Source organism: Caulobacter sp. GW821-FHT05F04 (assembly GCF_059419665.1).
In genome coordinates this window covers 220,630-274,699 of the sequence record NZ_JBWKSF010000009.1, presented here as the reverse complement: position 1 = coordinate 274,699, position 54,070 = coordinate 220,630, and the positions used below count along the sequence as shown (strand labels likewise).

The window sequence follows — 54,070 nt, the reverse complement described above, 5'->3', positions numbered from 1 at the left end:
GCCCAAAGCAGGGTCTGCGGGCCAGCTTCGAGCGCGACCAGCAGTCCTGGCAGGGGCGCGACCATTGGGCCGATCACCGGCACGAACTGGCCGATCCCGGCGATCAGGCCCAGCGCGGCGGCGGAGGGAACGCCCACAACCGCCAGGCCTATCCCGGTAGTGACGCCGACCAGGGCCATTGAGCACAGTTGCCCCACGAGCCATTGCCGCAAGGCGCGGTGGATCTGGTCCAGCACTTGTCGCGCCCGCTCCCGGCGCGGACGCGGGAAGAGCATCAGCACGCCGCCGACATAGGAGCCAGGGTGGTAGGCTAGGTAGAGGCCCGCGAAGAGCACGATGATCGTCCCGGCGAGGCCTCCGGCCGTGTCGGCGGCGAGCTTGGGGCCCAGGCTCACCAGCCACTCGAACCCGCGCCATTGTTCCAGCTCGGCCAGGGCCGCGCCCCCGAACGGCGTCGAGGACAGCCGCGCCTGCAACTCGCTCCAGGCGCGCGGCAGGACGTCGTTCAGGGCGATGAACTGGGCCTCGGCCTGGCGGCCGAAGGTCCAGACCGCGGCGGCGACGCAAGCGACGACCACCACGACGGCGAGGGTCAGGGCCATAGGTCGGCGCAGCCGGAAACCCCGGTGCAGCGGTTCGGCGATCGCATGCAGCAGCACGGCGACCAGCACCGCGCCGAAGGCCATAAGGATCACGTCGGCCAGGCGGATCGCTAGCAGGGCCAAGCCGACGATGATCGCGACCAGAATCACGTTGTGCCGGATCGGGTCGCCCGGCGGCGGTGGTGAGCTTGTCGATTCCATGCGAGCAGCTAACCTCGGTCGATCATCGCCAACCTTGATACCGGTCAAGCCCGCTCGCCCGGCTTGAGCGAGGTCAAAGTGCTTCCGCGGCCTTTCGCTAGCGTGCCCCGACGTGCGTTCCGGCGCGGCGGGATTACGTACGGCCAAAGGAACCCTGTCATGCGCTTCCGGGACATCCTCCTGCAGATCGACAGCTACCCGGCCGCCACCCCCGATGAGTCCATCGAGGCGGCGATCGGTTTCGCCAAGGTCCTGGATGCAGAGCTCGCGGTTCTAGCCGTTCAGGTCGACATACCCCTGTCCAGGAACGTCGTCTCCGAAGCCTTGATCAAGCTGGCCGGGCTCGAGCAGGAGTGGGAGGACGCAAGCTTGGCCAGCTGTCGCCAGGCCGTTCGACGTTTCGAGAGCGCTGCAAAGGCCGCCGGCGTTTTCGCCGGCGCGGAGATTCATCGGATCAATCTCCTCAAGGTCGATGACAGCCTGGCCCTGCGCGTCCGCGCCCGCGACCTGTGCCTGGCGGCGATGGCCGAGCGCTTCGACGAGCAGATCGAATGGGTAAAGCGGATCATCTTCGCGTCGGGCCGCCCCGTGGTCGTCATGGGTGGGCGACCGCTGCTGGCCGAGGGGCGGATCGGCGATGTCGCGGTGGCCTGGGATGGCGGCCGGCACGCAGCCCGGGCCCTGGGCGACGCGCTGCCGATCCTTGAGCGGGCCCGGGCGGTGCGGATCGTCACCTTCGTCAACGAGAAAGAGGCGGCCCGGCCGGGGCTCGCCGCCGAGGCGGTCCGGCATCTCGCGGCGCACGGCGTCAAGGCGGCCAAGGACGAGATCGACGCCTCGGGCGTGGGGATCGGCCAGGCGATCGACGCCTATCTGGCCCAGAGGCCTGCCGACATGCTGGTCATGGGCGCTTCGGGACGCGCGCCCGTCCTTGAGTTCGTGATGGGCGGGGCTACCGAGCACGTGCTCCGCAATGTGCCCACCGCCTTGTTTCTATCGCACTGAACGGCCGCGCCCTGGGGCGCCGCGGAGGCGTCGCGATGTCGAGGCTCTTCGTCGCCGCCTCGCCGATAGGGGGCCAGGATTTGCGCGGATCAAGGCCGAGGCCATTCTCCTTCGGAAGGTGGCGCGAGGCGCGAAGGCACGGTGATCTCGATCGAATTCATGTTCGGCGAGATTAAAAATTATCGCGCGAACGGCCGCGTTGGGCGGCGACCTTGTAAGTGAATGGATGCGCTCAGCGAATGCCAAAGCGGCTCACCCGGCGTCAATGAAGCCCGTTTAAAATGTGGGGAAAATGTGGGGCGGACGCCAGCGCTTCGGACGATATGTTTGTCAAAACAAAGGCTTATGTGGGTCCTTGGTGGAGCCGAGGGGAATCGAACCCCTGACCTCCTCATTGCGAACGAGGCGCTCTACCATCTGAGCTACGGCCCCAAGGAGCGGCGGAGATACGGCTCCAGAGCGCGGACGTCAAGCGGGGTTCTCACCACGCCTTGCCAGCAACCTCCAGGCGCGGCAAGAAGCTGTGGCGTCCAGACGGAAATCCCATGGCCCCGATCATCAATCTCGTCTTCTTCATCCTCAACGCCCTGCTCGACCTGCTGTGGTGGGCGATCGTCATCTCGGCGATCCTGAGCTGGCTGTTCGCTTTCGACGTGATCAATCGGCGTAATCAGTTCGTCTACAATATCGCGACCTTCCTGGACCGCGTCACGGACCCGATACTGGCGCCTTTCCGCCGGATCATCCCCGCGATCGGCGGCGTCGACATCAGCCCGATCATCGTTCTCTTGCTGCTGCGGGGCATCCAGATCTTCATCATGCCAGCCCTGCAGGGCATGCTGCTGAACATCCTTGGCTAAGGAGGTCCTGGCCGTCCGGCTGACCCCTCGCGGCGGCCGCGACGCCGTCGACGGCTGGTCGCTGGACGGCGACGGACGGCCCTTTCTGAAGGTGCGCGTCTCCAGTCCGCCCGTCGACGGCGCGGCGAATTCCGCCCTTCTGGCCTTCCTGGCCAAGACCCTGAAGGTGCCTCGCTCGGCCATCCGCCTGGCCGCCGGCGACACCGCGCGGATCAAGCGGCTGGAGATCGAGGGCGTCACCGCCCAGGACCTGGAGCGTGCGTTCGGGCCACGCCCCTAGCCAAGCTTGCTCAGGAGAAACTTACCTTCACCGTACGCGAAACAGCGATTTTGGCGCACGATCTAACCTTGACCATACCCTGAGCCAAGCCATTGACGCGGCGCGATTTTTTTATTTCCCTTTAGCCCTTCGCGCCTAGTCTTGGTGGTGAAGGGGATCGGGGGATCCCTCGGGGGCGCCAGGCGGCCATGTCGAAGACGGAAGTACGGGGGGATGTGGCTCGCGCGGCCGTTTCGCGGCGTGCGAATACCTATCTGCGCCTGGGCGCCGCCCTGGTCATCGCCGTTATACTCCAGGTCTATGTGCATTCGGTCTGGGGCTGGCCGTGGGCGCTGGCTTACACGCTCTGCCACCTGTTCGAGCTTTGGGCGCGGCGTCCGCTGGAGATCAACCCGAGCGCGCCCGTGGCGACCTGGCGGCGCCTGACGGCGTTCGTCGCGCCGGCCATCACCTCGACCGCGTTCGGCGCCCTGTCGATCATGCTGTTCTCGTCGCACATCCGCTTCGCTCCCACCCTGGGCGGCATGTTGCTGGCCGGAGCGCTGCTGAACGTCGTGGTGGTCAATGCCGGCGACCGCTCGGCCACCCTGATGGCGGCCTGGCCGCACGCCCTCTACCTGCTGATCGTTCCGTTCGTGGCCAAGGCGGCCAATCCGGGCGCCAATCTCGCCGACGTCCTGTGGTTCGGGGCGCTCCTGATGATCGTCTCGGTCACCGTGGCCAGCCGCACCCTGGGCGCCGCCCTGAAGGCCGAGGCCGACGCCAAGGCCGTGGCCGAGCGCCGCCGCCACGAGGCCGAGGAGGCCGTGGCCGCCAAGTCCGCCTTCGTGGCCATGATCAGCCACGAGTTGCGCACCCCGATCAGCGCCATCCTGGCCGGAGCCGCGCGCCTGCACAGCGAGGTTCACGAGACCAGTTCCAAGATCCACGCCCAACTCATAGCCGACGCGGGCGGACTGATGCGGACCCTGCTGAACGATCTGCTGGACTTCTCGCGTCTCGAAGCCGGTCGCATGTCGGTGGAAAGCAGCGCCTTCAACCTGCGCCAAGCCCTGTCCGACACCCTGCGCCTGTGGCGGCCGGAGGCGGCGCGCAAGGGGTTGCGCCTGCGGGTGGCCGGCGCGGCCAGCCTGCCGCGCTGGGTCGCCGGCGACGCCATGCGGCTAAAGCAGGTGCTGAACAACCTGCTCAGCAACGCCATCAAGTTCACCGAACGCGGCGACGTCACGGTCGTACTCGACGCCCGCCCGGCCGGCGAACGGATCCTGCTTTCGATCACGGTCGATGACACTGGTCCCGGGATCGCCGAAGCCGCCCTGCCGCGCCTGTTCACACCTTTCGACCAGCTGAACACGGCCGTGGTCCGCCAGCACGGCGGCTCGGGCCTGGGCCTGGCGATCAGCCGCGAGCTGGCTCGCCTGATGGGCGGCGACCTGAGCGTCGGCACGGCGCCCAGCGCGGGCGCGCGCTTCACCCTGACCGCAATGCTGGAACCCGCCGAAGCGCCGCGCGCCGAGGAGGAAGCCCGTTCGATCAACGGCCTGCGGGTGCTGGTCGTCGACGACCACGTGATCAACCGCCGAGCCATAGAGCTCGTCCTGGAGCCATTCGGCGTCGACGCCACCTTGGCCGAATCCGGGGAGCAGGCTCTGGATCTGCTGAGCTCGGAGGCCTTCGACGCGGTGCTGATGGACCTCTACATGCCCGGCATGGACGGCCGCGAGGCCACCCGGATCCTGCGGGCCGGCGACGGTCCCAACCGCGGCGTCCCGGTCATCGCCGTCACCGCCTCGGCTACGGCCAAGGACTGGGAAGCCTGCGCCGCGGCCGGCATGAACGCCCACGTCGCCAAACCGATCGACCCGGTCGAGCTGTTCGGCGCCCTGGCTCAGGTCTTGGCGGGCGCCGCCGCGCCGTCCGAAGACGCCGAGGTCGAGGCCAGCAGAGCCTGAAGCCGGGCGGTCAGCGCCGCCTCGTCCTTGAAGTCGCACTCCCAGACCACCTCGGCCCGCCAGCCGGCGGCTTCCAGCGCCTGGATCGAGCGTTCGTCGCGGGCGACATTGCGGGCCACCTTGGCCAGCCAGTAGTCGCGATTGGCCTTTGGGACCCGTGAGCCCCGCGCGCAGTCGTGTCCGTGCCAGAAGCAGCCGTGGACGAAGATCGCCAGCTTGCGCCCCGGCATGACCAGATCCGGATTCCCCGGCAGGTCCTTGCGATGCAGGCGGTAGCGGACGCCGAGACCCGTCAGGATGCGGCGCAACGCCTTTTCCGGCGTGGTGTCCTTGCTCTTCACCCGCGCCATGACGGCCGAGCGCTTGGCCTTGTCGTAGACGTCGGTCAAGGCGTCGGCTCGCCTGGCTCAGAGCCCCTCGAACAGCGCCGTGGACAGGTAGCGTTCGGCGAAGCTGGGGATGATCGCCACGATCACCTTGCCAGCGTATTCGTCGCGCAAGGCCAGGTCGAAGGCGGCCGTCAGGGCCGCGCCCGAACTGATGCCGACCGGCAGGCCCTCGGTGTTCGCCGCGCGGCGAGCCATGGCGAAGGCGTCGTCGTTGCTGACCTGGACGATCTCGTCGATCACGCCGCGATCCAGCACGCCTGGCACGAAGCCGGCGCCGATGCCCTGGATCTTGTGCGGGCCGGGCGCGCCGCCCGACAGCACGGCCGAGGCTTCCGGTTCGACCGCCACCATCTTCAGGCCGGGTTTGCGCGCCTTCAGCACCTGGCCGACGCCGGTGATCGTGCCGCCGGTGCCGACACCCGAAACCACCGCGTCCACGGCGCCCTTGGTGTCGTTCCAGATTTCCTCGGCGGTCGAGACGCGGTGGACCAGCGGGTTGGCGCCGTTCTCGAACTGCTGGGGCATGACCGCGCCAGGCGTGGCCTCGATCAGCTCCTGGGCGCGGGCGACGGCGCCGCGCATACCCTTCTCGGCCGGGGTCAGTTCCAGCTTGGCGCCCAGCAGCAGCAGCATCTTGCGACGCTCGATCGACATGCTCTCGGGCATGACCAGGATCAGCTTATAGCCCTTGGCGGCGGCCACGAAGGCCAGGGCGATGCCCGTATTGCCTGAGGTCGGCTCGATGATGGTCGCGCCCGGCTTCAGAAGACCCTGGGCCTCCAGGGCCTCGATCATCGCGGCGCCGATGCGGTCCTTGACCGAGGCGATCGGGTTGAAGAACTCCAGCTTGGCCAGGACCTCGCCCTTGGGCTTCAGCTCGGCCGACAGCCGCGGCAGACGGACCAGCGGCGTGTCGCCGATGGTGTCGATGATCGAGTCGTAGACCTTGCCGCGACCAGCGCGCTTGAAACGCGCGGCGTCATAGAGGGAGGAAGCGTCGTCCATCTGAGAACCCAGAGCCTTAGGTTGCGGGAAGCGGGCCGCACCGTAGACCCCGAGGCGGGGGCTGTCAGCGGGTCATTCGGCGGCGAGGCTTGCAGTTTTACTATCGAGCAGGGGCTCCAACAGGGTTTCCGCCAGCCAGCGGACCACCGGAACCGCGACGCCGTCGCCAATCACCTGCAAACCGGCCGTCTGCGAACGCGGCAGGGCGTAACTGTCCGGCAGGCCCATCAGGCGCGCGCCCTCGCGGGGGGTGACCAGCCGCGAGCGGACTTCGCCGTTCTCGATGACCAGCAGGGTCTGGCGCGAGGAACCGCCGCGCGGGGTGCGCAGGCAGCCCGCCAGACCGTCGAACCGCACCTCGGCCCGCTGCTGGCCGCCGCGCATCCGGCGGAACACCGCCCCGACCGAGCGGCCGCCGGCCTCGCGGCGAGTCTCGACCGCCTGGCGGTGGCTGTCGGCCATCAGGGCCAGCAGGGCCTCGGTGCGCTCCGGCGGGTTCCAGGTCACGGCGCCGTCGGGCTCGAGCACCACGGCCAGGTCGGTGTTGCGGGCCGGCGGCGAGGGGACGCCCCACCAGATCCAGCGCGCTTGCAGGTCCTCGGGCAGTCGCGCCGCCGCTGCGCGCACCGCACGGCTGTGGAAGGCGCTGGAACCCTCCAGGCCGCCGGTCGGCAGGCGGGTGGCGACCACGAAGACGCGGGGCCGCGACTGCGGAACAAAGGCGCCCGCGTCGATCTCCAGCGCCCCGAAGCGATAGCCCTCCTCGGACAACACGCCGCACAGGGCGGTGAAGTCGTCGCCGTGATGCGAGGTCAGCAGGCCCACCACGTTCTCGATGACGATCACCGGCGGGGCGCGCCCCTGCGCCGACAAGCCCTTCATCAGGGTCCAGAAGCCGAAGAAGGCCGAAGACTTGCCGCCCGCCAGGCCCGCCCGCGCGCCGGCCAGGCTGAAGTCCTGGCAGGGGCTGGAGGCCCAGGCCAGATCCGCCGTTGGCAGGGCGGCCGCGCTCAAGGCGAAGACATCGCCCTCATGGAAGTGGCCCTCGGCGTCCGGGAAGTTGGCCCGGTAGGCCGCCGCCTTCACCGCGTCGAAGTCATTGGCGAAGGCGCATGCCCAGTCTTCGCCCAGGCCGAGGCGCGCCATGCCGCCGCCGGCGAAGAATTCAAGGAAGGAGGGACGAGCGTTCCGATTCATCGAAGCGGAGTCTAGCCTCACCAGGCCTTGCCGGGATAGCCAGAGACATGCGCACCGCCGTCCTGATCGCCGCCGCCCTCGTCCTCGCCGCCTGCGACGCGCCGCTGGGCTCGAACGAGAACGCTCCGCCGCCGGCCGACGCGCCGGTGACCGTAGGCCCGGACTATAGCGGCGACTTCGACGCGGTCGGGACCGAGCCGTTCTGGACCCTGAAGATCCGCGCCGCCAGCATGGCCCTGGCCCGTCCGGACCACGCGGAGGTCACCACCGCCAATCCCGGCGTGCGGGCCGATGGCGACCAGGGCGTCTGGGACGGCACGGTCGGCGAGCAGCGTCTCGTGCTGCGCCTGACGCCAGGCGACTGCTCGGACGGCATGTCCGACCGCCGCTACGGCTATTCGGCCGAGGTCTGGATCGACGGCGAAACCCTGCGGGGCTGCGCCGCCAAGACCCAGGACCTGGCGGCCCAGCCCCGGCCTTAGTTTGACGCGCGACGGGCGCCGAAACCGGCGGCCACTTTCGGCTGTCGCGCTTCAGTCTCCCTTGGGCCCCAGATAGCCCGGCCCGTAGACCGCCGCGCGGAAGTCGCGGTGAAGGCTGGCGTCGAATGGGAAGGTCTGGACGAAGAACACGGCCGTCAGCCTGTTGGCCGGATCGACCCAGAACAGCGTCGTCTCACGGCCATCCCAGAAGAATTCGCCGACCGCGCCGCGGTTTTCCTCAGGAGTCTTCGGCTGGCTCTTGCGCACCGCGAAGTCGAGGCCGAAGCCGACCGAGCCCTTGCTGGGCAGCCACCACGTCTCGGTGACGCGGGCGTCCAGATGATCGGTCCCCATCAGGCGCACGGTCGAGGGCTTGAGGATCCGCACCCCGTCCAGCGTCCCGCCGCCCAGCAGCATGCGCGAGAAGCGGGCATAGTCGTCGATCGGGGCTACCAGGCCCGCACCGCCCATGGTCAGGCGACGGTCTGGATCGAAGTTCAGCTTGCGGGTCTCCGCGTCGTCCTGGCGGGCCAGCTTGCCGTCCGCGCCCTTGTTGTAGGTGGCGGCCAGGCGCGCGAAGGCGGCTTCGGGCTGGGTCCAGCCGGTATCCTTCATGCCCAGCGGGTCGAGGATGTGGGCCTTGGCGTAGGCCTCGTAGGGTTGGCCGGTCAACACCTCGACCAGGCGGGCCTGGACGTCGACGGCGGCGCTGTAGCTCCACTGCTCGCCGGGCTGGTAGAGCAGCGGGACCGTGGCCAGGCGCCGGCTGAACTCGGCGAGATCGTTCTTCAGGTTCAGCGGATCGACCGTCTGGAAGACCTTGTCGGCCGGCAGGCCGCGCCCGCCGTACGAGAAGCCGGCCGTATGGCGCATCACGTCGCGGATCAGGATCGGGCGGTTGGCCGGGACGATGTTCCCCTGGGCGTCCATCACCTTCATGTCGGCGAATTCGGGCAGGTAGCGCGACAGCGGGTCGTCGAGACCGAACTTGCCCTGCTCCCACAGCTGCATCAGCGCCACGCCGGTCACCGGCTTGGTCATCGAGAAGATCTGCACCAGCGTATCGCGGCGCATCGGCTTGCCGGCCTCGCGGTCGGCCATGCCGGCGGTCCCGAAATAGCGCTCCTGGCCGTCCTGCCAGACCAGAGCCGATACTCCGACGGCGCGTCCGCTGTCGACCATGGCCTTCAGGGCCGCGTCGATCCAGGTCTTGTCGATCTTGACCGGCGCGGCGGCTTCAACGGCGGGAACCGCTCGCGCCAGGGCGGGCGCGGCCGGAAGGGCCAGCAGCGTCGCCGCGACGGCGGCGAGGATGATCTTCTTGGACAACGTGGCCTCCCCGAACGCTTCTTATGACAACGTTGGCCATAAGGAGATTGGACTGTCGCTGAGGTCGGGGCGCTTTTCCAGCGTGTCGTGGTCGTAGATCTGACCGGAGATCAGGTCAGGTCCCGCTCCTGGGTGGCGACCAGCTTCAGATAGGCGCCGTAAGGCGACTTGGCCAAGTCGTGCGCCAGCGCCATCAGTTGCTCCGTCGAGATCCAGCCGTTCTGAAAGGCGACCTCTTCGACGCAGCCGATCTTCAGGCCCTGACGGTGCTCCAGCGTCCGTACGAACTCCGAGGCTTCGAGCAGGCTGTCATGGGTGCCGGTATCCAGCCAGGCGAAGCCCCGACCCATGCGCTCGACCGACAGGTCTCCAGCCTCGAGATAGAGGCGGTTGATGTCGGTGATCTCAAGCTCGCCCCGCGCGCTGGGTTTGAGGTCGCGCGCGAAGTCGACGACACGGCTGTCGTACATGTAGAGGCCGGTCACCGCCCAGTTGGACCGTGGTTTTTCCGGCTTCTCCTCGATCGAGACCGCCTTGCCCGAAGCGTCGAACTCGACGACGCCGTAGCGCTGCGGATCATTGACGAAATAGGCGAAGACGCTGGCCCCCGACTTCGAGCGCTCCTTGGCGCCCTGCAGGATGCGGGTGAGCCCCGCGCCGTAGAACAGGTTGTCGCCCAGCACCAGCACGGACGGCTCGTGGCCGACGAAATCCGCGCCGATGCGATAGGCCTCGGCCAGGCCGTTTGGATTGGCCTGTTCCGCGTAGGTGATGTTGATCCCCCACTTGGCCCCGTCGCCTAGCAGTCCCTCGAACAGCGGCAGGTCGCGCGGCGTGGAGATGATCAGGACGTCGCGCACGCCGGCCATCATCAGCACCGAGAGCGGATAGTAGATCATGGGTTTGTCGAAGACCGGCAGCAACTGCTTGCTGATCGCCATGGTCACGGGATGGAGGCGCGTGCCCGATCCGCCCGCGAGGATGATGCCCTTCATTACGTCTTCTTCTTCAGTCTTGACGGCCGAAACCTAGAGCGGAATTCACGACGGCGTGAGCCCTTAGTTTCAGGGGTTGCGTCTTCAACGCGATGATTTCGAAGAAATTTTGACCGAGGCGACCTCAAACATGCCCCTTGGCCGCGAGGTAGCGGTCGAGAGCGTCCGCCCAGTCCGGCATCGGGCGACCGATCGCGGCGACCAGCTTGGCGTTCGACAGCGCGCTGTAGGGCGGCCGGCGCGCGGGGGTCGGGAACTGGCTGGTCGGGATCGGCGCGACCTCGGCGGCGACGCCGGCCCTAGCGATGATCGCTTGCGCGAACGCGCACCACGATGCGGCCCCCGAATTGACCACGTGATAGTCGCCCGCCGGGGCTTTGGCCGCGACCAGGTCGAGGATGGCCTCGCCGGCGTCGAGGCTGGCGGTCGGCGACATCACCTGGTCGGCGACCACCGTCAGGCGGCCCTTCTCCTTGGCCAGACGAAGCATGGTCTCGACGAAATTGCCGCCCTTGCCGCTGGCCCCGGCCACGCCGAACAGCGAGGCGACGCGGGCGACGATGACGTCGTCGTGCTCCAGCCTGGCCAGGTCCTCGCCCAGGGCCTTGGTCGCGCCATAGACATTGACCGGCGCCCGACCGACCTCTTCGCCGAGGGGCTCGCGCTCGCCCTGGCCGCCGTAGACATAGTCGGTCGAGACCTGCACCAGTCGCGCGCCCCTGGCGGCGCAGGCCTTGGCTAGGCGGCCGGCGAAGTGGGCGTTGATCGCCACGGCCGGACCCGGATCCTTCTCGCAGTCGTCGACGCGGGTGACCGCCACGCAGTTGATGGCGATGTCGAAGTCGAGGCCGTCGAAGCCGGCCGCCGGATCGGCCGCGTCGACCTGGGCGCGGGTCACGGCCACCAGGTCGAGACCACGCCGACCGGCCAGCGTGACGAGGTCCGACCCCAGCTGGCCGTTAGCGCCGAAGAGGGCGATACGCATCAGGCGTTCTTCAGCCCGAGGCGCTGGCCGGCATAGCGCTCGCGCAGCGGCGCCCACCAGGCCTCGTTGTCGAGGTACCACTGGATGGTCTTGCGCAGGCCGGTCTCGAAGGTCTCCCGCGCCGTCCAGCCCAGCTCGGTTTCCAGCTTGGTCGCGTCGATGGCGTAGCGGGCGTCATGGCCCGGGCGGTCGGCGACGAAGGTGATCAGGTCGCGGCGGCGCTGGCCAGCGATCGGACGCAGCTCGTCGAGCACGTCGCAGATCGCCTCGACGACCTGCAGGTTGGTCCGCTCGTTGCGGCCGCCGACATTGTAGCTCTCGCCCGCGACGCCCTTCGTGGCGATCAGGTGCAGGGCGCGGGCGTGGTCCTCGACGTGCAGCCAGTCGCGGACGTTGTCGCCCTTGCCGTAGACCGGCAGCGGCTTGCCTTCCAGGGCGTTCAGCGTGACCAGCGGGATCAGCTTCTCGGGGAAATGATAGGGCCCGTAGTTGTTCGAGCAGTTCGAGACCACCACCGGCAGGCCGTAGGTGTGATGCCAGGCGCGGGCCAGGTGATCGGACGAGGCCTTGGAGGCCGAATAGGGCGAACGCGGGTCGTAGGGCGTGGTCTCGCTGAACAGGCCCTCGGCGCCAAGGCTGCCGAACACCTCGTCGGTCGAGATGTGGTGGAAGCGGAAGGCGTCCTTTTCGGCGCCCTCAAGGCCCTGCCAGTGCTCCAGCGCCGCCTGCAGCATCACATACGTGCCGACGATGTTGGTCTGGACGAAGTCGCCGGGGCCGGTGATCGAGCGATCGACATGGCTCTCGGCGGCCAGATGCATGACGACGTTAGGCCGGAAGGCCTTGATCGTCGCCGAGACGGCCGCCGCGTCGGCCACGTCGCCCTGTACGAACTGGTAGTCGGCCTTGCCGTCCAGCATGGCCAGGCTGGCCGGCGAGGCCGCGTAGGTCAGCTTGTCGTAGTTGAGGATCGCGACGTCGTTCTGGCCGGCCAGATGACGGCACACGGCCGAGCCGATGAAGCCCGACCCGCCGGTCACCATCACGCGAAGATTTTGCTGCGACATGCGCTGGAAAGCTCGAGCCCTAGAGCATGATAGCCGAAAGTGGCTGCCGGTTTCGGCGGCCATCATGCGCCAAATGTTAAATACGGAGCACGCCCCGTACTCCAGTTTTTAGTGTACGCGCAACAGTCAGCCACCCAACGGGTGGCGTTCGCCCTTAGTCGGTGAACACCACCGTCTTGCGGCCGTTCAGCAGCACGCGGTCTTCCAGGCGATAGCGCAGCGCGCGGGCCAGCACGCGGCGCTCGATGTCACGGCCCTTGCGGACCAGGTCTTCCGGGGTGTCGCGATGGCTGATGCGCTCGACGTCCTGCTCGATGATCGGACCTTCGTCGAGGTCGCCGGTCACGTAGTGAGCCGAGGCGCCGATCAGCTTCACGCCGCGTGCGTGAGCCTGATGGTAGGGCTTGGCGCCCTTGAATCCCGGCAGGAACGAGTGGTGGATGTTGATGCAGCGGCCCTGCAGCTTGGCCGACAGGCCGTCCGACAGCACCTGCATGTAGCGGGCGAGCACGACGATGTCGGTCTGGGTTTCCTGAATCAGCTTCCAGAGTTCGGCTTCCTGCTCGAACTTGGTTTCCTTGGTCACCGGCAGGTGGTGGAAGGGCACACCCGAAAGGTCGATGTGCTCGTAGGTCTGCGCCGGGTGGTTGGAAACGACCCCGGCGATGTCCATCGGCAGCTCGCCGATCCGCCAGCGATAGACGAGATCCGCCAGGCAGTGGTCGAACTTGCTGGCCAGCAGCAATACGCGATAGCGCTCGGTGCGGTCGCGCAAGGTCCACTTCATCTTGAAGGCTTCGCCCACGGTCCCGAACTCGGCGCGCAGCGCCGCTCGGTCAGCGCCATCGGCGTCGAACACCACGCGCATGAAGAACTGACCGGTCTCCTGGTCGTCGAACTGCTGGGCGTCAAGGATGTTGCAGCCGCGCTCGAACAGGAAGGCGGACACCTTGGCGACGATGCCGCGCTGGTCGGGACAGGAGAGGGTCAGGATCATGATCCGCTCCCTCTAGAGAACCCCATCGCCGAAGAAAAGCGGCTGAACGCCTGAGGCGAGGCCGATTTTCTTGGCGCGGCGGGCGTTTTCCTAGACCTGTGGCACGGCCATGCCGCGCCGGACGGCCGGACGGTCGCCCACCGCCTGCACCCAGGCCTCGACGGCGGGGACGCCCGGCTCGCGGTCGGGCTCGGCCTTGGCCATGGCGGCGAGGATGGCCTTGGTCCAGGCAAAGCTGGCGATATCGGCGATCGAGAAGTGCTCCCCGGCCAGCCATGGGTGGTCGTTCAGCCGCCGATCCATCACACCCAGAAGGCGCGTGACCTCCTCGCCGAACCGGTTGATGGCGAGCGGCAGCTTCTCCTCGGCGCGGAGGGCGAAATAGTTGTACTGGCCGGCCATCGGGCCGAGGCCCCCGACCTGCCAGAAGGTCCATTCCAGCGCCGCCCAGCGCTCGGGACCACTGGGCGCCAGAAGCTTGCCGGTCTTCTCGGCCAGGTAGACCAGGATCGCGCCGCTCTCGAACACGGTCTGCGGGCCGCCGCTCGCGTCGTGGTCGACGATGGCCGGGATCTTGTTGTTGGGCGAGATGGCCAGGAACTTCGGGTCGAACTGCTCGTCCTTGCCGATGTTCACCGGATGGACCCTGTAGGGCAGGTCCACCTCCTCCAGCATGATCGAGGCCTTGCGGCCATTGGGCGTGGTCCAGGTGTAGAGGTCGATCATGGGGTCTCCCTGCCAGCTTCGAGGTCAACACCGCGCAGTCTAGCGATCTTGCAGCTCGCGGGTAGGCGTCGGCGCGCGAAAGGGTCTAGACTCCGCGCATGGTTTCCTCATCCGAAGTCCTGTCCGACCGCGCCGTCGACATCCTGAAGACGCTGGTGGCGTTCGACACCACCTCGCGCCGCTCGAACCTGGCGCTGATCCAGTGGGTCGAGCAGTACCTAGCCCACCTGGACGTGCCGACCCGCCGGGTGCCGAACGCCGACGGGACCAAGTCCAATCTGTTGGCGAGCATCGGCCCTGCGGTCGAGGGCGGCGTCGTGCTGTCGGGTCATACCGACGTCGTGCCCGTCGACGGCCAGCCGTGGTCCAGCGATCCGTGGGTGCTGACCGAGCGCGACGGGCGGCTCTACGGCCGGGGAACCTGCGACATGAAGGGTTTCCTGGCCCTGGCCCTGGCCGCCGCGCCGGACCTGGCCCGGGCGACGCTGAGGAAGCCCGTCCACCTGGCCTTCTCCTATGATGAGGAGGTCGGCTGCCTGGGCGCGCCGGACATGATCGAGGTCATCGCCAACGATCTGCCCCGCCCCGCCCTGGTGGTGGTCGGCGAGCCCACCGACATGGTCGCCGTCCGCGCCCACAAGGGCATCGCCAGCTTCATCGTCACCGTGACGGGCCGCGAGGCCCATTCCAGCCTCACCCACCTGGGCGTCTCGGCCAACATGGCGGCGATCAAGCTGATGGGCCTGCTGGTCGAACTGTCGGAAAGGCTGGAGCGTGAAGCCGATCCCGCGTCGCCGTTCACGCCCAAGGGCGCGACCCTGACCATCGGCCAGGTCAATGGCGGCACGGCGGTCAACATCCTGGCCCGCGAGTGCGTGTTTATCTTCGACCTGCGAACCCCGGCGGGTCTGGACCCGATGGCGATCCTGACCGACGTCTTCGCCGCCGCCGAGGCGATGGACGCGAAGATCAAGGCCCGCGCGCCCGAAGGCGGCGTCAAGGTCGAGCGCCGCTCGCTGACTCCGGCCTTCGCGCCGGAGGAGAACGGCGTCGCCGAGGCCTTCGCCCGCAGGTTGGCCGGCGACAACGGCCCGGCCCGGGTCGTGCCCTACGCCGCCGAGGCCGGGCAGTTCCAGAACGCGGGTTTCTCGACCGTGATCTGCGGCCCCGGCTCGATCGACCAGGCTCACCAGCCCGACGAATATGTCGAGATCAGCCAGATGCAGCGCGGCGCGGCCTTCATGCGCCGGCTGATCGAGGACCTCTCGACCTAAGGCCGTTTCCCCGGCGAAAGCCGGGGCCCAGATGGAAGGACGCTGGGGTGAGCGCTATGAGCTCGGCGTCAATCCGGTCAGCCCAAGCACTTCGAGATCTGGATCCCGGCTTTCGCCGGAAAGATCGGGGTTAGGGCTAGGCGCCTCGCCATTTTCGAATGACGAACCGCCGGCCGATGAACGCCGCCGGGTCGATCGACATCACCCTCAGGATCGCGCCGGGCGAGGCCTTGCGCCTGGCCTGGATCGCCTTGCGATCCGCCAAAACCTGGTCGAGATCCTCGCGCTTCAACGCCGCCTTGATGCCTCGGATCGCCGGAGCGACGTCGCCACGTCGCCAGTGCAGCAGAAGCAGGCCCGCCGTCACCGCCACATGCAGCGGCAGGGTGACCGGAAACAGCCAGCCGGGCGTGTTCTTGACGAAGGTCCAGATCCGGTTGCGCGAGCCGTGGAAGATCGAGAAGTCCGACCGCACGCCGGTGCTGGCCGAACCGACATGGGCGACCTTGGCCTTGGGCAGCAGCAGGGTCGGATAGTCGTAGAGGCGCAGGCGATAGCCCAGGTCGACGTCCTCGCAGTAGCAGAAGTAGCGCTCGTCGAAGCCTCCGACCGCGAGGAATAGCTCACGATCGATCAGCATCGCCGCGCCGCAGGCCGAGAACACCTCGCCCTCGGGTAGGACCGCCGGCGCCTTGCGGCCATACCCGCCCCGGAACGGTATGCCCGCGCTGGTGACATTGTCGCCGGCCCCGTCCAGCAGGCCAGGCTGATCGGCCGACAGCTGCAGCGAGGCGAAACTCTTCACGCTCGGGTGGCGCTCGACGCCGGCCATCAACTCGGCCAGCCACTCCGGCTCGGCATAGGCGTCGGGGTTCAGCAGGACCAGCCAGCGACCCTTGGCGCGCCGGGCCGCGAAGTTGTTGCCCGCCGCGAAACCCAGATTGGCGCCCGCCTCGACGAAATCGACCCATGGATGGGCCTTGGCCGCCGCCTGGGGCGCGCCGTCGGTCGAGGCGTTGTCGATCAGGATCGTCTCGAAGTCGCGGAAGGTCTGGGCCGCCAGCCTATCCAGGCACGGCTCCAGGGTCGGTCCGCTCTGGTAGGAGACGATGATCACGCTAACGAGCGGGCCGGTCTTGTTTTCCATCGTCTCAGGCGGCATCGGTGGCCGGTTCGTTTCTCAAGGCAAATACGCGTCATGAAGATCACGCCGCTGGCGATCCCCGAAGTGCTGCTTATCACGCCCGCGCGCCATGGCGATGAGCGGGGCTGGTTTTCCGAGACCTTCCGCCAGTCGGCGCTGGAGGAGGCCGGTTTCAAGGCCGCGTTCGTCCAAGACAATCATGTCCGCTCCACGACGCGCGGCATCCAGCGTGGCCTGCACTACCAGAAGCCGCCGCACGCTCAGGACAAGCTGCTGCGCTGCGTGGTCGGGTCGATCTTCGACGTCGCGGTGGATATCCGCAAAGGTTCGCCGACCTACGGCCAGTGGGTCGGGGCCGAGCTGTCGGCCGAGAACCGCCAGCAGCTGCTGGTCCCCAAGGGCTTCGCTCACGGCTACGTCACCCTGACCGACGCCTGCGAGGTGCTCTACAAGGTCACCGGCTATTATGCCCCGGCCGCCGAAGGCGCGGTGCGCTGGAGCGACCCGGCCATCGGCATCGATTGGCCGGTCCCGGTTACGGAGATCACCGCCAACGACCGCGACAACGCCGCGCCGCTGCTGAGCGAGATCGATTCGCCGTTTACCTACGAGGCCTGACCATGAGCTTCACCGACCTCTTCTGGACCTCGCACGAAGGCCTGCCGCTGCACGCCCGTGACTACGCCCCAATGGGCGTTTCTGGCGGCGAGACTCAGAAGCTGCCGGTGATCTGCATCCACGGCCTGACCCGCAACGCCCGCGACTTCGAGGACCTGGCCCCGCGCATCGCCGCCACGGGCCGCCGCGTGCTGGCGGTCGACGTACGCGGCCGAGGGCTGTCGGCGCACGATCCCAATCCGATGAACTATCACCCGGGAACCTATGCCGCCGACATCGTCTCGCTGCTCCAGGCGGCCGGGATCGAGAAAGCGGTGTTCGTCGGCACCAGCATGGGCGGGCTGATCACCATGGTGCTGACCTCGCTGAAGCCCGAGGCCATCGCCGCCGCCGTGCTGAACGATGTCGGCCCCGAACTGTCGCCTGTCGGCCTGGCCCGCATTGCCGGCTACACCGGCACGGCCAGCCGGTTCGAGACCTGGGACGACGCCGTCGCCTACGCCAAGGCGATCAACGAGGCCGCCTTCCCCGACTACGCGGCCGAGGATTGGGACGTCTTCGCTCGCCGCCTGTTCGATGAAAAGGACGGCGGCTACGTCCTGGCCTACGACCCCGACATCTCGGCCCCGATCAAGGCCGCCGCCGAAGCGGCCGCGAAGTCGCAGGCCGAAGGCGGCCCAAAGGGAGGGCAGGCCCTGGCGCCGCCGGACATGTATCCGCTGTTCCGCGCCCTGGCGAAGGACCGCCCCTTACTGTTCGTGCGTGGTGGAATCTCGGACCTGATCGACCCCGCCATCGCCGAGCGCATGCGCGCCGCCGCGCCCCACATAACCTATGCCGAGGTCCCCGGCGTGGGCCACGCCCCGATGCTGACCGAGCCGGAAGCCTGGGCGGCGATAGAAAACCTGCTGCGCGAAGCGCCCTAAGGGGCGCGGCCAAGGGGTGTTTTGACGGCTCGACCGTGTTAGACGCCCGCCACGGCTCGTTCCTCGCCGCGACAGAGTGCTGACCCGATGACCCTCGACCTTGCCTCCATCCAAGCCGCCGCCGGCCGCCTGAAGGGTCAGATCGAGCGCACGCCGTGCCGCCACTCCAAGACCCTGTCGAAGATCACCGGCGCCGAGGTGTGGGTGAAGTTCGAGAACCTGCAGTTCACCGCCGCCTACAAGGAGCGCGGCGCGCTGAACAAGCTGATGCTGCTGTCGGACGCCGAGAAGGCCAAGGGCGTCATCGCCGCCAGCGCCGGCAACCACGCCCAGGGCCTTGCCTATCACGGCGCTCGCCTCGGCGTGCCCGTCACCATCGTCATGCCGCGCACCACACCGTTCGTGAAGGTGCAGCACACCCGCGACTTCGGCGCGACCGTGATCATCGAGGGCGAGACCTATGACGACGCCAACGCCCACGCCCGCAAGCTGCGCGACGAGCAGGGCCTGACCTTCGTCCACCCGTTCGACGACTACGACATCATGGCCGGCCAGGGCACGATCGCCCTGGAGATGCTGGAGGATGCGCCGGACCTGGAAGTGCTGCCCGTGCCGATCGGCGGCGGCGGCCTGATCAGCGGCGTGGCCACGGCGGCCAAGGCGTTGAAGCCCGACATCCACATCATCGGCTGCGAGCCAGCCATGTACCCGTCCTTCACCGCCAAGATGCGCGGCATCACCGCCCATTGCGGCGGCCAGACCATCGCCGAGGGCGTGGCGGTGAAGACGGTCGGCGACCTGACCTATGGCGTCGCCCGCCCGCTGATCGACGACGTGCTGCTGCTGGAAGAGCCGTATATCGAGCAGGCCGTGGCGCTTTACTGCAATGTCGAGAAGACCATCGCCGAGGGCGCCGGCGCGGCGTCGCTGGCGGCGCTGCTGGCCTATCCGGAACGCTTCCGGGGCAAGAAGTGCGGCCTGATCCTGTGTGGCGGCAATATCGACACCCGCCTGCTGGCCTCGGTCCTGACCCGCGAGCTGGTCCGCGCCCAGCGCCTGATCAGCCTGCGGATCATCGGCGACGATCGCCCGGGCCTGCTGTCGACCGTGGCCAGCGTGATCGGCGCGATGGGCGCCAACATCATCGAGGTCAACCACAACCGCCTGGCCCTGGACGTCCCGGCCAAGGGCGCGGAGTTCGACATCACCATCGAGACCCGCGACGCCCAGCACACCCAGGACGTCATGAACGCCCTGCGCGAGAGCGGCTACCCGCCGCGGGTCGTCTAAGGCGGCCTATTCCTTCGGCTTGCCCGGGCCCAGCCGGTTCACGTCCAGCAGTTCGATCTTGAAGATCATCACGCTGTTGGCCGGGATCGGGCCCTTGTCCTGCGCGCCATAGCCCAGGGCCGGCGGCACGTAGAGGATCCACTCGTCGCCGGCCTTCATGCGCTGCAGGGCGATGACCCAGGCCGGGACCAGGCCGTCCAGCGGGAACACCGCCGGCACGCCGCGCTCGTAGCTAGAGTCGAACACCGTGCCATCCAGCAGCTTGCCCTCGTAGTGGACCTTGACCTCGTCGGCCTGGGTCGGGTGCAGACCGCCCTGCGGCCCCTCGCGCACCACCTTGTACTGCAGGCCCTGCGGCAGGGTGACGACGCCGGGCTCCTTGGCGTTCTTGGCCATGAATTCGTCGGCGATGGAGAGGTTTTCCTGCGCCTTCTTGCTGGGCCCGCAGGCGGCCAGGGCCAGGCCGGCGACGGCGAGGGTGACGAGAAGAGCGCGGCGATGCATGACAGACCTCAAACGTTCAGGCCGTCCAGCTAGCACGGACCGCCCGCGATTCCATCTCCGTGCAAGCATTGACCCGCGCGGAAGTTGATTTCACGGAACAGTGGTGGCTTTCGCTGGCCAGCCCTCTTAGAAACGGCCTCCCGAACATCAGGCGAGCCGCTCATGAAACCCGTTCGTAAAGCCGTCCTTCCTGTCGCCGGCTTTGGCACCCGCGTGCTGCCCGGCACGAAAACCACTCCGAAGGAACTGCTGAACGTCGTCGACCGGCCGATCCTGTCCTACATCATCGCCGAAGGCCGCGCGGCCGGCATCGAGCACTTCGTCTTCGTCACCGGCCGCAACAAGGGCGCGATCGAGGACTATTTCGACCACCAGGTGGAGCTGGAAGCCGCCCTGGCCGCCAAGGGCAAGACCGCCCTGCTCGACGAGCTGCTGGCCGAGCTGCCCAAGCCGGGCGAGATGAGCTTCGTGCGCCAGATGGCTCCGCTGGGCCTGGGCCACGCGGTGTGGTGCGCGCGCGACATCATCGGCGACGAGCCCTTCGCCGTCATGCTGCCCGACATGGTCATGCACGCCCAGAAGTCGGCCCTGGCCCAGGCCATCGAGGCCTATGACCAGGTCGGCGGCAACATCGTCGTGGTCGAGCCCTGCCCCGAGGGCCAGGCCCACCAGTACGGCATCGTCGCGCTGGACGGCCAGGACGGTCGCCTGAACCGCATGACCGGCATGGTCGAGAAGCCGCCGAAGGGCACGGAACCTTCGAACCTGTTCATCAGCGGCCGCTATATCCTGCAGCCCGAGATCTTCGACCTGCTGGCCAGCCAGGAGAAGGGCGCCGGCAACGAGATCCAGCTGACCGACTCGATGCTGAAGCTGTTGACCAGCCAGGACTTCCACGCCCTGGAATACGAAGGCGTCACCTACGACTGCGGCGACAAGATCGGCCTGCTGCGGGCCAATGTCGCCCTGGCCCTGGCCAATCCGGAACTGGGCGCCGCCGCCCGCGTCGCCATCGAGGATCTGCTGAAGGCCTAGGCCCACTCGGCCAATACCTCGGGATCGTCCTCGGCGCGCTTCAGCGCCGAGGCGTCTCCGAGCAGTCGCCGCGCGGCCCAGACGGCCGCGCCGCGCACCACGGACGCGGGGTCGGCCAGCAGCGGCTCGACCACCGCCATCAGCCCGACATCACCGCTGTTGCCGATCGCGTAGAGCACGTTGCGCACGAAGCGATCTCGACCGATCCGCTTGATCGGGTTCTTCGAGAACAGCGCCCGGAACGCCGCGTCGTCCAAGACCGCCAGTTCGGCCAGGGTCGGCTGGCGCAGTTCCTCGCGCGCCTGAAGCTTGGCCTCGCTCGACAGTGACGCGAACTTATTCCACGGGCACACCGCCAGACAATCGTCGCAACCATAGATCCGGTTGCCGATCGCCGGCCGGAACTCCGCCGGGATCGGACCAGCGAGCTCAATGGTCAGGTACGAGATGCACCGCCGCGCATCCAGCTGGCGCGGCGCGGGAAACGCCTTGGTCGGACAGATATCGAGGCAGGCGCTGCACCGGCCGCAGTGATCGACCTCGGCTTCATCCGGCGGGAGGTCCAGCGTGGTCAGCACGCTGCCCAGGAACAGCCACGAGCCGAACTGCCGCGAGACGAGATTGGTGTGCTTGCCCTGCCAGCCCAGGCCCGCCCTCTGCGCCAGAGGTTTCTCCATCAAGGGGGCGGTGTCGACGAAGACCTTCACGTCGCTTCCGAACCGGCGATGCATCCAGCCGGCCAGCAGCTTCAGGCGCTTCTTGATCACGTCGTGATAGTCGTCGCCCTGGGCGTAGACCGATATGGCGGCATGGTCGGCGCGCCCCAGCTGCTCCAGCGGATCAAGGTCGGGGCCGTAATTGACGCCCAGCACCACCGCCGACTTCGCCTCGGTCCACATGGCCGTGGGGTGCGAGCGTCGCTCCAGCGTCTCTTCCATCCAGCCCATGTCGCCGTGACGCTCGGCCTGGACGAAGGCCTTCAGCCATTCGCCATTGGGCCAGGCGGCGGCCGCGTCGGCGAAGCCGCAGGTCGAGAAGCCGAGAGTCAGGGCCTCGGCGCGGATCTCGTCCTTGATCGCTTGCGGCGAGAGCTCAGAAGTCGAGGTCGTCATAGTGCGCGGCCGGCGCGAGGCCGGGCCAGCGGTCGGCCAGGATCGGACGGAAGGCCGGCCTCGACTTCAGCTTCATGTACCAGGTCTTCGCCGTCGAGAAGTCCTTCCACGGCACGTCGCCGAAATAGTCGATGACGGAAAGGTGGGCGGCGGCGGCGAAGTCGGCCAGACTCATACGGCGCCCGGCCAGCCAGTCGCGGGTCTGCAGGAGGCCGTCGATATAGCCCAGGTGCATGCGCAGCGCCTCGCGACCCTGGCGCAGGGCGGCAAGGTCAGGCGCGCCCATGCGAAGGAGGCGCTTCTCCATCTTCTCGTGCAGGAGGAAGCCGTTGACCTCGTTGTCGAACTTGCGGTCGAACCACTGCAGTAGGCGCCGTGCCTCGGCGCGCTCGGCTGGATCGCGGCCCAGCAACGGCGGCTCGGTCTCGGTCTCCTCGATGTGCTCGAGGATCGCGCGGGTCTCGCAGACGACGAGGTTGCGCTGGTGGCGGGTCTCGACCAGCACCGGCGGCATGCCCGACGGGTTCAGCGAGGTGAACTCCGGCGGCATCTCCCAGTAGCGAACCTGGATCTCGAGGAACGGCAGCCGCTTCTCGCCCAGCGCCAGACGCACCTGTCGCGAGGCGGGGTCGAGAGGGAAATGGTGTAGGGTGCGTTCGACGCTCATGCCCAGGTGCGCTCAGGCTGCATCGAAAGAGCGATGCGCCGCTTTGCTTAACAAGAGATTGCCGAACGGGGTTTACCCAAGAAAAGCAGGCCTTTGTGCGGCTCTTTCTCAGATTTAGCTGTTCATCCGAGCAATGAGATTGGTCGTGCTCTGGCCTTGCTTGAGCTCGGCCAGAATAACCTTGCCGCCGTAGCCGAGCACGACATTGGACCCGACCACCGTTTCGACCGTGTAGTCCGCGCCCTTGACCAGTACGTCGGGGCGGAAGGCCTCGATCAGCGCCAGCGGCGTCTCCTCGCCGAACAGCACCACCAGGTCCACCGACGACAGCGAGGCCAGCACCGTGGCGCGCCCCTGCTCCTTCTGCACCGGCCGGCTCGGCCCCTTCAGCTTGGAGACCGAGGCGTCGGTGTTGAGGCCGACGATCAGCCGGTCGCAGGCGGCCTTGGCCTGGCTGAGCAGCGAGACATGGCCGGGGTGGAGCAGATCGAAGCAGCCGTTGGTGAAGCCGACCTTCAGGCCGCGCGCGCGCCAGCCCTCGACGATCGCCTTGGCCTGCTCGCGGTCGGCGATCTTGATCTCGCCGGGCTCGCCCTGGATCGAGACCGCCACGGCCGTCAGCTCCGCGGCGGTGACGACGTCGGTGCCCAGCTTGGCGACGACCAGGCCGCCGGCCAGGTTAGCCAGGTGCGCGGCGTCGGCCAGGCTCGCGCCTGCCGCCACGGCCAGGGCCAGAGTCGCGGCCACGGTGTCGCCGGCGCCGGAGACGTCGAACACCTCGACCGCCGTGGCCGGCAGATGAACGTGCGGCTGGCCGCGCACCGACAGGGTCATGCCGGCCCCGCCACGCGTGATCAGGGCCGCCTCCAGGGCCGGCGCCATGGCCAGGATCGCCGCGCCGGCGTCTTCCGAAGCCTCGTCCGAGTTGTCGACGATGCCGGTGGCCTCGGCGGCCTCCTTGCGGTTGGGCTTGATCAGGGTCGCGCCGTCGTAGCGGGCGAAGTCGCGGCTCTTGGGATCGACGATCACTGGCTTGCCGGCCGCGCGGGCGGCGGCGATCGCCCCACGCACCACCTCGGCGGTCAACACGCCCTTGGCGTAGTCGGACAGCACCACGACGTCGGCGGCGGGCAGACGGGCCGCGAAGGCCGCGAGCAGCGCCGCGCCGTCGCCGGGGCCGCGATCCTCGCGGTCGACGCGCAACATCTGGTGCGAACCGGAAATGTAGCGGACCTTCTCGGTCGTGCGGCGCTGGGGATCGGCGACAAGCTCCGCCTCCAGCCCCGGCTCGGCGTCGATCATGCCACGCAGGGCCGCGCCGGCGTCGTCCTGGCCCACCAGACCGATCAGCACCGCCTTGGCGCCGAGGGCCGCGACATTGCGGGCGACATTGCCCGCGCCGCCCAGCATGGCGGTTTCCTTCTCGACCGCGATCACCGGCACCGGCGCCTCGGGCGAGATGCGGTCAACCGCGCCATAGATGAAGCGGTCCAGCATCACGTCGCCGAGGACCAGCACGGTCTTGTTGGAGAAGGCGCGGGGGAGATGAGAGAGGGCGTCGTCCATAAGGTTCCGTACCCTCACCGGCTCGAGGAACTCAACCCTCGACCGTTTCGGCGAAGACACCGCCGTGTTTCTCGGCCAGCCCCCTCGGATCGGGGTGGATGATGATGTCGGCCGACGGGAAGGCCTCCAGCAGCCGGTTCTCGGCGGCCACGATGATGGTGTGCGCCTCGGCCAGAGAGATATCCGCCGCCAGGTCGGCATGCATCTGCATATGGACGTAGGGACCGGAAGCGCGGGTGCGCAGCTGGTGAACGCCCAGAACGCGCGGATCGGTGGTGGCCAGGAGAACGATCCGCTCACGTTCGGTCTCGGGCAGTTCCTGGTCCATCAACTGGGCTGAAGCTTCGCGGAAGACGCCGATCGCGCCCCAGATCAGCCAAAGCGCCACCACCAAGCCCGCGGCCGAGTCAATCCAGGCCAGGCCCAGCCATGTCGCGGCGCCGACGCCGACCAAGGCGACGGCGTTCGAGGCGAGATCGGCGGCGTAGTGGGCCCGGTCTCCGGAGATGGCGATCGAGCCGCTGGCCTTCACCACACGGGTCTGGGCCGTGATCAGGGCCAGGGTCAGGCCGATCGAGACGATCATCACCACCACCCCGGCCAGGCCGTGCTGGACCGGACGCGGATGCAGCAGGGCGTCGATCGCCTCCCGCCCGATCAGGGCGCCGGAGGCGAAGACCAGGCCGCCCTGCATCAGGCTGGAAAAGGCTTCCGCCTTGCCATGGCCGAAGCGGTGCTCGGCGTCGGGCGGCTCGGCCGCGTAGCGCACCGCGTAGACCGTGATCAGCGACGCGACCAGATCGAGGGCCGAATCCGACAGCGAGGCCAGGATCGCCACCGAGTCGCTCATCCGCCAGGCGATGGCCTTGACCACGATCAGGATCGCCGCGACCGCGACCGACAGGAGGGCCACGCGTCGGGTGGCGGCGCGCGTTTCGGGCGAAGTGGCGGAGAGGGTCATGGCCGCACTTTAGCAAGGCGGTCTCGCCTGCCCAGCGCGAACGACTCGCGAGCGCGCAACACCCTAAGCGGCGGCGCGCACCTCGGGTCCCACATAGATCGACTGCGGCCGGATCAGGCGACCGCCCGCCTGTTGCTCGCGGGCGTGGGCCAGCCAGCCGGAGACGCGACCCATGGCGAAGACACAGGTGAAGCTGGACGGCGGCAGGCCAAGGGCTTCCAGCAGCAGCGCCGTATAGAACTCGACATTGGTGTCCAGCGGCCGGTCGGGCTTGTGCTCGCGCAGGATTTCCAAGGCGGCCTGCTCGACCGCCTCGGCGAAGGCCAGGCGACCGGGCAGGCTGTCCGAGGCCGCCGCGAGCTTGCGCACGGCCGTCTTCAAGGCGTCGGCGCGAGGATCCCGGACGCGGTAGATGCGATGGCCGAAGCCCATCAGCCGATCACCGCGCGCCAGGGCCTTCTCCAGCCACGGGCGGGCGTTCTCGGGCGTTCCGATCTCGTCCAGCATCTCGATCACCGGTCCCGGCGCGCCGCCGTGCAGCGGGCCTTTCAGGGCCGACAGCCCGGCCAGCACGGCCGAGGTCAGGCCAGCGCGGGTCGAGGCCACCACGCGGGCGGCGAAGGTCGAGGCGTTGAGGCCGTGGTCGCAGACCGTGACCAGATAGGCGTCCAGAGCGGCCGCCTCGGCGTCGGTGGCGGGCGCCCCGCGCGTCATCCGCAGGATGTCGGCGGCGTGCGACAGGGCCGGATCGGGCGCGACCGGGCTCTCGCCCTTCGCGACACGCAGCACGGCGGGGGTGAAGACGGCCGGGGCGGCGATCAGCAGCAGGGCTGTCGGCAGGTCGTCGCCGTCGGGCAGGCGGGCCAGCAGGGCGCGCATGGCCTCGACCGGATCGCGGCGGGCCAGGCCCTCGTCTAGGGCGGCGACCTCGGCGAAAGCGCGGACCCGGGCCTCGCCCAGGGCCGGCGCCAGATCGCCCATTCCCACGTCCATTTGGGCGTCCTCGAAGAAGCCGTCGAACAGCAGGTGAGCGGCCTCCTCATAGCGGGTGTGGCCCGACAAATCCTCGACGGCGTAACCTCGGATCACCAGGCGGCCCCTGGCGCCGTCGACATCGGACAGAACGGTGCGGGCGGCGATGACGCCCTCAAGACCATCGGACATGTGCGGTCTCCTTTCGTCGCTGAAAAAGGACGCCCCAGCTTGATCGTCAATCTTGATCAATATAATCAATCTATATGACGGACTGGCTCGACGCGGATCAAGTTCTGGAGCGGCTCGGGATCCGGCCGCAGACCCTTTATGCCTATGTCAGCCGGGGCCGGATCGAGGCCGCCGCCCATCCGCGCGACCCTCGCCGCAGCCTCTATCGCGCCTCGGACGTCGCCGCCCTGGCCCAGAAGAAGGCCCGCGGCCGCCGCGCCGCCGACGTCGCGGCCGAGGCCATCGCCTGGGGCGAGCCGGTGCTGCCCTCGGCGATCACCACCGTGGCCGGCGGCAGGCTCTGGTATCGCGGCCGCGACGCCGTTCACCTGGCCGAGCAGGGCCAGACCCTCGAGAACGTCGGCCGGCTGCTGCGTGGTGGCCATGGCGCGGCCCTGAAGGCCTCTCGCCGCCCGGAACCGCTCGACGCCGACAGCGCCCGCGCCCGAATGTTCCTGACCCTGGCCGCCCGCGCCGGCCGAGAACCGCCCGCCCGGGGCCGCGCGCCCCTGGCCCTGGCCCTGGAGGCCGCCGACCTACTGGAGGCCGTGGTCGACGCCGCCACCGGCCAGACAGGGGAAGGCCCGACGCACGCTCGCTTCGCCGCCGCCTGGGGGCTGGACGCCACCGGCGCCGATCTCGTCCGCCGAGCTCTGGTGCTGCTGGCCGATCACGAACTGAACGCCTCGACCTTCGCCGCGCGGGTGGCGGCGTCGACCGGGGCGTCGCTCTCGGCGGCCTGCCTGGCGGGACTCTCGGCGCTGTCGGGACCCCTGCACGGCGGCATGGCCGCCCGGGTCGAGGCCTTCGTCGAGGAGGCCGAGCGGCGGGATGGCGAGCATGCCGTGTCCGCCAGACTCGCGCGCGGCGCCTCGATGCCGGGCTTCGACCATCCGCTGTATCCCGACGGCGATCCACGCGCGGCGGCGCTGTTGGCCGCCTTCGAGCCCCCGCCCCTGCTGGCCGACCTGCGCAAGGCGACCGAGACCGCGACCGGTCTCGCGCCAAATATCGACTTCGCGCTTGTGACCCTGGCCCGAACGCTCAGGCTCCCGCCGGACGCGCCGTTCATCCTGTTCGCGACCGCCCGGAGCGCCGGCTGGGCCGCGCATGCGATCGAGCAGTTGCAGACAGGACGGCTGATCAGGCCAAGGGCGCGCTATGTCGGCGCGGCGCCGGAGGGCTATTCACCCTCCTCCTCGTCGTAGCCGACCAGCCGCAGGGCCCGGGCCGGCAGGCCTTCCAGTTCGCACCAGCGCTCCAGCGCTTCCTCGCGGCCGTGGGTGATCCAGACCTCGCCGGGACGCAATTCGCTCAAGGTCGCCGTCAGCTCGTCCCAGTCGGCATGGTCGGAGAGGATCAGCTGCAGCTCGACGCCTCGCTGCCTTGCGCGCGCCCGCACCCGCATCCAGCCCGAGGCGAAGCAGTCGACCGGGTCCGGAAACCGCCGCGACCAGCGGTCGGCCACCGCGCTGGGCGGCGCGACGATGATCTGGCCGGCGAAGGCGTCCTTCGGCCCCGAAGCGGTGGCGGGGGCCAGCGGGCCAAGCTCCATGCCATGCGCCTCGTACAGGGCGTTCAGCCGCTCCAGCGCCCCATGGACGAAAATCGGCTTGTCCCAGCCCCCCTCGCGCAGCAGCCGGATCACCCGCTGCGCCTTGCCCAGGGCGTAGGCCCCGACGATGTGGCAGCGCTCGGGGAACTGCTCGACCGAGGCCAGCAGGCTCCGGATCTCGCCGGCGTCGTCGGGATGGCGGAACACCGGCAGGCCGAAGGTCGCCTCGGTGATGAACACGTCGCACGGCACGGGCTCGAAGCGGGCGCAAGTCGGGTCGCGGCGGCGCTTGTAGTCGCCGGAGACCACCATGGTCAGGCCCTTCCAGCGCACCACCGCCTGGGCCGAACCCAGCACATGGCCGGCGGGCACCAGGGTCACATCGACGCCGTTATGCGTGATCGTCTCGCCATACGGAACGGCCTGGCGCCGGCCCGTGAAATCCTCGCCATAGCGCGTGGCCATGATCGCCAGCGTCTCGGGCGTGGCGGCCACCGTCCCGTGACCGGCGCGGGCGTGGTCGGCGTGGCCATGGGTGATCACGGCCCGGTCCACGGGGCGGACGGGGTCTATGTAAAAGTCCCCCGGCGGACAGTAGAGGCCGTCCGGCCGGGGACAGAGAAGGTCTTCTGGCTTGATCACGTCTGGATATGACAACGCCTATGGCGCTAAGCCTATCCGCATGAGCGATCACGAGCAGACAAAACTCATCGCCACGGCGATGAACGAGGGCAGCCCACAGGCCAAGGCGCTGGGCTTCACCACCCTGGAGATCGGCGACGCGGTCGCCATCCTGAAGGTCCCCTACCGCCCCGAGATCGTCGGCGATCCCGAGACGGGGGTCATCGCCGGCGGGGTGGTCACCACCCTGCTGGACCACGCCAGCGGCCAGGCGGTGCACGCGGCCATGGAGACCTTCACCTCGATCGCCACCCTGGATCTGCGCATCGACTACATGCGCGCGGCCGAACCTGGCCTGGACGTCATGGCCCGAGCCCACTGCTACAAGCTGACCCGCTCGGTCGCCTTCGTCCGCGCCGTGGCCTATGACCGCGATCCCGAGAACCCCGTCGCCACCGCCCAGGCGACCTTCATGCTCGACAGCAGCGCCGGCAAGAAGCCGGGCGCCAACCTCAAGCCGCCGCGCGAGACGCGGGCCAAGACCGGGAGCGCCGGCCAATGAGCGACATCGACACGCGTCTGGTCTCGATGCTGGATTCCATCCCCTATGCCCGCTTCCTGGGGATCAAGGCCGAGCTGGCCGGCGACGAGATGACCGCCATCCTGCCGTTCGCCCAGCACATCGTCGGCAACCCGATGCTGCCCGCCATCCACGGCGGCGTGCTGGGGGCCTTCATGGAGATGACGGCCCTGGCCCAGCTGTCCGTGGCCGCGCCGATGAAGCGCCAGCCGCGCACGATCGACGTCTCGATCGAGTATCTGCGGTCGGGCCGCCCGCTGACCACCTACGCCCGCGCCAGCATCAAGAAGCTGGGCCGCCGCATCGCCAACGTCCATGTCGAGGCCTGGCAGGAAACGCGTTCGGCCCCGATCGCGACGATGCGGGGACTCTTCCTCGTCGCGCCCAGCGATGATTAATCGTCAGGGACCGGAACGATGGTCTCAGAGGAGAATGTTTCCCAGGAAACTAAATTCCACGACCACATTAATCCTCTGTAATGCCGTTTAGGTGCGACAAAGTTTCTTAAATCGGCGTCATGAAGCATGAGTAACGTGCATTAACGAGGGTCCGCGCCTATATCCCTGATCACCGGACGCCAACGGGCGCCGGACAACAGAAAAACAGGGATCAAGACCATGACCATGAAGACCAACGCCGTCGCCGGTTTCGCCTCGCTCGTTCTCGCGGTTCTGCCGCTCGTCATCATCGCCGGTTCGCTCGCCTCGAGCCTGTAAGTGATCGCCGCTTAACCTCCGTCGGGCCGCCCGCAAGGGCCGCCTCGACGGAGATGGCGACAAACCGAACGACTAAGATACCGAAGAATAAAGAGATTTCGCCGTCCGATGCAGGATGGCGTGGCGGCCCGCCAGACGATCGATATCCGCGTCGTAGCCGCCGCCGATGACCCCGACCACGGGGATCTCAAGAGAAAGACAAGCGCCCAGGACATAGGCCTCCCGTCGCCCCAGACCCTCGTCGGTCAGCGACAGGCGGCCCAGCTTGTCATCCGTGTGCGGATCGACTCCCGCATTGAAGAAGACGATGTCCGGCCGGACGCCACGCAGCAGCGCCGGCAGGATCTCCCCCAGCTTTTCCAGATAGGCCGCGTCGCCCGTCCCGTCGGCCAGTTCGATGTCGAGATCGCTGGTGGCCTTGCGATGCGGGAAGTTCTTCTCGGCGTGCATCGACAGCGTGAAGACGCTGGGATCGCCCTCGAAGATCCGCGCCGTGCCGTCGCCCTGGTGAACGTCGAGGTCCACGACCAGGGCCTTGCCGATCGCGCCTTCGGCCAGCAGCCGCCGGGCCGCCACCGCCACGTCGTTGAACACGCAAAACCCCGCGCCGCTCTCGGCCGAGGCGTGATGGCTGCCGCCCGCAGTGTTGCAGGCGATCCCCTGCTCCAGCGCCAGGCGCGCCGCCAGAAGCGTGCCGCCGCTCGCCGCCCTCGCCCGCGTGGCGACGCTGTCGGTGTTGGGCATGCCGATCCGCCGGACCACGTCCGGCGGCAGGGACAGCTCGATCACGCCCCGGACATAGTCTTCGGCGTGGGCCAACAGCAGGGTCTCGACATCGATCAACTCCGGCTTCGCGAAGCCGTCCAGGCCCGGAACGCCCTCCGCCTCCAGCACGGTGGCCAGGCGCGAGAACTTGTCCATCGGGAAGCGATGCCCAACCGGCATCTCGGCGCGAAAGGCGGGGTGATGGATGACGGGCGGGACGGGACGCATCACCTCACGATGGTGACCGCGACGGCCTGACGCAAGGTGACGTCTTGCAGCGCGGCAAAACGCGGCTTATCGCACTGCGCCATGCAGACGACCGAGAACCTCGCCGATATCCTCGACCTCGAACCGATCGAGGTGAACCTGTTCCGCGGCGTCAGCCCGAACGACGGCTTCCCGCGCATCTTCGGCGGCTTGGTGATCGCCCAGGCCCTGCTGGCCGCCTACAAGACCGTGCCGGACCGGGTCTGTCACTCGCTGCACGCCTATTTCATCCGCCCCGGCGATGTGAACGCCCCGGTGCTCTACGAAGTCGAGCGGGCCCGCGACGGCGGCACCTTCACCACCCGCCGGGTCGCCGCCATCCAGCATGGCGAGCAGATCTTCAACCTGGCCGCCTCGTTCCAGACGCCGGAGGACGGCTTCGAGCACCAGTCGGACATGCCCGACGCGCCCGCTCCCGAGAGCCTGCCGACCGAGGTCGAGTTCCTCAAGAGCCTGGGTGACCAGATCCATCCGAAGATGCTGGCCATGGTCGGCAAGCCGCGTCCCGTCGACATCCGCTGGGTCGACCAGCAGAACCCGGTCGCGCCGGTGAAGAAGTCCGGGACCAAGAACGTCTGGATGCGGGCCAAGGCCCCGCTGGGCGACGACGTGAAGATGCAGCAGGCCGCCCTGGCCTACGCCTCGGACATGGCGTTCATGGAAAGCGCCCTTCGCCCGCACGGCCTGATCTGGACGACGCCGGGCCTGCAGGCCGCCAGCCTGGACCACGCCATGTGGTTCCACCGCCCGTTCGACTTCAACGGCTGGACCCTGTTCGCGCAAGACAGCCCCAACGCTTCGCAGGGGCGCGGCCTGGTGCGCGGCCAGATGTTCAGCCAGGACGGTAAACTGCTGGCCTCGGTGGCCCAGGAATGTCTGATGCGGGTGCGGAAGTAGGCCTTCAGGCCTGAACCGCCTCGATCCTGACCACGCCGGCGGCGGCGAGCCCGCGCAGCAGCGAGGCCGCCTGCATGCCCACCGTCATCTCGCCGGCCAGCGCCATGCGCAGGGCCTCGGCGGCCGGGACCCAGAGGCTTTCGAGCCGTTCGTGGGGGTCGTCCTTCGGCTCGGCGACCTTCGCCACGTCGCGCGCCAGGATGATGTGGATGCGGTTGGTGTGCGTCCCGGCGTTGGGCCGGGTCTCGCCCAGCAGGGTCAAGGTTCCCGCGCAGCCGGCTTCCTCGAGCAGTTCGCGGCGAGCGGCCTCGACCGGATCGGTCTCGTCGGCGTCCATGCCCCCGGCCGGAAGCTCGGTGGAAATGTCGCCCAAAGCGTGACGATACTGGCGCACCAGCAGGACGTTGTTCTCGGCGTCCAGGGCCACCAGTTCGACCCAGTCGCGATATTCCAGCACGTAGTAGGGCGCAACCACCGCGCCCTCATCGGTCACGCAGTCGTCGGCGCGCAGACTGATCCAGCGGTCCTTGTGAACGACGCGCGAGGCGGTGACCCGCCATTTTCCGTCCGACATCACTGGCTCCTCGCCGAAAGTCAGTCTCGGTCGCCCAGCTCTTCGTCTTCGGCGGAGCCTTCCGGCTCGCCGACCAGGGCGGGCGGATCGGCCAGGATCAGACCTTCGGGGATCTTGACCTCGGGCACGGCCGCCCGCGTGAACGGCAGGTACCAGGTCGGACCGCCCAGGTCCGGGGCGATCTCAAGAATGTCACCGGCGCCGAAATTCTGGACGCTCTTCACGCGGCCCAGCAGGACGTCGGTCTGAATGTGGCGGACGGTCAAACCCACGAGGTCCGTGAGATAGAACTCGTCCTCGTCGGGCTGCGGCAGGGCCGAGCGCGGGACGTAGAGACGAAGGCCGCGCAGGGCGTCGGCGGCTTCCTTGGTCTCGATCCCCGAACAGCGGCAGACGACGCCGTCCTTGGTCTTGCGGGCCGAGGCGATGGTCAGGGCGGGCGTGCCGTCCTGGCGCTTCAAGCTCCTGAAGGCCGCGATGCTCATCGGGTCTTCGGTATAGGTCGAAATCCGCACCTCGCCGCGCACGCCGAAGCCGCCGGCCACGCGGCCGACCAGGATCAGCGGATCTTCGGGAGAGGCGGTCATCACGCGGACGGAGTCGCGCCGTCGCCTCGAAAGAGACGACGGCGCTGGAACCCTTAGCCTTCCGAAGCTTCTTCGGCCGGAGCTTCAGCGGCCGGGGCCTCTTCGGCAGCGGCTTCAGCGGCCGGGGCTTCTTCCACGGCCGGAGCGGCGGCGGCTTCAGCGGCAGCGGCGGCGGCGGCTTCAGCCGCAGCGGCCTTCTCGGCTTCGGCGGCGGCCTTGGCGTCGATTTCGGCTTGCTTGCGGTCTTCTTCGCGCTGAGCGCGCTCGGCCGAACGCTCTTGAGCCTTCTTGCCCGGGGCGCCCTTTTGCGGGTTATTGCCGTGGGCCCAGGTGGTCAGGCCTTGGGCGGCCAGGAAGCGGGCGACGCGGTCGGTCGGCTGGGCGCCCTTCTTGAGCCATTCCTGGATCGACTCGACCTTCAGGGTGACGCGGTTGGCGTCGTCCTTCTTGAGGAGCGGGTTGTAGGTGCCGACCTTCTCGATGAAACGGCCATCGCGCGGCGAGTGGCTGTCGGCGACGACGATCGAGTAGTACGGACGCTTCTTGGCGCCGCCACGGGCGAGACGGATCTTCAGCATTTGAGGTAGTCCTTGGTCTAAAGTTCTATTTCTTGAACGGGTTGAAGCCGGGCAGGCCCAGGCCGGAGAGAGGGTTGGGCTTGGCGTCGCCGCCGCCCCCGAGGCCCGGCAGACCGGGCAGCCCCGAGGGGCCTTGGCCCCCCGCTGCGTTGGGATCGGACTGGGGCATGCGGCCCCCGCCCATGTTCTTCATGCGCGCCATGTCGCCGCCGCCCATCATCTGGGCCATGCGGGCCATGCCCTTGCCGCCGTCCTTGGACATGGCCTTGAACATGTCGGCCATCTGGCGGTGCTGCTTGAGCAGGCGGTTGACCTCGGCGACGTCGACGCCCGAACCGGCCGCGATGCGACGCTTGCGCGAGGCGGCCAGGATGTCGGGCTTCTTGCGCTCTTCCTTGGTCATCGAGCTGATGATCGCCTGCTGGCGACGGAAGACGCGGTCGTCGATGCCGCTCTCGGCGATCTGTTTCTTGACCTTCTGCACGCCGGGCAGCAGGCCCATGATGCCTTCCATGCCGCCCAGTTTCTGCATCTGGGAGAGCTGAGCCGACAGGTCGTCGAGGTCGAATTTGCCCTTGGCCAGCTTCCTGGCCATGCGCTCGGCTTCGGCATGGTCGAGGTCGGCCGCGGCCTTCTCGACCAGCGCCACGACGTCGCCTTGGCCCAGGATGCGGCCGGCGACGCGGCGGGCGTCGAACACGTCCAGCTGGTCGATCTTCTCGCCGGCGCCGAGGAACTTGATCGGCAGGCCGGTGACGTGGCGCATCGACAGGGCCGCGCCGCCACGGCCGTCGCCGTCGGCGCGGGTCAGGATCAGGCCTGTCAGCGGCAGGCGCTCGTGGAACGCCTTGGCCGTGCGCACGGCGTCCTGGCCGGTCAGGCTGTCGGCGACCAGGATGGTCTCGGACGGCTGGGCGATGCGGGCGATGTCCGCCGCCTCGCTCATCATCGCCTCGTCCAGCGTGGTGCGGCCGGCGGTGTCGAGAATCAAGACGTCGTAGCCGCCCAGCTTGGCGGCGCTCATCGCGCGTTTGGCGATGTCCTGGGCGCTCTGGCCGGGGACGATCGGCAGGCTTTCGACCTCGACCTGCTTGGCCAGGGTCGCCAGCTGTTCCATGGCGGCCGGGCGACGCGTGTCGAGCGAGGCGACCAGCACCTTCTTGCGCTCGGTCTTGGACAGGCGCAGGGCCAGCTTGCCGGTGGTGGTGGTCTTGCCCGAGCCCTGCAGGCCAGCCATCAGGATCACCGACGGGGGATTCAGCGCCAGGTTCAGGCCGGTCGGCTGCTCGCCGCCCAGCATGTCGACCAGGCCGTCATAGACGATCTTGACCACCTGGTCGGCCGGCTTGACCGAACGAATGACCGCTTCGCCAGCCGCCAGCTCCTTGGCCTTGCTGATGAAGTCCTTGACGACCGGCAGGGCGACGTCGGCCTCGAGCAGGGCGACGCGAACCTCGCGCAGCGCCTCGTCGATGTCCTTCTCGGACAGCACGCCGCGACCGCCAAGACGTTCGAAGACGTCGGAAAGTCGCTCTGTAAGGCCGTCGAACATGTCGAACCCTGTTGAATACCCTGGAACGTGACGCGTCACGTTCCGACTCTTTGTCTTGCTTCGGCCTGTTCGAAGAACAGACCGGGGTCCAAACGCGATCAGCCCCCGTGGACGATCACGTCGACGGGGGTCCTCGCCGTCCTCGTCCGGATGGATCCTGCGCTAACAGGCCGGGGTCGTGACGGTGGAGGCGCTGCTGATAAAGCGCCGGAAGCCGGGGCTTATGCACAGAAAAGGGCGACGAGTCAAAGGGGGCGGCCATTCACGGCCGCCCCGGGGGCGAGGATCAGGCCACGCCCAGGAAGTCGCGCTTGCCGACCTCGACGCCATTGTGGCGCAGGATCGCGTAGGCGGTGGTGATGTGGAAGAAGAAGTTCGGCATGGCCTGGGTCTGGAAATAGACCAGGCCCTTGACCACGCTGGTCTCGCCGCGGCGGGTCAGGGTGATGTCGCGATCCTCCGCGCCGGCGAAGGCGGCCGGATCCAGGCCCTCGACATAGGCGATGGCCCGGTCGATGCGGGCGATCAGTTCGGCGAAGCTGGTCTCGACATCATCCCAGGCCGGAACCTCGGCCCCGGCCAGGCGCGCGCAGCAGCCCTTGGCGAAGTCGGTGGCGATCTGCGCCTGGCGGATCAGCGGGAACATGTCGGGATAGAGCCGCGCCTTCAGCAGGGCGTCCGGATCCCATCCCTTGGCCTCGACCACGGCGGCGGCCTTGGTCAGCACGCCCTTCAGACCCTTCAGGCCCTGGATGAACACGGGCACGCTGGCCTGATGGATAGAGATCGCCATGGGAAGCTCCACGAAAGGGGAAGCGCCTAGATAGGCGCGCCCCGTGACGATCGGAAGCGGAACGGTTGGACCAAGCTGAGGGTTTTACAGCCTCGCAATTCCAACCCACGAGGCTCCCTCATGAAAGTCAGCGACGCCATGACCAGCCAGGTCTCGGTCGCCCGTCCCTCCGACACCATCCGCCAGGTCGCCCAGACCATGGCCCAGGTCGAAAGCGGGGTGGTCCCCGTGGTCGAAGACGGCAAGGTGGTGGGCGTGGTCACCGACCGCGACATCGTCCTGCGGGTGGTCGCCGAGGGCCGCAGCTTCGACGGCCCCATTTCCGAGGCCATGTCGGACGGCGAGGTGCTGAGCGTGAAGGAAGACGACGTCCTGGCCGACGCCACCGCCAAGATGGCCAACCATCAGGTCCGTCGCCTGATCGTGCTGAACGACGCCGGCGGCCTGACCGGAATTCTCTCGCTGGGCGACGTCGCCAAGGACTACGGCGCCAAGCAGGTCGGCAAGACCTTGGAGGAGATCTCGCAGGAGTCCGACGAGGCGCAATAGCCGCCCTTGCGTCCTCCCCGTCCTTCGACAAGCTCAGGATGAGGACGAGGGCAGGCGCTCAGCTGTAGAAAACCTCACCCTGAGCCTGTCGAAGGGCGGGGTTTTCGAACAAAGAAAAAAGGGCGGCCCCGCGAGGAGCCGCCCTTCGTCATTCTTGGATCGAGGGTCGCTTAGACCAGCGAGCTGTCGATGGCCTTGCAGGCTTCCATCAGGCCCTTAACCGAGGCGACCGAGGCGGCGAACATCGCCTTCTCGGCGTCGTTGGTTTCGAACTCGACGATCTTTTCGGCGCCGCCGGCGCCGATGACGACCGGCACGCCGACATAGAGGCCGTCCAGGCCGTACTGGCCGGTCAGGTAGGTGGCGCACGGCAGGACGCGCTTCTTGTCCTTCAGGTACGAGGTCGCCATGGCGATGGCGCTCTCGGCCGGGGCGTAGAAGGCCGAGCCGGTCTTCAGCAGGGCGACGATCTCGCCGCCGCCCTTGCGGGTGCGCTCGACGATGGAGTCCAGCTTCTCTTGCGTCAGCCAGCCTTGCTTGACCAGTTCCGGCAGCGGCAGGCCGCCGACCGTCGAGTGACGGACCATCGGCACCATGTCGTCGCCGTGACCGCCCAGGGTCCAGGCGTGGATGTCTTCGACCGACACGCCGGTGGCTTCGGCCAGGAAGTAGGCGAAGCGGGCCGAGTCGAGGACGCCGGCCATGCCGATGACCTTTTCCTTCGGCAGGCCCGAGAACTGCTGCAGGGCCCAGACCATGGCGTCGAGCGGGTTGGTGATGCAGATGACGAAGGCGTTCGGGGCGTGGGCCTTGATGCCTTCGCCGACGGCCTTCATGACCTTCAGGTTGATGCCCAGCAGGTCGTCGCGGCTCATGCCCGGCTTGCGCGGCACGCCGGCGGTCACGATGCAGACGTCGGCGCCGGCGATGTCCTCGTAGGCGTTGGCGCCCTTCAGGGTCACGTCCTTGCCGAACACGGCCGAGGCTTCGGCGATATCCAGCGCCTTGCCCTGCGGGGTGCCTTCGGCGATGTCGAACAGGATCACGTCGCCCAGCTCTTCGCGAGCGGCGATGTGGGCCAGGGTGCCGCCGATCATGCCGGCGCCGATAAGGGCGATCTTCGCGCGAGCCATGGGGTCTCCATCAAGGCTGTGGACAGTGGAATGTCGGGGCGCGGTCTAGACCCGTCGCGGCTCGGCCTCAAGCCCTCTTTCCGGTTTCGCTGCACTGCGGCAAAGATGGCTGAACAGCGATAAGGAGCACCGGGGATGAGCAAGACCGATCCAGGCCATTTCTTCGAGGACTTCCGGCTGGGCCAGAGACTGGTCCACGCCACGCCCCGAACCGTTACGGCGGGCGATGTCGCGCTGTACACGGCGCTTTATGGCCCACGCTTCTCGCTGTTCTCGTCGGACGAGTTCGCCAAGGCCTGCGGCCTTATGTCCGCCCCCGTCGACCCGCTGATCGCCTTCCACGTGGTGTTCGGCAAGACCGTGCCGGACGTCAGCCTGAACGCCGTCGCCAACCTGGGCTACGCCGAGGGCCGCTTCCTGGCCCCGGTGTTTCCCGGCGACACGCTGAGCGCCGTCTCGGACGTGATCGGGCTGAAGGAAAACTCCAACCGCAAGACCGGCGTCGTCTATGTGCGAACGACCGGGACCAACCAGCGCGGCGAGGCCGTGCTGAGCTATGTCCGCTGGGTGATGGTCCGAAAGCGCGATCCGGGCGCCGAGATCACCGAGCAGGCGGTCCCGACCCTGTCGGCGGCGGTGGCCCCGGCCGATCTGGCGGTTCCCGAAGGTCTGGACTTCAGCGGTTATGACTGGGCCCTGGCCGGCGCGCCGCACGCCTTCGAGGACTATGCGATCGGCGAGAAGATCGACCATGTCGACGGCATGGCGATCGAGGAGGCCGAGCACCAGATGGCCACCCGTTTGTGGCAGAACACGGCCAAGGTCCATTTCAACCAGTTCGAGCGGAGCAAGGACCCGTCGGGCAAGCGGCTGATCTATGGCGGCGTGGTGATCTCGACCGCCAAGGCGCTGTCGTTCAACGGCTTGCAGAACGCCGGCCTGATCCTGGCGATCAACGGCGGGCGGCACGTGGCTCCGTTCTTCGCCGGCGGCACGGTGTTCGCGTGGAGCGAGGTGCTGGACAAGGCCGATCTGGGCTCGATCGGCGCCCTGCGCCTGCGGCTGGTGGCGACCAAGGACCGGCTTTGCGACGACTTCCCGGACAAGGAGGGCGAGGCCTACAATCCAGGCGTCATTCTCGACTTCGACTACTGGGCGGCGGTTCCGAAACGTGGCTGAGTTCTCGATTGATCCGGCCTTCGTCGCCACGTCGCACAAGGTCGCCGACCTGCCGCTATGCGAGGCGCGCCTGCACGACGACGCCCGCTATCCGTGGCTGGTTTTGGTCCCGCGCCAGCCCGGCCTGCGGGAGATCGAGGACCTGGATACGGCTCACCGGATCCAGCTGATGGAGGAGATCGTCCTGGCCGGAACCGCCGTTCGCGCGGTCGGGACGGCCCTGGGCCTGGCGGTCGACAAGATGAACGTCGGGGCGCTGGGCAATGTCACGGCCCAGCTGCACGTCCACGTCGTGGGTCGTCGAAAGGGCGATCCGGCCTGGCCCGGTCCCGTCTGGGGCCACAGCCCGGCCGCCACCTATACCGCTGAGGGCCTCGCGGCCCCGATCGCGGCGGCGCGGGACGCCTTGAGGCCCTAACGCTTCTTCTTTTTGGCCGAGCCCTTCTTGGCCGCCGTCGCTTTGCCCTTCTTCCCGGTCGTGGCCTTGGCTTTGCCGCCCTTGCCCTTCTTGAGGGCCGAGGCCTTGCCGCCCTTCTTGGCCGCGGCGGCGCACTTGGCCTTGGCGGCTTTCAGGGCCTTGCCCTTCTTGCCCCGGGTCGAGCAGGCCGGGGCGGCGGCGGCCGGGGCCGGCGAACGGGCGACCACGCGCGGCGGCCAGACATAGGGCCCGCGCCCCTGACCTTCGTAGCCGGGCGGAGCCTGCGGAAGAATGTGTTCGGCGTTGACCGCCTGGGTCGCGCCGTTCTCGACCAGTTCGCCCGACCATCGCTCGTCGCCGGACGGACGCAGGGTCAGGGTCGTGGATTGGCCGCCCTTGGGGCTGAAGCGGACGACGACGACGTCGCCGTCGCGGCGCAGGTCGTCGATCAGCCCCGTCGAGCCGACGGCCCCCGGACGGCGGACATCACGCCAGGCGCCTTCCAGCTCGCCATACCCGCCGGCCTTGTCGACGATCTGCAGGGCGTAGAGCTGGCCGCCGTCGTTGCCGACGATCCGCCAGCCGCCGTCCAGCGGGCCTTGCAGGTTCTGGGCGGCCGCGATCGAGCCCTTGACCCGAAGTTCGTAGACCTGGGCCTTGGTCAGCTCGCCGCCGGTCGGCGCCTCGGGCTCCGGCGGCGGGATCGGCAGGACGGCGGCCCGGTGCTTGGCGGCGGGCTTGTTGGCGGCGGTCTCGGCGGTCTCTTCGTCGACCGCCTGGCCGCTCTGCGAGATCAGGTCGGCCATCGGATCGAGAGCCTGCGGGATCTGCGACGAGTCCAGGACAGGCGCTCCGACCGGAGGCGCGGGAGCGGCAGGCGGCGCGGCCTGGGTCCCGAAGGTCGGCACATAGCCCGCGGGCGGGACCGTCGCCGGGGTCTGTTGCGCCAGCGCGGGGCTGGCCAGCAAGACGACGGAAAGAACGATAGCCCGAGCCCGCATACGAAACCTTCTAGCGCCCCATTTCGGCGTCTGCCCCGCGTCCCGCGATGGCCTGCGCCACCGCGACAAGACGCTGCGCCTGCGTCAGATGCAAGCGCTCGGCCATCTTGCCGTCGACCCGCAAGGCTCCTTTGCCAGCATTTTCGGGCGCGTTGAAGGCGGCGATCACCGCCTGGCTCCAGGCGATGTCGTCCGGCGAGGGCGAGAACACCCGGTTGCAGATTTCCAGGTGCTTGGGATGGATCAGGGTCTTGCCGTCGAAGCCGAAGTCGACGCCCTGGACGCAGACCGCCTCCAGGGCGTCCAGGTCCTCGATGTCGTTGTGCACCCCATCCAGGATGTTCAGGCCGTGGGCCCGCGCCGCCGCCACCGACAGGGTCAGCAGCGGCAGGAACGGCGCGCGGTCCGGCGTCTGGCGAGCCCGCATCTCCTTGGCGAAGTCATTGACGCCCATGACCCAGGTCGACAGCCGCGTGCCGTGGACCGCGCCGGCGATATCCCACAGGTGAAAGGCGGCCTTGGCGGTCTCGATCATCGTCCACAGCCGGGTCGCGGGCGGCGCGGCGTTCAGGTGCTGGTCGTACAGCCGGACCTCCGCGGCGTCGCTGACCTTCGGAACCAGCACCGCGTCCGGACCGGCCTCGGCGGCGGCCCGCAGGTCCTCGGCGCCCCACGGCGTGTCGATGCCGTTGACCCGGATCACCACCTCGCGCGCGCCGAAGCCGCCGGCCTTGACCGCCGCCACCGCCGCCTCGCGCGCCGCCGGCTTCATCTCCGGCGCGACGGCGTCTTCCAGGTCGAGGATGATCACGTCGGCGTCCAGGGTGCGGGCCTTCTCGACGGCCTTGGCGTTGGAAGCCGGCATATAGAGGGCGCTGCGGCGCGGGCGGATGGCGGTGTCGGTCACGGAAAATCCCCTGCTCTCTTGTCCTTGGTGCGACCCTAGCATCGCTGCGACGCAGCAAAAGCCTTCCCCGTACGGGAAGCGGCTTGGCGCCGTCCCTCACAGGACTAGGATCGCCCCATGAGCACCACTCGATACGACAAGAGCGCCAGGAACGTCATGGGCGGCGAACTCGTCCCGTGCTCGATGGATCCGGTCACCGGCTTCTATCGCAACGGCTGCTGCGAGACCGGGCCGCACGACCTGGGCCTGCACACCGTCTGCGCGGTGATGACCGACGACTTTCTGGTCTTCTCCAAGAACCAGGGCAACGACCTCTCCACCCCGCGTCCCGAACTGGCCTTCCCGGGGCTGAAGGCCGGCGACCGCTGGTGCCTGTGCGCCGGCCGCTGGAAGGAAGCCCTCGACGCCGGCATGGCGCCCCAGGTGGTGCTGGACGCCACCCACGAGGAGATGCTGGCGGTGGTGACCCTGGGGGTGCTGAAGGACCACGCGGCGGCGTGAGAACGCACGGCTCCGCCGCTTCACGCGGAGACCGCTGAAGATGTGAAAGGGACCGCGGAGCTCTAGCCGAACCGCGCCTTGAAAAGCGCCACCGCGTCCGCGCCGGCGGGGAAGCGCAGCCGGCCCTTGGTGTCGGCGACGGCGTCCCAAACAGCTTCGGCGACGTCGATCTCGCGGGTGGTCATCGCCGGCTTGGCGAAGCTCTCGAAGATCGGCGCGGCGAAGTCGGCATAGGCCGGCGGGATCAGGTCCTCGACCTTGACGTCGGTGTTCTGGCTGAAGCGGGTCGTCGGGCCATAGCCGGGCTCGACCAGCTTCACGCGCACGCCGAAATGACCCAGCTCGTGGGCCAGCGACCCCGTGAAGCCCTCGATGGCCTGCTTGCTGGCGGTATAGGCGGCGGCCAGCGGCATGGCGGCCAGGGTGACGGTCGAGGTGACGTTGACGATCACGCCCGAACGGCGCGCCCGCATCCCCGGGATCACTGCCTGGCACATGGCCATGACGCCGAAGGTGTTGGTGTCGAACACCTTGCGGATGTGGGCCATCGGCGTGGCTTCGAACGCGCCGACGACACCGACCCCGGCATTGTTGACCAGGGCGTCGATCGGACCGGCGGCGACGATGGCCGCGGCGATGCTGTCCGGCTGGGTCACGTCCAGCGGCAGAATGCGCAGGCTCTCGGAGCGCGGCAGGACGCTCGGGTCGGGCCGGCGCATGGTGGCGATGACGCGCCAACCATTGGCCAGAAAATAGCGAGCGGTTTCCAGGCCGTAGCCCGAGGACGCGCCGGTGATCAGGATGGTTTGCATGGGGACCTCCACGGATGGGACGGTCTCCTCAATGCACCTTCACACCAGGCCGATCGATAATCGAACGTCCAAGATTAGTTTCCGATCGTCCAGATCAGGCGGCGAGGCTTCGAACGAACCGGCCAGGTGAGCAGCCCTGCCGTTTGCGAAAGGCCGTGCTGAAGGCGCTGGCGGACTCATAGCCGATCTCGTCGGCGATCCTGTCGAGGGTCTTGTCTCCGCTGACAAGGGCGGTCCTGGCCAGGGCCATGCGCCAACGCGCCAGATACTCGATCGGCCCGCAGCCCAGCACCTCGCCGAAGCGCGCGGCGAAGGCCGATCGCGACAAGCCGGCGATCTTGGCCAGTCCCGCGACCGTCCAGTGGGCGCGCACGTCGGCGTGCATGGCCCGCAGGACCCGGGCCAGGGCCGGGTCGCGCAGGCCATTCAGCAGGCCGGCCCGGGCGTCATCGCGGACCACGCCCCGCCAGCGCAGGGCCTCGACCAGCAGGACCTCCAGCATCCGCCGCAGGATCATGTCCTTGCCTGGCTCGTCGCGTCCGCATTCGTCCATGATCAGCGCGATCACGCCCGCCAGGCGGTCGGTCCGCCCCTCCGAGGCGGGGATGTGGATCATGCGCGGCAGCAGGGCCAGCAGCAGCGACGCGTTGACCCGCTCGATGCCGAAAGCGCCGCCCAGGGATTCGAAATCGGCCTCGCCCTCCTGCTCACCGTGCCGGACCGGGATGTCCGTGGGTTCGCGCGCCTCGCCCGCGACGCCGGGGGCGCTGCTCAGGGTGAAGGCCGGTGTCGACGGCAACAACAGGAAGTCGCCCCGCCCCATCCGGAAGGCCGGCTGGCCCTCGAAGGCGATCCAGCATTCGCCCTTGAGGACAATCGTGAAGCCCGGCGCGTCGTGGGCGGCGTAGCGCACGCCCCAGGTTCCCCTGCCGGTGATGGGCTTGGAGATGACCGAGTTCGGCCGGAGCAGGGCGATGACGTCGCTGAGCGGATCCATTCGGACGATCGAAACTGAAATCTAGCCCAATGATTATCGATCATCGCACCTGACTGTCCAGTCGCCCCTACTCCTCCCGCAGCTCCAAGGCCGTGAACGGCGCCTGGCCGCGTTCGATGCGGATCAGGTCCAGAACCCCGACGATCTGGCGCGAGCGCCAGTGGCTCAGGAAGTAACCGAGCGGCCCGAGAGTGATGCCCAGGGCGATCTGGATCGCCGGGACGGTGTGCTCGCGCAGGAGACCCATCAGGCTGTCGCCCGCCATGTCGGCCGCCAGCGCCGTGATCGTCAGCGGCAGGGTCAGGTAGATGATGACCACCGCACGCAGCAGCTGCTCCTGGCGGCGCGCGTTGAGATTGGCCAGGGCCGACAGGGCGTCGAAGCGGGCGTCATCGACATCCTTCAGCAGAGCGAAGGTCTTCAGGGTCGAGGGGTTCTTGCGAAAACCGCTGACGAAATCGACGCCCACATAGCCCCAGGCGCCGGGGGTGTAGAAGGCTTCCGGCAGCACGCTCCAGGTCGGGAACAGGCGCTTGAGCTTGTCCCACAGCGCCCAGAGTTCGGCGGCCTCGCCCGTCGCCACGTTTGCCGATGTATTGCTCGCCATACGGTTTCCGCACTCAACCTGTGGGAAGGTCTAAGCAGCCAGGCGCGCGATGTCGATCCCGCTCAGGACTTCGACGACAGGTCCGGGCGCGAGGCCAGGAACGCCGCCTTTTCCTCGGGCGTCAGCACCTTGGCGGTCTGACGCCGCGCCACCTTCGGCGTGGGGCGGGCATAGGTCTCGGCGGTCGACCCGGGCTTGATGTCGGCCAGGCGCTTGATGGGCGGCTTCATGTCTTTCCCCGGCTACGGCGCAAGTCTAGGCGGTGATCCGTGACGCCGGCAAGACAGACCTACCGCGCCACGCTGGCCCGCGCGCGCTTCAGGCCTGGACGAGCGGCGGGCGCGGTGGCCTCGTTCTGCTCCAGAGCCGCCAGCAGGTCGGCCTTGACGACGGCCACCTTGCGGGTCTCGGTCAGCTTTCCGCCTTCCGGCGTCTGGACGTAGAAGGCGTCGACCGCCCGCTCGCCATAGCCGTCGATATGAGCCGACTGGATGGACAGGCCGTTGTCGGCCAGGGTCTTGGCCAAGGCGTGCAGCAGGCCAGGCCGGTCGCGGCCCGAGGCCTCGACCACCGTGGCGTCGTTGGACGCCTCGTTGTCGATCGTCACGGTCGGCGCGATGGCGAAGGCGGCGGCGCGGGACTGTTCGGAGCCCCGGCGCGGCTCGACGCCCAGAGACTCGCCCTTGCCGGCGGCTTCCAGCGCGTCGGCCAGGCGGCGCAGGGCGCGCGGGTTCTCACAGCCGAACGGCGCGCCGGTCACGTCCTGGACGTAGAAGACGTCCAACGCCTGGCCCTGGCGGGAGGTGAAGACGCGTGCGCCGACGACATTGCCGCCTAGGGCCGAAATGGCCATGGCCAGGTCGGCGAACAGGCCGCGACGGTCCTTGGCGGCGATCACGATCTCGGCGGCGTTCTGGTTAGGGTGCACTCGGCCCTCGGCGGCGGCCCCGCCCTGGATGGCGGCGCGGCGGGCCAGGGCGGCATGCTCGAACAGCTCCTCCTGTGGGAAGGCGCTGAAATAGGCGTTTTCCATCGCCGAGACCCAGCCCTTGGCGGCCGGGTCGATCTCCAGCAGCGTGGCGCGAGCGGCCTCGGCCAGACTCTCCTGGTGGCGCAGGACGTTGGCGGCGGCGTCGCTGCCGCGCCCGCCCCGGAACACGGCCTCGGTGGCGTTGTAGAGCTCGCGCAGCAGCTGGCCCTTCCAGCCGTTCCACACCCCCGGCCCCACGGCGCGGATGTCGGCGACGGTGATGACCAGCAGCAGGCGCAGGCGCTCGGGGTTCTCGACGATGCGGGCGAAGGCGGCGACGGTGCCGGGGTCGGACACGTCGCGCTTCTGGGCGAAGTCGCTCATCACGAGGTGGTTCTCGACCAGCCAGGCGACCAGCTCGACCTTGGTGCGGTCCACGCCCAGCCGCTCGCAGGCGCTGCGGGCGGCGCGGGCCCCGGCCTTTTCCTGGCCGCCCACTCCGCCCTTGCCGGTGTCGTGCAGCAGCATGGCCAGGAACAGCGCCTCGCGGTCCTCGATCAACGGCATGATCGAGACGGCCAGGGGATGGTCCTCCACCAGCCGGCCGGCCGCCATGTCGCCGATCACGCCCACGGCCCGCAGGGTATGCTCGTCCACCGTGTACGAGTGGTACATGTTGAACTGCATCTGGGCCACGACCCGGCCAAACTCCGGGATGAAGCGGCCCAGCACGCCGGCGTCGTTCATCAGGGTCAGGGTGCGATAGCTGCGCTTGCCGCGCGCCAGCAGGTCCAGGAACGCCCGGCAGGCCTCGGGGGCCCGGCGGACCTTGGACGTGATCAGCGACAGGCCGCGGGTCACCGCCGTGAAGGCGTCCGGATGCAGGTCGAGGTCGCGCTCGTCGGCGATCTTGAACAGGCGGATCAGATTAACCGGATCGGCCTCGAAGACCGCCGGCCCGTCGATGTTCAAGCGGCCGCCGTCCTCGTAGAAGCCCTCGACATCCAGCGCCTTGCGCTTGGGGCGGCCGCCCGGCAGGAACCGCGAAATGCCCTTGGGTTCGTTCTTGAAGTGCTCGGCTTCCAGCTTGGCCGAGAAGGCGCGGGTGAGGGCCCCGACCTCCTTGGCGATCAGGAAGTAGCGGCGCATGAACCGCTCGACCGCCGGCGCGTCGCCCCGGTCGCCATAGCCCATGCGCCGGGCGATCTCGGGCTGCAGGTCGAAGGTCAGCCGCTCTTCGGGCCGGCCCGTCGTGAAGTGCAGGTGGGCGCGCACGGCGTGCAGGAAGTCGAAGGCGCGGATGAAGGCCTTGGTCTCGCGGGTCGAGAACACCTCCATCTTGAAGACGTCCTCGGGCCGGTCGACCGGGTGGAGATATTCGGCGATCCACATCAGGGTATGGAGGTCGCGCAGGCCGCCCTTGCCTTCCTTGACGTTGGGCTCGACCATGTAGCGGCTGGTCCCGGCCCGGGCCTGGCGGTCGTCGCGCTCCTTCAGCTTGGCGGCGACGAACTGGGCGCCGGTGCCCTTCATCACGTCGTCGCGGAAGCGCTTCTTCAGATCGTTGGCCAGGCGTTCGTCGCCGGTCAGCCGGCGGGCCTCCAGGATCGAGGTGCGGATCGTGAAGTCTTCCTTCGAGAGGCGCACGCACTCCTCGATGGTCCGCGAGGCGTGGCCGACCTTGAAGCCCAGATCCCACAGCGCATAGAGCATGAACTCGATCACGCTCTCGGCGTGCGGCGTCTGCTTGTAGGGCCGCAGGAACAGGAGATCGATGTCGCTGAACGGGGCCAGGGTGCCCCGGCCATAGCCGCCGACGGCCAGCAGGCACAGGCGCTCGCCCTCGGTCGGGTTGCGGGCCCGGAAGACGTGGACCGTCGTGAAATCGTAGAGGGCGGTGATCACCTCGTCGGTGACGCCGCTGATCAGGCGGGCGGTCTCGACGCCGCTGGCGCCGTTCTCCAGTCGCTCCTTGGCGATCATCCGACCGCGAAACAGCGCCTGCTTGAGGATGTCGATGGCCCGGGCGCGCTGCTCGGCCTCGTTGCCGATGGAATCCAGAGCGGCGGCGGACAGGCGCGCACGCAGGGCGTGCCCGTCGACGACATGTTCCAGGCGGGTGGGGCGAAGGCGACGGGGCATCAGGGATATATGGTTACTCTCTAGGTCTTGAGCAGACCCTTAAGACGATAGAGGGCCTCCAGGGCCTCGCGGGGACTCATTCCGTCAACGTCCAGATCGGCCAGGGAGTCCTCGACGGCGCTTGGCGCCGCTTTGGCGGGCATCGGGGCGGCGGCCTGGCTGACGGCGAACAGCGGCAGGTCGTCCAGCTTGGCCGGCGACTGGTCCTTGCTCTCCAGGCGGTCCAGAACCTCGCGGGCGCGAACGACCACCGGGCCGGGCACGCCAGCCAGCTTGGCCACCTGCACGCCGTACGAGCGGTCGGCCGGCCCCGGCGCGGCCTCGTGCAGGAAGACGAGGTCGCCGTTCCACTCCTTGGCCCGCAGGGAGAGGTTGGAGACGTGCGCCATCCGCTCCTCCAGCGTCGCCAGCTCGTGATAGTGCGTGGCGAACAGGGCGCGGCTCCTGTTGGTGTCGTGCAGAGCCTCGGCGCAGGCCCAGGCGATGGCCAGGCCGTCATAGGTGGCCGTGCCCCGGCCGATCTCGTCCAGGATCACCAGGCTGCGCGGCCCGGCCTGGGTGAGGATGGCGGCGGTCTCGACCATCTCCATCATGAAGGTCGAACGGCCGCGGGCCAGATCGTCGCCCGCGCCGACGCGGCTGAACAGGCGGTCGACGACGCCGAGGCGGAAGCTGGCGGCGGGCACGTAGCAGCCCGACTGGGCCATGATCGCCAGCAGGGCGTTCTGGCGCAGGAAGGTCGACTTACCGGCCATGTTCGGGCCGGTGACGATCGACAGCCGCGCGCCGGTCTCGCCCGAGGCGTCCAGACAGCAGTCGTTGGGGGTGTAGGGATCCCCGGCCCGCTTGACGGCGGCCTCGACCACCGGATGGCGGGCGCCCTTGGCGTCGAAGGCGTAGGACATGTCGACGATCGGCCGCACCGCGCCGGCGTCCTCGGCCCACTCGGCCAGGGCGGCGGCGACGTCCAGTCGGGCCAGGGCCTCGGCGGCGATCTGGATGGCGTCGGCGTGGGCGCGGGCCTGTTCGCGCCAGTCCTCGAAGGCGGCGACCTCCATGGCCAGGGCCCGCTCGGCGGCCTGGGCGATGCGGGCGTCCAGATCGGCCAGCTCCACCGTGGTGAAGCGCACCTGGTTGGCCAGGGTCTGGCGGTGGATGAAGGTGGCGTTCAGCGGCGGCTGGAACAGGGGATCGGCCTTGCCGGCGGTAGCCTCGACGAAATAGCCGAGCACGCCGTTGTGGCGGATCTTCAGCGGCACGCCGCTTTCGGCCATCAACTGGGCTTCCAGGGCGATGATCACCTTGCGGCTGTCGTCACGCAGGCCCCGCGCCTGGTCCAGCTCGGGCCGGACGCCGGCGGCGACGAAGCCGCCGTCGCGGGCCAGGGCCGGCAGGTCGGGACCCAGCCCCTGTTCCAGGGTGTTGAGGAATTGCGACAGCCCCTCGTGCAGCGACGGGGTCAGGGCCTTGAAGGCGTGCTCCAGCTCGAACGGCGGCGGCGACAGCGGATCGGGCGAACCGCCCGCCATGCCGGCCAGACGCTCGCCGCACTTCAGGGTGTCGCGCAGGCAACCCAGGTCGCGCGGACCGCCTCGACCGAGGGCGAGACGGGACAGCGCGCGGGCCATGTCGCCCGAACCCTTCAGCACCTCTCGCAGGCGTTGGCGCAGCGGGCGGTGCTCGACGAACCACTCCACGGCGTCCAGGCGCTGATCGATGGCGGCGACGTCCAGCAGCGGCCGGGCCAGGCGCGAGGCCAGCATCCGCGCGCCGCCGGCCGTCACCGTGCGGTCGATACAGGCCAGGAGCGAGCCGTTGCGGTCGCCGGTCTGGGTGCGGTCGATCTCCAGACTGCCGCGCGTGGCCGGGTCGATGGCCATGACGTCGGCGTCGGCGGCGCGGCGCGGGGCGCGCAGGGCCGGCAGCTTGCCGGCCTGGGTCATCTCAAGGTGCGCGGCGATCAGGCCCAGGGCCCCGATCTCGGCCGGGGTGAGACCGCCGAAGCCATCCAGGGTGTCGACGCCGTAGAGGCGCTTGACCCGCGCTTCGGACGCCTGCGGCTCGGACAGGGCCGAGGGCATCGGCTGCACCAGGCCGCCGCAGATCTTCAGGGTCTGAGACAGCGCATCGTCGGACAACAGCCGGTCGGCGACCAGGGTCTCGGACGGGGCCAGGGCGGCCAGGATCGGCGCCACGGCCTCCTTGGCCACCGCGAACACCTCGACCTCGCCGGTCGACAGCTCGACCGAGGCCACCGCCGCCTGGCCCGCGCGGATGGCGACGGCCGCCAGGCGGTTGGCGCCGCGGGCGTCCAGCAGGCCGTCCTCGGTCAGGGTGCCTGGCGTGACGACCCGGACGATGTCGCGGCGGACCACCGACTTGGAGCCGCGCTTCTTGGCCTCGGCCGGGTCTTCCATCTGCTCGCAGACGGCGACCTTGAAGCCCAGGCGGATCAGCTTGGACAGATAGGCCTCGGCCGCGTGCTGCGGCACGCCGGCCATCGGGATCGGCTGGCCGTTGTGGGTTCCCCGGAAGGTCTGGCTGATGCCCAGCGCGGCGGCGGCCTTGTAGGCGTCGTCGAAGAACAGCTCGTAGAAGTCGCCCATGCGGAAGAAGATCAACGCATCGGGCTGCCGCGCCTTCATCTCGAAGAACTGCTGCATCACCGGCGTCGCGCCAGCGGGATCGAGCAGGTGGGCAGGGGTCGGCGTGGCGTGGGCGTTCATGACGCCCGAAACTACAGAGCGTCGCGACTCCCGTTAAGGGGCGGCGTTAAGGAAATGCGGGGATGGAACACCATGCCCGGGGCTTTCGAGCATCTTGACGAACGATCGACGTCCGGTTGAGCTTGGGCCATGACCACCGCCGCGCCGGCCCAGCCGCCTCCGCCCCGACCCGCCGTCATGGGTCCCTACAGGCCTGACTGGATGGAGAAGCCGTCCGCCGAAGACCTAGCGGAATACTACCCCGCCCACGCCGCGCGCCTCCAGATCCCAGGCAAGGCGACGATCGTCTGCAAGGTGATGGCGGAGGGCCGGCTGAACGACTGTCGCGTGACGTCGGAAACCCCCGCCGGCGAACAGTTCGGCAAGGCCGCGCTGAAGCTGGCGTCGAAGTTCCGGATGATCCCGCCGGATGACCCGAACGCGCCGCCCGCCGAGGTGACGGTGCCGCTGGTCTTCGAGGTTCCGCAGCAAAGAGTGATGATCAGGCCGGACGACTCGCCCGAGGTCACGCAATGGGTGATCTGGAGCGGCGTGGGCCTGGCCGGCGTCGCGGCATTGCTGTTGGCCGGGATGATCTGGGCGCTAGCCCGCTATCACAATCGCGCGGCCAAGCGGTCGGCTGAGAAACCCTAGCTGCCCGTGACCTCTTCCCAGAACCTCTTCGCCTTGCCGACGAAGTTGGCGGACTTGGGGTTCTGTTTCTCGCCGCACAGGCCGGCCAGTTCGCGCATCAGTTCCTTCTGACGGGCGGACAGGTGGGTCGGGGTTTCGACGAACAGCTCGACCACCAGGTCGCCGCGCTGGCGGCTGCGCAGGGACGGCATGCCCTTGCCCTTGAGGCGGACAGTCTTGCCGGTCTGGGCGCCTTCGGGGACGGTGACGGTGATCTTGCACTCGCCGTCGCAGGTTTCGCCGCCCAACAGGCAGGGGGCCTCGATCTCGCCGCCGAGGGCGGCGGTGGTCATCGGCACCGGCACGGTGCAGAGCAGGTCGAGACCGTCGCGCTCGAACAGTTCGTGCGGGGTCACCGACAGGAAGATGTAGAGGTCGCCGCGCGGACCGCCGCGCGCGCCCGCGTCGCCCTCGCCCGCCAGGCGGATCCGGGCCCCGTCGTCGACGCCAGCGGGGATGCGGACCGACAGGATGCGCTCGCGGCGCACCTGACCGTGGCCATGGCAGTTGGTGCAGGGATCCAGGACCAGGCGGCCCGAGCCGCCGCAGCGCGGGCAGCCGCGCTCAACCGCGAAGAAGCCTTGGGTGGCGCGGACCCGGCCGGCGCCGCCGCACGTACCGCAGACGGTGGGGCTGGTGCCCGGCTTGGCGCCAGAGCCCTCGCAGACCTCGCAGGTCATGGCGGCGGGCACCTTGATCTCGACCTCGGCGCCGGCATAGGCTTGCTCGAGGGCGATCTCCAGGTCGTAGCGCAGGTCCTGGCCCCGTTGCGGGCCATTCGACTGGCGACGACCGCCGCCGAACATCTCGCCGAACACGTCCCCGAAGACATCGTTGAAGATATCGCCGGCGTCGAAGCCCTGGCCGCCGAAACCGCCCGCGCCGCCTTGGCCGCCGTTGACGCCGGCATGGCCGAAGCGGTCATAGGCCGCGCGCTTCTGCGGATCGGAGAGGACCGAATAGGCCTCGTTGATTTCCTTGAACCGGCCAGTGGCGTTTTCACAGCCCCCGTTGCGGTCCGGGTGGTGTTCCATCGCCAGTTTGCGGAACGCGGACTTCAGACCAGCATCGTCGATGGTCCGGGTCACGCCGAGAATTTCGTAATAGTCGCGCATAATCAGCGTCTGGCGCCCAAAAGGCCCACGAAAGTGGCGTTGATGAAGGAAGAGGTGGGATAGCACGCGGCCCGGCGCAAGGCGTCCTCGGGCGAAGCGGCAAGAGGTCGCGGCCGCGGAACAGGGCTGTCGCTGATGTTCCGCGGCGCGCGCATGGCGATTAGTTCGCCGGCTTGTTGTCGTCGACTTCTTCGAACTCGGCGTCGACGACGCCATCGTCCGCGGCCCCAGCGCCGTCAGCGCCTTCGGCCGAACCCTGCTGCGAAGCGTACATGGCTTCGCCCAGCTTCATCGACGCCTGGATCAGCGCCTGGGTCTTGGCCTGGATGGCCTCGACGTCCTCGCCTTCCAGGGCGGTCTTCAGCTCGGTGACGCCGGTCTCGATCGCGGTCTTTTCAGTCGCGCCGACCTTGTCGCCATGCTCGGCCAGAGCCTTCTCGGTCGAGTGCAGGATCGCCTCGCCCTGGTTCTTGGCCTCGACCAGCTGCTTCTTCTTCTCGTCCGCGGCCTTGTTGGCCTCGGCTTCCTTGACCATGCGCTCGATGTCGCTGTCCGAGAGGCCGCCGTTGGCCTGGATGCGGATCGAGTGCTCCTTGTTGGTCGCCTTGTCCTTGGCATGGACTTGCACGATGCCGTTGGCGTCGATGTCGAAGGTGACCTCGATCTGCGGCACGCCGCGCGGCGCCGGCGGGATGCCGACCAGGTCGAACTGACCCAGGACCTTGTTGTCGACGGCCATCGGGCGTTCGCCCTGGAACACGCGGATCGTCACGGCCGACTGGTTGTCGTCGGCGGTCGAGAAGGTCTGCGAGCGCTTGGTCGGGATCGTGGTGTTGCGTTCGATCAGCGGGGTGAACACACCGCCCAGGGTCTCGATGCCCAGGGTCAGCGGGGTCACGTCCAGCAGCAGCACGTCCTTGACGTCGCCTTGCAGCACGCCGGCCTGGACGGCCGCGCCCAGCGCCACGACTTCATCGGGGTTGACGCCCTTGTGCGGTTCGCGACCGAAGAAGTCCTGCACCGCCTGCTGGACCTTGGGCATGCGGCTCATGCCGCCGACCAGGATCACTTCGTCGATGTCGCTCTTCTTCAGGCCGGCGTCCTTCAGGGCCTGTTCGCACGGACCGATGGTGCGGGCGATCAGGTCGTCGACCAGGGCTTCCAGCTTGGCGCGCGACAGCTTGATGTTCAGGTGCAGCGGGCCCGAGGCGTTCATGCTGATGAACGGCAGGTTGACCTCGTACTGGGCCGTCGAGGACAGCTCCTTCTTGGCCTTTTCCGCTTCTTCGCGCAGGCGCTGGAGGGCCAGCTTGTCCTTGCGCAGGTCGACGCCCTGCTCCTTCTTGAACTCGTCGGCCAGGTAGTCGACGATCCGCAGGTCGAAGTCCTCGCCGCCCAGGAAGGTGTCGCCGTTGGTCGACTTCACCTCGAAGACGCCGTCGCCGATTTCCAGGATCGAGACGTCGAACGTGCCGCCGCCCAGGTCATAGACGGCGATCTTCTTGCCGTCGTTCTTGTCCAGGCCGTAGGCCAGGGCCGCGGCGGTCGGCTCGTTGATGATGCGCAGGACTTCCAGGCCGGCGATCTTGCCGGCGTCCTTGGTCGCCTGACGCTGGGCGTCGTTGAAGTAGGCCGGGACGGTGATGACCGCCTTGGTCACGGGCTCGCCCAGGTGGGCCTCGGCGGCTTCCTTCATCTTCTGCAGAATGAAGGCCGAGACTTCCTGCGGGCTGTAGTCCTTGCCGTGGGCCTTGACCCAGGCGTCGCCGGTCGGGCCCTTGACGATCTCGTAGGGCACCATGCCCTTGTCCTTTTCGACCACCGGATCGCTGGCGTTGCGGCCGATAAGGCGCTTGATCGCGAACAGCGTGTTGGTCGGGTTGGTCACGGCCTGGCGCTTGGCGGGTTGGCCGACAAGGCGCTCGCCGTCTTCCAGGAAGGCCACGACCGACGGCGTGGTGCGAGCGCCTTCGGCGTTCTCGATCACCTTCGGGTTCTTGCCGTCCATGATGGCCACGCACGAGTTCGTGGTGCCAAGGTCGATGCCGATAATCTTGCTCATTTTGGTACCTGTTCGCTCCTTTAGGCGGACGGTGGTGACGAGGGCCTTCTCGGAAGCGCCCCGGTTTTTCTCGTTCCCGTCCCCGATGGGTTCGTACGCTCTACGGTTAGATCCACATCCTGTTCCGCCGGCGAAAACCGAGCGGGCAAAATGCGTTGTGCGAACTTGACGAGCCCGTCAACCCCGCTTCGAAGCCGGATATGGGGGATGGGTAGCGGGGTGCAAGGCCATAACCCCATACCGCGAGGGGGATTCTGTCCTCAAGACAAAGAAAAATGGCCGCACCCCTGTGGAGCGCGGCCAGGAAATATATCACGTTATCGAGGATTTAGCTGTTCTTGCCTACCCAGGCGGTGATGGCCGGCAGGCGCTGCTGGCGGATCTTGGCGCGGTTCAGCACCGAGGCGGCGGCCTTGTCGGCT

General features: G+C 68.4%; 56 protein-coding genes and 1 tRNA gene (2 of these 57 running past the window's edge). 20 read left to right on the top strand and 37 right to left on the bottom strand.

The window, feature by feature from the left end; genetic code table 11:
• A protein-coding gene (locus tag AC07R7_RS22275) for an AI-2E family transporter (RefSeq protein ID WP_492887233.1) crosses the window boundary here: on the bottom strand, window positions 1-803 show its 5' portion. The gene continues 238 nt to the left of window position 1, outside the view; the window shows 803 of its 1,041 coding nt (coding positions 1-803); the start codon lies at window positions 801-803; the stop codon falls past the left edge of the window.
• Window positions 804-962: 159 nt separating this feature from the next.
• On the opposite strand from AC07R7_RS22275, the gene AC07R7_RS22270 reads away from it, so the two are divergent.
• A complete protein-coding gene (locus AC07R7_RS22270) occupies window positions 963-1,808 on the top strand; it encodes a universal stress protein (RefSeq protein WP_494636620.1) in 846 nt (281 codons plus the stop codon).
• 356 nt (window positions 1,809-2,164) lie between these two features.
• Here AC07R7_RS22270 and AC07R7_RS22265 read toward each other — a convergent pair.
• A tRNA-Ala gene (locus AC07R7_RS22265) sits at window positions 2,165-2,240 on the bottom strand.
• Window positions 2,241-2,353: 113 nt separating this feature from the next.
• On the opposite strand from AC07R7_RS22265, the gene AC07R7_RS22260 reads away from it, so the two are divergent.
• The 3 genes from AC07R7_RS22260 to AC07R7_RS22250 all read left to right on the top strand — a co-directional run bounded on the left by AC07R7_RS22260 (window position 2,354) and on the right by AC07R7_RS22250 (window position 4,900).
• Window positions 2,354-2,668 carry a YggT family protein gene (locus tag AC07R7_RS22260; RefSeq protein WP_492839124.1) on the top strand — a complete coding sequence of 105 codons (315 nt, stop codon included), beginning with the start codon at window positions 2,354-2,356 and terminating at the stop codon, window positions 2,666-2,668.
• Window positions 2,661-2,948, top strand: a complete 288-nt coding sequence (locus AC07R7_RS22255; protein ID WP_494636619.1) for a DUF167 family protein — start codon at window positions 2,661-2,663, stop codon at window positions 2,946-2,948. Before AC07R7_RS22260 ends, AC07R7_RS22255 begins: the two co-directional genes overlap by 8 nt.
• 215 nt (window positions 2,949-3,163) lie before the next feature.
• The gene (locus AC07R7_RS22250) at window positions 3,164-4,900 is read left to right on the top strand and encodes an ATP-binding protein (protein ID WP_494636618.1); all 1,737 of its coding nucleotides are present in this window, start codon (window positions 3,164-3,166) and stop codon (window positions 4,898-4,900) included.
• Here AC07R7_RS22250 and AC07R7_RS22245 read toward each other — a convergent pair.
• The 3 genes from AC07R7_RS22245 to AC07R7_RS22235 form a co-directional block, all read right to left on the bottom strand.
• Window positions 4,837-5,289: a very short patch repair endonuclease gene (locus AC07R7_RS22245; protein ID WP_494636617.1), complete on the bottom strand. Its 453-nt coding sequence runs from the start codon at window positions 5,287-5,289 to the stop codon at window positions 4,837-4,839. The genes AC07R7_RS22250 and AC07R7_RS22245 overlap by 64 nt on opposite strands.
• Window positions 5,290-5,307: 18 nt before the next feature.
• Complete coding sequence (gene cysK, locus AC07R7_RS22240; RefSeq protein WP_494636616.1) at window positions 5,308-6,294, bottom strand: cysteine synthase A; 987 nt, start codon at window positions 6,292-6,294, stop codon at window positions 5,308-5,310.
• A gap of 72 nt (window positions 6,295-6,366) precedes the next feature.
• Window positions 6,367-7,491, bottom strand: coding sequence for a DNA cytosine methyltransferase (locus AC07R7_RS22235; RefSeq protein ID WP_494636615.1), 1,125 nt, complete (start codon window positions 7,489-7,491; stop codon window positions 6,367-6,369).
• Between the two features lie 47 nt (window positions 7,492-7,538).
• On the opposite strand from AC07R7_RS22235, the gene AC07R7_RS22230 reads away from it, so the two are divergent.
• Window positions 7,539-7,973, top strand: a complete 435-nt coding sequence (locus AC07R7_RS22230; RefSeq protein WP_494636614.1) for a COG3650 family protein — start codon at window positions 7,539-7,541, stop codon at window positions 7,971-7,973.
• A gap of 51 nt (window positions 7,974-8,024) precedes the next feature.
• On the opposite strand, the gene AC07R7_RS22225 is transcribed toward AC07R7_RS22230, so the two are convergent.
• The 6 genes from AC07R7_RS22225 to AC07R7_RS22200 form a co-directional block, all read right to left on the bottom strand.
• Complete coding sequence (locus AC07R7_RS22225) at window positions 8,025-9,302, bottom strand: serine hydrolase domain-containing protein (RefSeq protein ID WP_494636613.1); 1,278 nt, start codon at window positions 9,300-9,302, stop codon at window positions 8,025-8,027.
• A gap of 110 nt (window positions 9,303-9,412) precedes the next feature.
• Window positions 9,413-10,297 carry a glucose-1-phosphate thymidylyltransferase RfbA gene (rfbA, locus tag AC07R7_RS22220; RefSeq protein WP_494636612.1) on the bottom strand — a complete coding sequence of 295 codons (885 nt, stop codon included), beginning with the start codon at window positions 10,295-10,297 and terminating at the stop codon, window positions 9,413-9,415.
• A gap of 124 nt (window positions 10,298-10,421) precedes the next feature.
• On the bottom strand, window positions 10,422-11,282 hold the full coding sequence (rfbD, locus tag AC07R7_RS22215; protein WP_494636611.1) for a dTDP-4-dehydrorhamnose reductase: 861 nt from the start codon (window positions 11,280-11,282) through the stop codon (window positions 10,422-10,424).
• Entirely contained in the window at window positions 11,282-12,349 is a 1,068-nt protein-coding gene (gene rfbB, locus AC07R7_RS22210; RefSeq protein ID WP_494636610.1) for a dTDP-glucose 4,6-dehydratase, read from the bottom strand. Before rfbB ends, rfbD begins: the two co-directional genes overlap by 1 nt.
• 154 nt (window positions 12,350-12,503) lie before the next feature.
• Window positions 12,504-13,346: a formyltetrahydrofolate deformylase gene (gene purU / locus AC07R7_RS22205; RefSeq protein WP_494636609.1), complete on the bottom strand. Its 843-nt coding sequence runs from the start codon at window positions 13,344-13,346 to the stop codon at window positions 12,504-12,506.
• A 90-nt stretch (window positions 13,347-13,436) separates the two neighbouring features.
• Window positions 13,437-14,072: a glutathione S-transferase family protein gene (locus tag AC07R7_RS22200; RefSeq protein WP_494636608.1), complete on the bottom strand. Its 636-nt coding sequence runs from the start codon at window positions 14,070-14,072 to the stop codon at window positions 13,437-13,439.
• Between the two features lie 98 nt (window positions 14,073-14,170).
• On the opposite strand from AC07R7_RS22200, the gene argE reads away from it, so the two are divergent.
• Window positions 14,171-15,346: an acetylornithine deacetylase gene (gene argE / locus AC07R7_RS22195; RefSeq protein WP_494636607.1), complete on the top strand. Its 1,176-nt coding sequence runs from the start codon at window positions 14,171-14,173 to the stop codon at window positions 15,344-15,346.
• Window positions 15,347-15,482: 136 nt separating this feature from the next.
• On the opposite strand, the gene AC07R7_RS22190 is transcribed toward argE, so the two are convergent.
• A complete protein-coding gene (locus AC07R7_RS22190; protein ID WP_494636606.1) occupies window positions 15,483-16,508 on the bottom strand; it encodes a glycosyltransferase family 2 protein in 1,026 nt (341 codons plus the stop codon).
• Window positions 16,509-16,544: 36 nt separating this feature from the next.
• Between AC07R7_RS22190 and rfbC the strand changes: the two genes are divergently transcribed.
• From rfbC to AC07R7_RS22175, 3 genes are all read left to right on the top strand, one after another.
• Window positions 16,545-17,108, top strand: a complete 564-nt coding sequence (gene rfbC, locus AC07R7_RS22185) for a dTDP-4-dehydrorhamnose 3,5-epimerase (protein ID WP_494636605.1) — start codon at window positions 16,545-16,547, stop codon at window positions 17,106-17,108.
• A 2-nt stretch (window positions 17,109-17,110) separates the two neighbouring features.
• Window positions 17,111-18,034 carry an alpha/beta fold hydrolase gene (locus tag AC07R7_RS22180; RefSeq protein ID WP_494636604.1) on the top strand — a complete coding sequence of 308 codons (924 nt, stop codon included), beginning with the start codon at window positions 17,111-17,113 and terminating at the stop codon, window positions 18,032-18,034.
• Window positions 18,035-18,121: 87 nt separating this feature from the next.
• Complete coding sequence (locus AC07R7_RS22175) at window positions 18,122-19,324, top strand: threonine ammonia-lyase (RefSeq protein WP_492887249.1); 1,203 nt, start codon at window positions 18,122-18,124, stop codon at window positions 19,322-19,324.
• Window positions 19,325-19,330: 6 nt separating this feature from the next.
• Here AC07R7_RS22175 and bamJ read toward each other — a convergent pair whose 3' ends face one another.
• Window positions 19,331-19,828 (bottom strand): BamJ family beta-barrel-assembly machinery protein, encoded by a 498-nt coding sequence (bamJ, locus tag AC07R7_RS22170; RefSeq protein ID WP_494636603.1) that lies wholly within the window; start codon window positions 19,826-19,828, stop codon window positions 19,331-19,333.
• Window positions 19,829-19,990: 162 nt separating this feature from the next.
• Between bamJ and AC07R7_RS22165 the strand changes: the two genes are divergently transcribed.
• The gene (locus AC07R7_RS22165; protein WP_492887250.1) at window positions 19,991-20,863 is read left to right on the top strand and encodes a UTP--glucose-1-phosphate uridylyltransferase; all 873 of its coding nucleotides are present in this window, start codon (window positions 19,991-19,993) and stop codon (window positions 20,861-20,863) included.
• Here the strand turns inward: AC07R7_RS22165 and queG are convergent.
• The 5 genes from queG to AC07R7_RS22140 form a co-directional block, all read right to left on the bottom strand.
• Complete coding sequence (gene queG, locus AC07R7_RS22160; protein ID WP_494636602.1) at window positions 20,860-21,975, bottom strand: tRNA epoxyqueuosine(34) reductase QueG; 1,116 nt, start codon at window positions 21,973-21,975, stop codon at window positions 20,860-20,862. The two genes, AC07R7_RS22165 and queG, sit on opposite strands and share 4 nt — an antisense overlap.
• Complete coding sequence (fzlA, locus tag AC07R7_RS22155) at window positions 21,956-22,642, bottom strand: FtsZ-binding protein FzlA (protein ID WP_492839086.1); 687 nt, start codon at window positions 22,640-22,642, stop codon at window positions 21,956-21,958. Before fzlA ends, queG begins: the two co-directional genes overlap by 20 nt.
• Window positions 22,643-22,756: 114 nt before the next feature.
• Entirely contained in the window at window positions 22,757-24,208 is a 1,452-nt protein-coding gene (rfaE1, locus tag AC07R7_RS22150) for a D-glycero-beta-D-manno-heptose-7-phosphate kinase (RefSeq protein ID WP_494636601.1), read from the bottom strand.
• 31 nt (window positions 24,209-24,239) lie between these two features.
• A complete protein-coding gene (locus AC07R7_RS22145; protein ID WP_494636600.1) occupies window positions 24,240-25,169 on the bottom strand; it encodes a cation diffusion facilitator family transporter in 930 nt (309 codons plus the stop codon).
• 63 nt (window positions 25,170-25,232) lie between these two features.
• Window positions 25,233-26,333 (bottom strand): citrate synthase/methylcitrate synthase, encoded by a 1,101-nt coding sequence (locus AC07R7_RS22140; RefSeq protein WP_494636599.1) that lies wholly within the window; start codon window positions 26,331-26,333, stop codon window positions 25,233-25,235.
• A 74-nt stretch (window positions 26,334-26,407) separates the two neighbouring features.
• On the opposite strand from AC07R7_RS22140, the gene AC07R7_RS22135 reads away from it, so the two are divergent.
• Complete coding sequence (locus tag AC07R7_RS22135; protein ID WP_494636598.1) at window positions 26,408-27,580, top strand: citrate/2-methylcitrate synthase; 1,173 nt, start codon at window positions 26,408-26,410, stop codon at window positions 27,578-27,580.
• Here the strand turns inward: AC07R7_RS22135 and AC07R7_RS22130 are convergent.
• Window positions 27,556-28,584, bottom strand: coding sequence for a ligase-associated DNA damage response exonuclease (locus AC07R7_RS22130; RefSeq protein WP_494636597.1), 1,029 nt, complete (start codon window positions 28,582-28,584; stop codon window positions 27,556-27,558). The genes AC07R7_RS22135 and AC07R7_RS22130 overlap by 25 nt on opposite strands.
• Before the next feature lie 25 nt (window positions 28,585-28,609).
• Between AC07R7_RS22130 and AC07R7_RS22125 the strand changes: the two genes are divergently transcribed.
• The 3 genes from AC07R7_RS22125 (at window position 28,610) to AC07R7_RS22115 (ending at window position 29,844) form a co-directional block, all read left to right on the top strand.
• Window positions 28,610-29,110: a PaaI family thioesterase gene (locus tag AC07R7_RS22125; protein ID WP_492887256.1), complete on the top strand. Its 501-nt coding sequence runs from the start codon at window positions 28,610-28,612 to the stop codon at window positions 29,108-29,110.
• A complete protein-coding gene (locus AC07R7_RS22120) occupies window positions 29,107-29,526 on the top strand; it encodes a PaaI family thioesterase (RefSeq protein WP_099575234.1) in 420 nt (139 codons plus the stop codon). The genes AC07R7_RS22125 and AC07R7_RS22120 overlap by 4 nt, the downstream gene beginning before the upstream one ends.
• Window positions 29,527-29,745: 219 nt before the next feature.
• Complete coding sequence (locus tag AC07R7_RS22115) at window positions 29,746-29,844, top strand: hypothetical protein (RefSeq protein ID WP_125159021.1); 99 nt, start codon at window positions 29,746-29,748, stop codon at window positions 29,842-29,844.
• 72 nt (window positions 29,845-29,916) lie between these two features.
• On the opposite strand, the gene AC07R7_RS22110 is transcribed toward AC07R7_RS22115, so the two are convergent.
• Complete coding sequence (locus AC07R7_RS22110; RefSeq protein WP_494636596.1) at window positions 29,917-30,837, bottom strand: histone deacetylase family protein; 921 nt, start codon at window positions 30,835-30,837, stop codon at window positions 29,917-29,919.
• An 81-nt stretch (window positions 30,838-30,918) separates the two neighbouring features.
• Between AC07R7_RS22110 and AC07R7_RS22105 the strand changes: the two genes are divergently transcribed.
• Window positions 30,919-31,773 (top strand): acyl-CoA thioesterase, encoded by an 855-nt coding sequence (locus AC07R7_RS22105; protein ID WP_492887258.1) that lies wholly within the window; start codon window positions 30,919-30,921, stop codon window positions 31,771-31,773.
• Between the two features lie 4 nt (window positions 31,774-31,777).
• Here AC07R7_RS22105 and AC07R7_RS22100 read toward each other — a convergent pair whose 3' ends face one another.
• The 5 genes from AC07R7_RS22100 to AC07R7_RS22080 form a co-directional block, all read right to left on the bottom strand.
• Window positions 31,778-32,347 (bottom strand): NUDIX hydrolase, encoded by a 570-nt coding sequence (locus tag AC07R7_RS22100; protein WP_494636595.1) that lies wholly within the window; start codon window positions 32,345-32,347, stop codon window positions 31,778-31,780.
• A gap of 20 nt (window positions 32,348-32,367) precedes the next feature.
• Complete coding sequence (gene rimM, locus AC07R7_RS22095; RefSeq protein WP_494636594.1) at window positions 32,368-32,934, bottom strand: ribosome maturation factor RimM; 567 nt, start codon at window positions 32,932-32,934, stop codon at window positions 32,368-32,370.
• 53 nt (window positions 32,935-32,987) lie between these two features.
• Complete coding sequence (gene rpsP / locus AC07R7_RS22090) at window positions 32,988-33,512, bottom strand: 30S ribosomal protein S16 (RefSeq protein WP_492887261.1); 525 nt, start codon at window positions 33,510-33,512, stop codon at window positions 32,988-32,990.
• Between the two features lie 25 nt (window positions 33,513-33,537).
• Window positions 33,538-35,064 (bottom strand): signal recognition particle protein, encoded by a 1,527-nt coding sequence (ffh, locus tag AC07R7_RS22085; protein ID WP_494636593.1) that lies wholly within the window; start codon window positions 35,062-35,064, stop codon window positions 33,538-33,540.
• 286 nt (window positions 35,065-35,350) lie between these two features.
• Window positions 35,351-35,857, bottom strand: coding sequence for a DUF1993 domain-containing protein (locus AC07R7_RS22080; protein ID WP_494636592.1), 507 nt, complete (start codon window positions 35,855-35,857; stop codon window positions 35,351-35,353).
• A gap of 120 nt (window positions 35,858-35,977) precedes the next feature.
• On the opposite strand from AC07R7_RS22080, the gene AC07R7_RS22075 reads away from it, so the two are divergent.
• Complete coding sequence (locus AC07R7_RS22075) at window positions 35,978-36,406, top strand: CBS domain-containing protein (protein WP_494636591.1); 429 nt, start codon at window positions 35,978-35,980, stop codon at window positions 36,404-36,406.
• A 170-nt stretch (window positions 36,407-36,576) separates the two neighbouring features.
• Here the strand turns inward: AC07R7_RS22075 and mdh are convergent, their stop codons facing one another.
• Window positions 36,577-37,539 carry a malate dehydrogenase gene (gene mdh / locus AC07R7_RS22070; protein ID WP_494636590.1) on the bottom strand — a complete coding sequence of 321 codons (963 nt, stop codon included), beginning with the start codon at window positions 37,537-37,539 and terminating at the stop codon, window positions 36,577-36,579.
• Between the two features lie 135 nt (window positions 37,540-37,674).
• Between mdh and AC07R7_RS22065 the strand changes: the two genes are divergently transcribed.
• Window positions 37,675-38,718, top strand: coding sequence for a MaoC family dehydratase (locus AC07R7_RS22065; protein WP_494636589.1), 1,044 nt, complete (start codon window positions 37,675-37,677; stop codon window positions 38,716-38,718).
• The gene (locus AC07R7_RS22060) at window positions 38,711-39,136 is read left to right on the top strand and encodes an HIT family protein (RefSeq protein ID WP_494636588.1); all 426 of its coding nucleotides are present in this window, start codon (window positions 38,711-38,713) and stop codon (window positions 39,134-39,136) included. The genes AC07R7_RS22065 and AC07R7_RS22060 overlap by 8 nt, the downstream gene beginning before the upstream one ends.
• Here AC07R7_RS22060 and AC07R7_RS22055 read toward each other — a convergent pair.
• Both AC07R7_RS22055 and AC07R7_RS22050 read right to left on the bottom strand, forming a co-directional pair.
• The gene (locus AC07R7_RS22055; protein WP_494636587.1) at window positions 39,133-40,137 is read right to left on the bottom strand and encodes a hypothetical protein; all 1,005 of its coding nucleotides are present in this window, start codon (window positions 40,135-40,137) and stop codon (window positions 39,133-39,135) included. The two genes, AC07R7_RS22060 and AC07R7_RS22055, sit on opposite strands and share 4 nt — an antisense overlap.
• 10 nt (window positions 40,138-40,147) lie before the next feature.
• Entirely contained in the window at window positions 40,148-41,044 is an 897-nt protein-coding gene (locus AC07R7_RS22050) for an HpcH/HpaI aldolase/citrate lyase family protein (protein ID WP_494636586.1), read from the bottom strand.
• A 117-nt stretch (window positions 41,045-41,161) separates the two neighbouring features.
• Between AC07R7_RS22050 and AC07R7_RS22045 the strand changes: the two genes are divergently transcribed.
• Window positions 41,162-41,545 (top strand): DUF2237 family protein, encoded by a 384-nt coding sequence (locus AC07R7_RS22045; RefSeq protein WP_494636585.1) that lies wholly within the window; start codon window positions 41,162-41,164, stop codon window positions 41,543-41,545.
• 62 nt (window positions 41,546-41,607) lie between these two features.
• Here the strand turns inward: AC07R7_RS22045 and AC07R7_RS22040 are convergent, their stop codons facing one another.
• From AC07R7_RS22040 to mutS, 6 genes are all read right to left on the bottom strand, one after another.
• Window positions 41,608-42,357, bottom strand: coding sequence for an SDR family oxidoreductase (locus tag AC07R7_RS22040; RefSeq protein ID WP_494636584.1), 750 nt, complete (start codon window positions 42,355-42,357; stop codon window positions 41,608-41,610).
• 94 nt (window positions 42,358-42,451) lie between these two features.
• Window positions 42,452-43,354 (bottom strand): AraC family transcriptional regulator, encoded by a 903-nt coding sequence (locus AC07R7_RS22035; protein WP_494636583.1) that lies wholly within the window; start codon window positions 43,352-43,354, stop codon window positions 42,452-42,454.
• Window positions 43,355-43,421: 67 nt separating this feature from the next.
• A complete protein-coding gene (locus AC07R7_RS22030; protein ID WP_492887271.1) occupies window positions 43,422-43,961 on the bottom strand; it encodes a hypothetical protein in 540 nt (179 codons plus the stop codon).
• A 62-nt stretch (window positions 43,962-44,023) separates the two neighbouring features.
• The gene (locus AC07R7_RS22025; protein WP_492839041.1) at window positions 44,024-44,191 is read right to left on the bottom strand and encodes a hypothetical protein; all 168 of its coding nucleotides are present in this window, start codon (window positions 44,189-44,191) and stop codon (window positions 44,024-44,026) included.
• Between the two features lie 59 nt (window positions 44,192-44,250).
• Window positions 44,251-47,073 (bottom strand): [protein-PII] uridylyltransferase, encoded by a 2,823-nt coding sequence (locus tag AC07R7_RS22020; RefSeq protein ID WP_492839039.1) that lies wholly within the window; start codon window positions 47,071-47,073, stop codon window positions 44,251-44,253.
• Between the two features lie 20 nt (window positions 47,074-47,093).
• On the bottom strand, window positions 47,094-49,799 hold the full coding sequence (gene mutS, locus AC07R7_RS22015) for a DNA mismatch repair protein MutS (RefSeq protein WP_494636582.1): 2,706 nt from the start codon (window positions 49,797-49,799) through the stop codon (window positions 47,094-47,096).
• A 129-nt stretch (window positions 49,800-49,928) separates the two neighbouring features.
• Between mutS and AC07R7_RS22010 the strand changes: the two genes are divergently transcribed.
• Window positions 49,929-50,432: an energy transducer TonB family protein gene (locus AC07R7_RS22010; RefSeq protein ID WP_494636581.1), complete on the top strand. Its 504-nt coding sequence runs from the start codon at window positions 49,929-49,931 to the stop codon at window positions 50,430-50,432.
• On the opposite strand, the gene dnaJ is transcribed toward AC07R7_RS22010, so the two are convergent.
• The 3 genes from dnaJ to AC07R7_RS21995 all read right to left on the bottom strand — a co-directional run.
• Complete coding sequence (dnaJ, locus tag AC07R7_RS22005; protein ID WP_492887274.1) at window positions 50,429-51,586, bottom strand: molecular chaperone DnaJ; 1,158 nt, start codon at window positions 51,584-51,586, stop codon at window positions 50,429-50,431. The genes AC07R7_RS22010 and dnaJ overlap by 4 nt on opposite strands.
• A 160-nt stretch (window positions 51,587-51,746) precedes the next feature.
• Complete coding sequence (dnaK, locus tag AC07R7_RS22000) at window positions 51,747-53,648, bottom strand: molecular chaperone DnaK (RefSeq protein ID WP_492839033.1); 1,902 nt, start codon at window positions 53,646-53,648, stop codon at window positions 51,747-51,749.
• 328 nt (window positions 53,649-53,976) lie between these two features.
• Window positions 53,977-54,070, bottom strand: the 3' end of a protein-coding gene (locus AC07R7_RS21995; protein WP_494636580.1) for a M1 family metallopeptidase. 2,579 nt of this gene lie beyond the right edge of the window; only the last 94 of its 2,673 coding nucleotides appear in the window; its start codon lies off the right edge, out of view — the gene reads right to left on this strand; the stop codon is at window positions 53,977-53,979.

Excerpts from the sequence above, each read along its gene's own strand:
- AC07R7_RS22270 (WP_494636620.1), top strand. The coding sequence starts at position 963 with ATGCGCTTCCGGGACATCCTCCTGCAGATCGACAGCTACCCGGCCGCC.
- AC07R7_RS22260 (WP_492839124.1), top strand. The coding sequence starts at position 2,354 with ATGGCCCCGATCATCAATCTCGTCTTCTTCATCCTCAACGCCCTGCTC.
- cysK (WP_494636616.1), bottom strand. The coding sequence starts at position 6,294 with ATGGACGACGCTTCCTCCCTCTATGACGCCGCGCGTTTCAAGCGCGCT.
- AC07R7_RS22235 (WP_494636615.1), bottom strand. The coding sequence starts at position 7,491 with ATGAATCGGAACGCTCGTCCCTCCTTCCTTGAATTCTTCGCCGGCGGC.
- AC07R7_RS22230 (WP_494636614.1), top strand. The coding sequence starts at position 7,539 with ATGCGCACCGCCGTCCTGATCGCCGCCGCCCTCGTCCTCGCCGCCTGC.
- rfbA (WP_494636612.1), bottom strand. The coding sequence starts at position 10,297 with ATGAAGGGCATCATCCTCGCGGGCGGATCGGGCACGCGCCTCCATCCC.
- rfbD (WP_494636611.1), bottom strand. The coding sequence starts at position 11,282 with ATGCGTATCGCCCTCTTCGGCGCTAACGGCCAGCTGGGGTCGGACCTC.
- rfbB (WP_494636610.1), bottom strand. The coding sequence starts at position 12,349 with ATGTCGCAGCAAAATCTTCGCGTGATGGTGACCGGCGGGTCGGGCTTC.
- purU (WP_494636609.1), bottom strand. The coding sequence starts at position 13,346 with ATGATCCTGACCCTCTCCTGTCCCGACCAGCGCGGCATCGTCGCCAAG.
- AC07R7_RS22200 (WP_494636608.1), bottom strand. The coding sequence starts at position 14,072 with ATGATCGACCTCTACACCTGGACCACGCCCAATGGCCGCAAGGCCTCG.
- argE (WP_494636607.1), top strand. The coding sequence starts at position 14,171 with ATGGTTTCCTCATCCGAAGTCCTGTCCGACCGCGCCGTCGACATCCTG.
- AC07R7_RS22190 (WP_494636606.1), bottom strand. The coding sequence starts at position 16,508 with ATGCCGCCTGAGACGATGGAAAACAAGACCGGCCCGCTCGTTAGCGTG.
- rfbC (WP_494636605.1), top strand. The coding sequence starts at position 16,545 with ATGAAGATCACGCCGCTGGCGATCCCCGAAGTGCTGCTTATCACGCCC.
- AC07R7_RS22180 (WP_494636604.1), top strand. The coding sequence starts at position 17,111 with ATGAGCTTCACCGACCTCTTCTGGACCTCGCACGAAGGCCTGCCGCTG.
- AC07R7_RS22175 (WP_492887249.1), top strand. The coding sequence starts at position 18,122 with ATGACCCTCGACCTTGCCTCCATCCAAGCCGCCGCCGGCCGCCTGAAG.
- bamJ (WP_494636603.1), bottom strand. The coding sequence starts at position 19,828 with ATGCATCGCCGCGCTCTTCTCGTCACCCTCGCCGTCGCCGGCCTGGCC.
- AC07R7_RS22165 (WP_492887250.1), top strand. The coding sequence starts at position 19,991 with ATGAAACCCGTTCGTAAAGCCGTCCTTCCTGTCGCCGGCTTTGGCACC.
- queG (WP_494636602.1), bottom strand. The coding sequence starts at position 21,975 with ATGACGACCTCGACTTCTGAGCTCTCGCCGCAAGCGATCAAGGACGAG.
- fzlA (WP_492839086.1), bottom strand. The coding sequence starts at position 22,642 with ATGAGCGTCGAACGCACCCTACACCATTTCCCTCTCGACCCCGCCTCG.
- rfaE1 (WP_494636601.1), bottom strand. The coding sequence starts at position 24,208 with ATGGACGACGCCCTCTCTCATCTCCCCCGCGCCTTCTCCAACAAGACC.
- AC07R7_RS22145 (WP_494636600.1), bottom strand. The coding sequence starts at position 25,169 with ATGACCCTCTCCGCCACTTCGCCCGAAACGCGCGCCGCCACCCGACGC.
- AC07R7_RS22140 (WP_494636599.1), bottom strand. The coding sequence starts at position 26,333 with ATGTCCGATGGTCTTGAGGGCGTCATCGCCGCCCGCACCGTTCTGTCC.
- AC07R7_RS22135 (WP_494636598.1), top strand. The coding sequence starts at position 26,408 with ATGACGGACTGGCTCGACGCGGATCAAGTTCTGGAGCGGCTCGGGATC.
- AC07R7_RS22125 (WP_492887256.1), top strand. The coding sequence starts at position 28,610 with ATGAGCGATCACGAGCAGACAAAACTCATCGCCACGGCGATGAACGAG.
- AC07R7_RS22120 (WP_099575234.1), top strand. The coding sequence starts at position 29,107 with ATGAGCGACATCGACACGCGTCTGGTCTCGATGCTGGATTCCATCCCC.
- AC07R7_RS22115 (WP_125159021.1), top strand. The coding sequence starts at position 29,746 with ATGACCATGAAGACCAACGCCGTCGCCGGTTTCGCCTCGCTCGTTCTC.
- AC07R7_RS22110 (WP_494636596.1), bottom strand. The coding sequence starts at position 30,837 with ATGCGTCCCGTCCCGCCCGTCATCCATCACCCCGCCTTTCGCGCCGAG.
- AC07R7_RS22105 (WP_492887258.1), top strand. The coding sequence starts at position 30,919 with ATGCAGACGACCGAGAACCTCGCCGATATCCTCGACCTCGAACCGATC.
- AC07R7_RS22100 (WP_494636595.1), bottom strand. The coding sequence starts at position 32,347 with ATGTCGGACGGAAAATGGCGGGTCACCGCCTCGCGCGTCGTTCACAAG.
- rimM (WP_494636594.1), bottom strand. The coding sequence starts at position 32,934 with ATGACCGCCTCTCCCGAAGATCCGCTGATCCTGGTCGGCCGCGTGGCC.
- rpsP (WP_492887261.1), bottom strand. The coding sequence starts at position 33,512 with ATGCTGAAGATCCGTCTCGCCCGTGGCGGCGCCAAGAAGCGTCCGTAC.
- ffh (WP_494636593.1), bottom strand. The coding sequence starts at position 35,064 with ATGTTCGACGGCCTTACAGAGCGACTTTCCGACGTCTTCGAACGTCTT.
- AC07R7_RS22080 (WP_494636592.1), bottom strand. The coding sequence starts at position 35,857 with ATGGCGATCTCTATCCATCAGGCCAGCGTGCCCGTGTTCATCCAGGGC.
- AC07R7_RS22075 (WP_494636591.1), top strand. The coding sequence starts at position 35,978 with ATGAAAGTCAGCGACGCCATGACCAGCCAGGTCTCGGTCGCCCGTCCC.
- mdh (WP_494636590.1), bottom strand. The coding sequence starts at position 37,539 with ATGGCTCGCGCGAAGATCGCCCTTATCGGCGCCGGCATGATCGGCGGC.
- AC07R7_RS22065 (WP_494636589.1), top strand. The coding sequence starts at position 37,675 with ATGAGCAAGACCGATCCAGGCCATTTCTTCGAGGACTTCCGGCTGGGC.
- AC07R7_RS22055 (WP_494636587.1), bottom strand. The coding sequence starts at position 40,137 with ATGCGGGCTCGGGCTATCGTTCTTTCCGTCGTCTTGCTGGCCAGCCCC.
- AC07R7_RS22045 (WP_494636585.1), top strand. The coding sequence starts at position 41,162 with ATGAGCACCACTCGATACGACAAGAGCGCCAGGAACGTCATGGGCGGC.
- AC07R7_RS22040 (WP_494636584.1), bottom strand. The coding sequence starts at position 42,357 with ATGCAAACCATCCTGATCACCGGCGCGTCCTCGGGCTACGGCCTGGAA.
- AC07R7_RS22035 (WP_494636583.1), bottom strand. The coding sequence starts at position 43,354 with ATGGATCCGCTCAGCGACGTCATCGCCCTGCTCCGGCCGAACTCGGTC.
- AC07R7_RS22030 (WP_492887271.1), bottom strand. The coding sequence starts at position 43,961 with ATGGCGAGCAATACATCGGCAAACGTGGCGACGGGCGAGGCCGCCGAA.
- AC07R7_RS22025 (WP_492839041.1), bottom strand. The coding sequence starts at position 44,191 with ATGAAGCCGCCCATCAAGCGCCTGGCCGACATCAAGCCCGGGTCGACC.
- AC07R7_RS22020 (WP_492839039.1), bottom strand. The coding sequence starts at position 47,073 with ATGCCCCGTCGCCTTCGCCCCACCCGCCTGGAACATGTCGTCGACGGG.
- mutS (WP_494636582.1), bottom strand. The coding sequence starts at position 49,799 with ATGAACGCCCACGCCACGCCGACCCCTGCCCACCTGCTCGATCCCGCT.
- AC07R7_RS22010 (WP_494636581.1), top strand. The coding sequence starts at position 49,929 with ATGACCACCGCCGCGCCGGCCCAGCCGCCTCCGCCCCGACCCGCCGTC.
- dnaJ (WP_492887274.1), bottom strand. The coding sequence starts at position 51,586 with ATGCGCGACTATTACGAAATTCTCGGCGTGACCCGGACCATCGACGAT.
- dnaK (WP_492839033.1), bottom strand. The coding sequence starts at position 53,648 with ATGAGCAAGATTATCGGCATCGACCTTGGCACCACGAACTCGTGCGTG.